This window comes from Allgaiera indica, from assembly GCF_900106675.1.
GTDB lineage: Bacteria > Pseudomonadota > Alphaproteobacteria > Rhodobacterales > Rhodobacteraceae > Acidimangrovimonas > Acidimangrovimonas indica.
Map to the genome: position 1 here is coordinate 1 of NZ_FNOB01000004.1, position 57,671 is coordinate 57,671.

Consider the following 57,671-nt stretch of genomic DNA (forward strand, 5'->3'; position numbering starts at 1 on the left):
AACCGCACCGAGATCATGTTCGGCAGGCTCAAGGACTGGAGGCGCGTTGCCACCCGTTACGACCGCTGTCCCAAGGTATTCCTCTCTGCCATCGCCCTCGCGGCTATCATCATCTATTGGTTATGAATCCTGACCCTAGCGTATGAAGAGGGCCAGGGAATTCGAGGAAGAGGTGTTTGAGTACTTCGTTCACAACCCTGGTGCGCTTGAACTGGGATCGGATGTGGAAGTCGTCAGAAATCGCGTCTCCAGGTTCATTCCCGTTGACTTCCTCATCATGCGCAACGGCCAAGCGCGAAGCCGCGCAGCGCACGTTCCGCGGCATTGTTAGTCGGGCGGAGACGGCCTACCTCAAGGAAGCGGGTGCAGTCAGGCCAGCTCGGCCCTAAACATGTATAGCCACTTGCCTGAGCCAGTTCTGGTTGTCCACACGCATCAGGACTGCTGGAGCTCAGGGATCCGGGCGCATGTCAGAGAAGAACTATGCCAGGGGTTTTGCCTTGGCGATGTTACCGTCCGCGTCGAGGCCGACTGCCTTGCCGCTGGCGCGAAGTTTTCCAAAGAAGACAGCTTCCTTCGGGCCGGGCTCACCAAGCGCGGTTCGGAACTGCTCGGACCAGATTGTCTTTTCTTCGTCATTGAGAGTTGTCGTCGGTGCCTCACCCCTGAGAACCCGTTCTATGCGGGCACCATCGAATTTCACGGATTTTCGCATGAACTGCTCCCGTCATCGCCGAATAGTCCGCTCTCCTAGTCTATAGGCACAAGATCAACGTGAGTAGGACGTCGTTCGTTTGCCTCGTCGCGGCTCAGCCGCTTCTCAGGGTGGAGGCGGCCCCTGTAGCAGTCGATGTGGTACAGGACAGGGGGCACGTTTTCAGCGGCAAGACGCTCAACGACGTTCCTCAGTTGCTGAAGTTGGGCGACCAGCTCCGCCCGTGTCATTTCTGATGTCGGTCTCCATGTCACATCGTACTATACCACCTTGCCAGCAAATGGATATGCGATGTTGAAGTCCGCCGCCGCCTGGGCGACTTCGCGGCCTCTGTCTTCCGCCCGCCGGTCAACCGTTCCGTACCATTCTTGTCGATGACCGGATGAGAACTACCAATCTTGCAAGATGCACCGTAACCATCCGGCGTGGGCCAGCGGAGGTGTTTCCATGAGTACAATTCAAGTCAACCAGATAGAAATCAGCCCAGAGCATCTTAGCAGGCTGCCAAGCCGTCTTCGCAACCAAGTAGTGGGCTGCATGCATGCCCACAACGAGCTTGGCGTAATCAACAGGATCCTGCGCTTTACCTTGAATAAGGTTGGCGCAGGTGAGCTTCATGACGACGCTCACAATGTCCAGATGTGGACTATTCTGCAGATTCTGACCGGAAAACTCTTCGAAACATGGAACATGATCGACAAGAGATTTCTCAAATGCGTTCCGGAGGACTCAGCGATTACGGCTCTTTCCGAGGCGCATCGGAAAGACCTTGAGGCGTTGCGCGACTATTTCGGAGGTTCAGACAATGCCACGAACGCTCTCGAGATTATCCGAAACAAAACGGCCTTTCACTACGACAAACTGAACTTGGGCGAAGCGATCGGCAGCGTTGCCAGTGAAGAAAGCAGGATCTACATCTCCGAACATCCTGCGAACTCATGCTACTACGTCGGTTCTGCACTCGTCTTTCGATCGGCATTTTCGATGATCGCGGACAAGCTGTCGGATGCCATTGGGTTGTCGCCGAGCGAGAAGATGGCGCGGGGCTTCACACTGGCGATTGAAGACATCAATCGGATCAATCTCCTGGTGCACAATGTCCTCTATGGCTTCATAAGCGGCCTCTTGGAAGCTGTTGTCGGAGGCCCCCTCGCGGAAGAAGAACAAGTAGGAATCCAGGTTACTGATGTACCGCATCCGAGCTCCGTCTTGATCCCAATGTTCATCTCTGTGCGCCAGCCCAAGGACGCTGAATAGGCGCAGATTTATGCGCTTCGTGCGCGCAAAGTTTTGCGCGCAACCCTCGTTTAAGGCTTTGAAATATAAGGGCTTAAAGCGCAATGTTACGCGCCCACCTACACCGTCAGATATCCAAGTTCTCCACACTCAGCGCGTTCTTCTGGATGAACTCGCGCCGCGGCTCGACCACGTCACCCATCAGCTTGGTAAAGATGTCCTCAGCCTCGGCCAGATCGTCCACCTTCACCTGCAGAAGCGTGCGCGCCTCTGGGTCCAGTGTGGTTTCCCACAGCTGACCGGGGTTCATCTCTCCCAGCCCCTTGTAGCGCTGCATGGACAATCCCTTCTCGCCTTCCGCCAGGATCGCCTTCAACAGGTCGATCGGCCCGTGCACCACCACATCGCGATCCTTGCGCGCCAGATGACCCGGCTTGGCATAGACATCGCGCGACCTGCCCGACACCTCAGCCAGCCGCCGCGCCTCGCCCGAACGCAGGACCGCGCCGTCCAGGGTGCGGATCTCCTCGACGCCGCGCAGGATGCGCGCCAGGCGGATGCCGTGGTCCTGGGTAATGCGGCCCTGCCAGCCCTTTTCATATTCCGCCGCGACCATGTCGAGCCGCGCCGCCACCTCGTCGGCCACCGTCTGAAGATCGCGCTGCGCCGTGCCAGGATCGAAGGCCCCCGCCAGCGCCGCCTGCTCCAGAATGCCGCGCGGGTAATGCGTGGGGAAGGCATCCAGCACCCGGCGGAACTGTCGCGCGCCCTCGATCACGCGCGCCAGGTCCTGGCCGGCGATCTCTTCTCCCGAATTCAGGCGCAGCACCGCGCCCTCGATCCCCATCTGGATGAGATACTCGTCCAGCGCTGCCTGATCCTTCAGGTAAACCTCTGATTTCCCGCGCGAAACCTTGTATAGCGGCGGCTGCGCGATATAGAGATAGCCACCTTCGATGATCTCCGGCATCTGGCGGAAGAAGAAGGTCAGCAGAAGCGTGCGGATATGGGCGCCGTCCACGTCGGCGTCGGTCATGATGACGATCTTGTGGTAGCGCAGCTTCTTGATGTCGAACTCGTCGCGCCCGATGCCGGTGCCCAGCGCGGTGATCAGGGTGCCGATTTCCTGGCTGCCCAGCATCCGGTCAAAGCGCGCACGCTCGACGTTCAGGATCTTGCCCCGCAGCGGCAGCACCGCCTGATTGGCGCGCGAACGCCCCTGCTTGGCCGAGCCGCCGGCCGAGTCACCCTCGACCAGGAAGACCTCGGATTTGGCGGGATCGCGTTCCTGGCAATCGGCCAGCTTGCCGGGCAGGCTGGCCACGTCCATCGCCGTCTTGCGCCGCGTCAGTTCGCGCGCCTTGCGGGCGGCCTCGCGGGCCAGCGCGGCCTCGATGATCTTGCCGACGATCTGGCGCGCCTCGGTCGGGTGCTCTTCGAACCATTCGCCCAGCTTCTCGTTGACCAGGCTTTCCACTGCGGGGCGGACCTCGGACGAGACCAGCTTGTCCTTGGTCTGGCTGGAGAATTTAGGATCAGGTACCTTCACGGACAGCACGCAGGTCAGCCCCTCGCGGGCGTCGTCGCCGGTGAAATCCACCTTTTCGCGCCGGGCAATGCCCGAAGTCTGGGCATAGGCGTTCATCGTCCGCGTCAACGCGCCGCGAAAGCCCGCAAGATGCGTGCCGCCGTCGCGCTGGGGGATGTTGTTGGTGAAGGGCAGCACCGTCTCGTGGTAGCTGTCGTTCCACCACATCGCGACCTCGACGGTGATGCCGTTGCGTTCGCCGGTCATGAAGATCGGCTCGGGCAGCAGCGCTGTTTTCGAGCGGTCCAGATAGCGCACGAATTCGCGCACGCCGCCCTCATAGAACAGCTCCGACCGCAGCGGTTCGGCGGGGCGCTCGTCCTCCAGGATGATGCGGACGCCGGAATTCAGGAAAGCCAGTTCGCGCAGCCGGTTTTCCAGCGTGCGAAAGCTGTAGTCGAGGTTCGAGAAGGTCGAGGTGGCGGCGAGAAAGCGCACCTCTGTCCCCTTCTGCCCGTTGGCGTCGCCGACCACGCGCAGATGTTCCGCCGTATCGCCATGCTCGAAGCGGGCGAAATGTTCCTTGCCGCCGCGCCAGATCCGCAGCTCCAGCCAGTCCGACAACGCGTTCACAACCGAGACGCCGACGCCATGCAGACCACCCGACACCTTGTAGGAATTCTGGTCGAACTTCCCGCCGGCGTGCAGCTGGGTCATGATCACCTCGGCGGCGCTGACGCCTTCCTCGGCATGGATATCGGTGGGAATGCCGCGCCCGTTGTCGCGCACCGAAACCGAATTATCGGCATGGATCTTCACCGTCACCGCGTCGGCAAAGCCGCCTAGGGCCTCGTCGATCCCGTTGTCGACCACCTCATAGACCATATGGTGCAGGCCCGAGCCGTCGTCGGTATCCCCGATATACATGCCGGGCCGTTTGCGGACGGCCTCCAACCCCTTGAGAACCTTGATGGAATCTGCGCCGTATTCGGCGGGTTGCTGCTGCTCTTCGGCCATGCGGACCTTCCTTGGAAATCTGCCCGGTTTATAGGGCTTCCGCGCGGGATTGTCACGCGAAGCACACAATATTTAGGGGGTCATGTCACGGCGATCAGCAATGCGACCACCACAAGCAGCCCACCCGCGATCCGGTTCAGCCGCGCCATGCCGCCGGGCCCGGCCAAGCGGTGCCGGGCGCGGGCGACGAGGGCCGCAAAGACCAGGTTGCCGATCAGCGGAACGGCGACCGACAGGGCGACGATCGCGGCGATGTCGGCCGGCGTCAGGGCGCTGAGATCGAAGAAGCCGGGCAGCACGCCCATATAGAACAGGATCGCCTTGGGATTGCCCAGAATCGCGGTGACGCCCGCCGCGAATCCGCCCCAGCGGCCCGGGCGGGTCAGGCGGGCGTCGGTCTCGATCGGCCGGCCGGCCTTGCGGATCAGCTGCACCCCCAGCACGATGAAGATCGCCACCGCGATCCAGCGCAGGACCAGCATCACTTCGGCATAGGCGCCGGTGACCCAACTTAGGCCGAAGACCGCGATCAGCGGCCAGAACATGTCGCCCAGCGACACGCCCAAAGCCAACGGCCAGGCGGCCCCGTACCCGCCCGAGATCGTCCGCGCCGTCAGGGCCAGCCAGACCGGGCCCGGGGTCAGAAACAGCACCAGAAGGGCTGCGGCATAAAGCAAAAGCTCGGTCGGCGTGATGGTCATGGGTGTCCCCCGCGGCGGCCAGACAGAGGACCGCAAAGCCGGGCCAAGTGCAAGCCGGATCGAACGCCCGGTGGCGCCCGCTCAGCCCTCGCCGTCCGGCAGGGTCAACGACCCGTCCGTACCCAGCGGCCAGAACGGGTTCATCGCGACTTCCCAGACATGGCCGTCGGGATCGGCCCAATAGCCGGAATAGCCGCCCCAGAACACCTTTTCGGGCGGCTTCAGCCCGGTCGCCCCGGCCGCCAGCGCCGCCTGATAGGCCGCGTCCACCTCGGCTTCGCTGTCGAAATTCTGCGCCAGCGTCATCGCGCCGGCGCCCAGGTGTGCGCCCTCGCGCCCCTGGTCCTTGGCCAGATCCCGCACCCCGAAAAGGCCCAGCACCTGACCGTTCATCTGATAGAAGGCCACCCCCTCCTGCGTCCGAGCAGCCGTCCAGCCCAGCGCGCCGTAGAAATGCCGCGCCCGCGCCAGATCGGCGACGCCGAGGGTGATCAACGTCACGCGTTGTACCGGATAGCTCATGTCTCCTCCTGTCGCAGGGCCGAGGTGCCCCCGGCCTCCGTCACCTCGACATATTGCCCGCGCGCGCCCAGCGCGTCGAACAATTCCCGCCCGGTGCCGGTCATGAAGGCCTGCGCGCCGAGGCCCGCGATCTCGTCATAAAGCGCGGCGCGGCGTCCGGCGTCCAAATGCGCAGCCACCTCGTCGAGCAACAGGATCGGCGGCGCGCCGAAATCCTGCGCCAGCGCCCGCGCGTTCGCCAGGACCAGCGAAATCAGCAGCGCCTTCTGCTCTCCGGTCGAGCATTGATCGGCAGCCACGCCCTTCGCAGCATAGATCGCCGCCATATCCACCCGGTGCGGCCCCATCAGCGTGCGTCCCGCCGCGCCGTCGCGCCGCCGCGCTGCGGCAAAGGTTTCCGCCAGCGCTGCCGCCCCCTCGGGCAGCGGCACTTCCGGGTGAGTCAGAGACAGTTCCGCCACCGGAAAGGCGGTCTCCGCCCCCGCCTGCGCCTCGGCGATCCGGGCCAGCGCAAGGCCACGGTTCGCGCCGATCCGCGCCCCCGCTTCGGCCATCTGCCCCTCGAGCGCGGCGAACCAGTTGCCGTCGCGGATATCCTCCTTCAACAGCCGGTTGCGTTCGCGCATCGCCTTTTCATAGGCCAGCACCGCCTCGCCATGGCCCGGCTCGAAGCTCAGCGTGATCCGGTCCAGAAACCGCCGCCGCCCCTCCGCGCCCTCGGTCCACAGCCGGTCCATCGCCGGCACCAGCCACAGCACCCGCGCGATCCGGCCCAGCGCCGATTGCGCAGCCGCCTTGCCGTCGATGCGCACTTGCCGCCCGCCGCCCGGCTCGGCCCAGGTCTCGATCTCATGCACCTGCCAAAGGCTTTCCAGCCTGGCCGACACCTTCCATCCCAACGCCTGCGGACGCCGCGCAATCTCTTCCACCGCCGCGCGCCGCAGCCCGCGCCCGGGCGACAACAGCGACACCGCCTCCAGAATGTTCGTCTTGCCCGCGCCGTTCGGCCCGAAGATCGCCACCGGCCGCCCCTCCAGCGCCAGCCGCCCCACCCTATGGGAGCGGAAATGCGACAGGCTCAACTCTGTCAGGGCCAGAACGGACATGACTGCCCTTCATCTTGGCGGAAATACTCCGGGGGGTGCAGGGGGGCAGCGCCCCCCGCGCGGCCGATCACACCCGCATCGGCATCACGACATACACTGCCGAGGTATCGTTGCCCTCGCGCATCAGCGTGGGGTCGCCGGAGGAATTGAACAGGAACACCGCATTCTCGCGGTCCACCTGGCTGGCGATCTCCAGCAGATACTTGGCGTTGAAACCGATCTCCAGCCGCTCGTCGCCATAGGCCACGGCCAGTTCCTCTTCGGCGGCGCCGCTGTCGGGCGCGTTGACCGACAGCACCAGACGATCCTCGTCCAACGCCAGCTTTACCGCGCGGCTCCGCTCGGACGAGACGGTCGCCACCCGATCGACCGCCTTGGCGAATTCGGCCGCGTCCACCTCCAGCTTGCGGGTGTTGCCGACCGGGATCACCCGCGTGTAGTCGGGGAAGGTGCCGTCGATCACCTTCGAGGTCAGCGTGATCTGCGGCGTGGCGAAACGTACCTTGGTCTCGGACACCGATACCGCGATCTGTGCCTCGTCGTCGTCCAGAAGCTTGCGCAATTCGTTCACCGTCTTGCGCGGCACGATCACGCCGGGCATCTCCTCGGCGCCGGCGGGCAGAGGCGCGTCGATCCGCGCCAGACGGTGGCCGTCGGTCGCCACGCAACGCAGCACCTGGCCATCCTCGCCCGTGGCCACATGCATGTAGACGCCGTTCAGGTAATAGCGCGTCTCCTCGGTCGAGATCGCGAATTTCGACTTGTCGAACAGCCGCCGCAACGTCACCGCACCCGCCGAGAAATTCGACGAATATTCCGAGGAGGCCATCACCGGGAAGTCCTCCTTCGGCAGTGTCGCCAGGTTGAAGGTCGACCGCCCTGCCGTCACCGTCAGCCGGCCCGCCGCCGCGTCGTCGACCAGCTGCACCAACGCCCCATCCGGCAGTTTGCGCACGATCTCATGCAGCATCACCGCGTTGACGGTGGTCGCCCCGGCGCGTTCCACCTGGGCGGGGGTCTTGTCGACCACCTCGATATCCAGATCGGTGGCGCGGAAGCTGACGGTATCGCCCTCGGCCTCGATCAGCACGTTGGCCAGGATCGGGATGGTGTTGCGCCGCTCGACGACCGATTGCGCCTGTGACACGGCCTTCAAAAGCGTCGCTCGCTCGATGCTGATCTTCATTCCCTCACACCCCGTTGCGGCGGCGCAAGACGCGCGGCCCGGTTCCGTCGTTTCGATGGACTTTCGGATGAACGGACGGGAGCGTCAAGGGCGCCCCCGCCGCAATCCGCGGCTGTGGCGATCAGCCCTCTAGCAGCCGGCGCAGAAGCTGCAGATCGTCGGAAAGCTGCGAGTCGGTGGTCTTCAGCTCCTCGATCTTCTTCACGCCGTGCATGATCGTGGTGTGGTCGCGGCCGCCAAAGCGGCGCCCGATCTCGGGCAGGGAACGCGAGGTCAGCTGCTTGGACAGATACATCGCCACCTGACGCGGCCGGGCGATGGTGCGGGCGCGCTTGGGACCGATCATGTCCGACAGGCGCACGTTGTAATGCTCGGCCACCTTGCGCTGGATCTCCTCGATCGAGACCTTTCGATCCGACGCGCGCAGGATGTCCGACAGGCAATCTTGCGCCAGTTCCAGCGTGATCTCTCGCCCCACCAGCGAGGCGAAGGCGAACAGCCGCGTCAGCGCACCTTCCAGGACACGCACATTGGTGGTGATGCGGTGGGCCAGGAATTCCAGCACGCCCGGCGCCAGTTGCAGCCCCTTGTACTGGCCGCGGTAATATTCGGCCTTTTGCTGAAGAATGCCCAGGCGCAGCTCGTAATCAGTGGGATGGAGATCGACGATCAGCCCGCATTGCAGGCGGCTCTTGATGCGGTCCTCCAGGTCCTTGATCTCTCCCGGGGCACGGTCGGCAGAGATCACGATCTGCTTATTCTGATCAACCAACGCATTGAAAGTGTGGAAGAATTCCTCTTGCGTCGATTCCTTGCCGGCGATGAACTGCACGTCGTCGACCATCAGCACGTCGACCGAACGGAAGAGTTCCTTGAAGGACATCACGTCGCGCTCGCGCAGTGCCTGGACGAAGCGGTACATGAATTGCTCGGCCGACAGGTAAAGCACCTTCAGCTGCGGGCGCTTGCTTTGCAATTCATGCGCGACGGCGTGCATCAGGTGCGTCTTGCCCAGCCCGACGCCGCCGTAAAGAAACAGCGGGTTGAAGCTGGTCGGACCACCCTCGGCCACCCGGCGGGCGGCGGCATGGGCCAGTTCGTTCGGCTTGCCGACGACGAAGCTGTCGAAGGTGAAACGCGAATCGAGCGGCGCGCTGGGCAGTTCGGATTCTTCCGTGGCGCGGGCGGCGCTGAGCGCGGCCGGGGCCGCGGCCGGCGCGGCGGCCGCCTTCGCGACGCGATCCGCCGCCGCGCGCTTCGGTGCCTGCTTTGCGTCGGGGCTGACCGCGAATTCCAGGCGGTCGACATCCGCCCCGGCCGAGATCAGCTGCTTGCGGATGTGATCGGCGAAGTTGCGTTCGATCCATGTCGCGAAGAACGGGGTCGGGACGACGAATCGGGCCACTCCCTCTTGCAGACCCGAATATTGCAGGGGCTCGATCCAGCTTACGAAATTGTTCCTTCCAAGGTTCTTGAGAAGTTCATTGCGCACTTGCCCCCAGGTTTCGTTTGTCATTCCTCGACCCGCTTTTTTGTTCTTGATGCGGATGGCCGGGCAATTGCCCGGCCTCCATGCCCGTACAATCCGCGACGCCTGGGAAGCCCGCGACCGGCCGTCGCGCGGCCAGATGCGGTGCGATCGCCCGGACAAGGCAGGTACCGGGCAAGCCCGGCTCCCGCCTCGCGCGGCGATCATCACAATCGGACATGCGGAAGCGATAACCGCAGATGCGGTTGGACGACTTCCACCAATCCCAAAGCAGGCAGCGTGGCAGCTTACGCCGGCTTCGGAACCTTATGGTCCTGGCACATCACGAACCCCGAACCGGCTTGGCAGTGCCGACTTCGGTGAGTTGATCCAAGACCACTCCATGTCCCCCCAAGGCGATGTGAATCGCCCCTAGACGCTAGCCTGCGCCATCGCGGAGTCGCAACATATCTCTGTTCTTGACTCTGGGATCAGCCGCCCGAATCCCCGATAGCCCGTGCAAAAAGGACACAGCCCCCCCCTACGCTGCCATTCGGACATGAAAAAAGGCGCGCCCGAAGGCACGCCTGCTTTCGATCGGGGTTCGCCGCGTCCTAGGCCGACAGGGCCTTCACGCGCGAGGCCAGGCGCGACATCTTGCGCGAGGCCGTGTTCTTGTGCAGCACACCCTTGGTCACGCCGCGGGCCAGTTCGGGCTGGGCGCTCTTCAGGGCCTCGACTGCAACCGCCGGATCGCCGGCGCTGATCGCTTCTTCCACCTTGCGCAGGTAGGTGCGGATCCGCGAGCGGCGCGCCTTGTTCACGGCATAGCGCGCCTCGTTCTGACGAGTGCGCTTCTTGGATTGGGGCGTATTGGCCATGGGTGTCGGTTCCGGTTCTCGGTTCGGGATAATCTGAAAACGCGCTTCTAGGACCGACTCGGGCGCAAGTCAACTCTTGCGGCCCATGTTTTTTGGCCGTTTCCCGAAACCGCGCCGGTTCCGCGCGGTCCGTTGGTGATCTCGGCGCCGGGGGTTTCACACCCCCGGACCCCCGTGGAGTATTTTCGCCAAGATGAAATGAGATGCGAGGTGGGTGCGAGGCCTTCGCGTCGGGCCGCGCGTATCACGCTACGGTGCCGGTCGGGGTAGTGATGGTGACCAAGCAAGGCCGTGCAGGAGCGTCTGCCCGGTGTCGCGCGACGGCGCACTAGCCCAGCAAGCCCCGGCGCACGAGGTTCACCCCCGCCAGTGCCAGCAACGCCAGCGTCCACCACCGGAACCGGACCGGATCCAGCCGGTCGTGCAGGCGAAAGCCCAGCCACATCCCCAGCGCGGCGGGAATCACCATCAGCGCCGACAGGGGCAGCGTCGTGGCGTTCAACACGCCAGAGCGCAGATGGGCCACGAGCAGCATCATCGACCCGATCAGGAACACGACGCCCTGGACCCTCAGCTGTTCGCGCTTTTCCGTTCCGGTCGACAGCAGATAGACGATCAGCGGTGGGCCCCATACCCCGGAGATCCCGCCATAGAGCCCTGCCACGACACCCAGCAGCGTTGCCGCGCGGGCGCGGTGGTGGATCGGGATGATCATCGGGATTCCCGCCAGCTGCACGCCGGCGAAGGCGATGATCGGCACACCCAGCAGGACAAACATCACCGCGTTCGGGATCATCAGCACGAACTGGGCCGAGATCAGGATGAACAGCACCGTCACCCCCAGGAACAGCCGGAACTTCACCGCCGATTCCCAGGCCGCCCGCGGTCCTTGCCGAAACGCCTGGGCGAAGTTGGTCAGCAAGGTCGGCAGGATCAGCGCCGCCAGGGCCTCATGCCCGGGCAGGAACGAGCCCAGGCCCGAAATCATGATCATCGGCATGGCAAAGCCGACCGCGCCCTTTACGAGGCCCGCGAACAGCGTGATGCCGAATGCCAGCATGAAGGTTACCGGCGGCAGCCCGCCGATCAGATGCTCCATGACGCGTCTCCATTTTCCGACCTTTTAGACGGGAAGCAGCGGCAGCGCAGCGCCTTTCTGGCAGCGACACTTTTGTGCGCATGGCAGCTTCACGGCGAATTTTTGTTGCGCCGCAACTGCGAAGGGCTTATCAGATTTCGCACATGCAGAAACGGAGATGACCATGCCGCATGATGGTGCGCCCCCCGGTGCAGACTCGCCGATCCTGCCGGATCTTCGCGCCAAGGCCGAAGCCGCCGTGCCGGTCGCCGAGGCACTGCTGGCCAAGGCGGTCGCCAGGCTGCGCGCGCAGGTGGTGCAGGATGGCAAGGTCTCGGCCGCGGCGCTGGAGGCCGAGCAATTCGCGGCCCATGCGCTGGCGTGGCTGGCCACCTATGTGGAAAGCCTGCGCCAGATGGCGGCCTGGGCCGGGCGGGTCGCCGACCAGGGCGCCTTCGGCGAGATGGAGGCGCTGCTGTTGCAGATCGGCATGGGGGAATACATGTCCCAGATCGCCGGCGGCGTCCCGATGAGCCAGGGCGAGGTCGCGCGGCTTGCCGATCTGGGCCTCGATGCGCCCGACTGGGGCCTGGCGGCGCCCCTTCTGCGTGGCAACAGCGCGGCGGCGCGCGCCCGGCTTGCCGCCCTGATGCGCGACAATCACGGGCGGGCGACCTTTGGTGCATCGGGTCTGGACGAGGAACTGGAAATGATCCGCGACCAGTTCCGCCGCTATGCCGATGATCGCATCGCCCCCCATGCCCATGATTGGCACCTGAAAGACGAACTTATCCCGATCGAGGTGATCGAGGAGTTGGCGGAACTTGGCGTCTTCGGCCTGACGATTCCAGAGAATCTGGGCGGGCTGGGCCTTTCCAAGGCGTCGATGGTGGTGGTCAGCGAGGAACTCAGCCGCGGCTATATCGGCGTGGGCTCGCTCGGCACCCGGTCCGAGATCGCGGCCGAACTGATTCTATGTGGCGGCACGGATGCGCAAAAAAGCCATTGGCTTCCCAAGATCGCCAGCGGCGAGGTGCTGCCGACGGCTGTGTTCACCGAGCCCAACACCGGATCGGACCTGGGCAGCCTTCGCACCCGCGCGGTGAAGGACGGCGACCTCTACAAGGTGACCGGCAACAAGACCTGGATCACCCATGCCGCCCGCGCCCATATCATGACGCTTCTGGCGCGCACCGATCCCGAGACCACCGATTACCGCGGCCTGTCGATGTTCATCGCCGAAAAGACCCCGGGCGACGACGAAAACCCCTTCCCCACATCCGGCATGACCGGCGGCGAGATCGAGGTGCTGGGCTACCGCGGCATGAAGGAATACGAACTGGGCTTCGACGGCTTCGAGATAAAGGCCGGCAACCTTCTGGGCGAGGTCGAGGGCCAGGGATTCAAGCAACTCATGCAGACCTTCGAATCCGCCCGCATCCAGACCGCGGCCCGTGCCATCGGCGTCGCGCAGAACGCGCTGGAAGTGGGGATGCGCTATGCCGAGGACCGCAAGCAGTTCGGCAAGTCGCTGATCGAATTTCCCCGCGTCGCGGGCAAGCTGGCGATGATGGCGGTCGAAATCATGATCGCCCGCCAACTGACCTATTTCGCCGCCTGGGAGAAAGACCACGACCGGCGCTGCGACCTGGAGGCCGGGATGGCCAAGCTGCTGGGCGCCCGCGTCGCCTGGGCGGCGGCGGACAACGCGCTGCAGATCCATGGCGGCAACGGTTTCGCGTTGGAGTACCAGATCAGCCGGATCCTGTGTGACGCGCGCATTCTCAATATCTTCGAGGGCGCGGCCGAAATCCAGGCTCAGGTAATCGCCCGCCGCCTGTTGGCCTGATCCGCCTGCTTTCATTGTTCCCCAAGTACGCACGCGGCATTCAACGCCAGGCCGGCGTATTTACGGGAACAATGAAAGAGAGAATGCCGGGCGCGCTGGCCGTGGACGCCTTGGGCCACGGCGCTATGCTCATACCGGAACGGACCAGACGTAAGGGAGCGGCCGCATGTATTTGGGGCTCGATATGGGGACTTCGGGGCTCAAGGGTCTTGTGATCGATGCGGATCAGAAGCCGCTGGCCGAAGCGACCGTACCGCTGAATGCCAGCCGCCCGAGGACTGGCTGGTCGGAACAGGACCCAGCCGACTGGATTGCCGCCGCAGAGAGGGTGCTGGATGCGCTTGCGGCGAAATCGCCGCTGCGAGAAGTGAAGGCAATCGGCCTTTCGGGGCATATGCATGGGGCGACGCTGCTGGATGCGGGTGACGCGGTATTGCGGCCTTGCATCCTGTGGAACGACACCCGCGCCGCGCTGGAGGCGGCGGCATTGGACGCGGATTACCGGTTTCGCGCGATCACCGGCAACATCGTATTCCCGGGGTTCACGGCGCCCAAGCTCGTCTGGCTGCAGCGGCATGAGCCCGAGGTCTTCGGCAAGGTGGCGAAGGTGCTGCTGCCCAAGGATTACCTGCGACTGTGGCTGACCGGCGATCATGTGACGGAGATGTCGGACGCGGCAGGCACAAGCTGGCTCGACACCGGCAAGCGCGATTGGAGCGAAGCGTTGCTGGCCGCCACAGGCCTTGGCCGCGCGGCGATGCCTCGGCTGGTCGAGGGGTCCGAGGTTTCGGGCCGACTGCGCCCGGCGCTGGCGCGGCGCTTCGGGATGCAGGACGCGGTGATCGTCGCGGGTGGCGGCGGCGACAATGCGGCCTCCGGCGTGGGCGTCGGCGCGGTGCGGCCCGGCGAGGCCTTCGTCAGCCTGGGCACCTCTGGCGTGCTGTTCGCGGTGACCGAGGGCTACCGCCCCGCCCCCGAGACGGCGGTGCATAGCTTTTGCCATGCGTTGCCGGACAGCTGGCACCAGATGGGCGTGGTGCTGGCCGCGACCGACGCGCTGAACTGGTACGCGCGGCTGACCGGCACCGAGGCCGGCACCCTGACCGGTGAACTGGGGGGCTTGAAAGCCCCTGGCAAGACCCTGTTCCTGCCCTATCTGGGTGGCGAGCGGACGCCGCTGAACGACGCGCGGGTGCGGGGCGCATTCCTGGGGCTGGAACATGCCACGGACAGGGCGGCGGCGACGCGGGCGGTGTTGGAGGGCGTCGCCTTCGCGCTCCGCGATTGCCGCGATGCTCTGGCCGCGACCGGCACCGGACTCTCCCGGCTGATCGCCGTGGGCGGCGGGGCGCGGTCGGATTACTGGCTGGCGGCGCTGGCCACGTTGCTGGATATCGAGGTGGCGCGCCCGGTCGCGGGCGATTTCGGCGCCGCATTCGGGGCCGCGCGGCTGGCGCTGATGGCGGCGACCGGCGCGGGCCCCGAGATCGCCACGGCACCGGAAACCGAGACCGTCTTCGCCCCGGACCCTACCCTGCGCGACGCGTTCGAGGCCGCCCACGCCCGCTTCACCAAGGCGCAAGCGGCGGTGAGGGAACTGCCCTGACCCCGTGGGGGTTGGCCACCGAAGGGAGATCTGCCGATGCTGACGCTGTTCCTTACCTTTCTTGCCGCCACAATTGCCGCCGGATCGACGGGGATGCTGTTCAAGCCCGGCCCCTGGTATGACGAGTTGGTGAAACCCGATTGGACCCCGCCGAAATGGGCCTTTCCGGTGATCTGGTCCGTGCTTTACCTGCTGATGAGCTATGCCGCCGCGCGGGTGGCGCTGCGGCCCGGCGCGGGGCAGGCGCTGGCCTTCTGGGCACTTCAGATCGCGTTGAACACGCTTTGGACGCCGGTCTTCTTCGGGGCGCGGCGGATGGCGCAGGGCATGGTGGTGATCGCGGCGCTGTGGCTTGCGGTTCTGGCGACAGGCTGGGCCTTCTGGCGGATCGACTGGCTTTCCGGGCTGATCGTGCTGCCCTATCTGGCCTGGGTCACCGTCGCGGCCGGGCTGAACTGGCGGATCTGGCGCGACAACCGCGGATAGGAAATCCACAGCCCCCCGCCCGCCGGGGAACGCCCCCGGGCGGCAAAGCGGCGCCCTTCAGGATGCAGCCCCCTTGGCCCAGGCGTGGCCGACAATCGCGAAATCCCGGCGCGTGCGGACGCGGGCGCATGTATCCTGGATGACGCGTCATGCGCTTCCCCCTTGCAGACTCGGGCAGTGTTCCGTATATGCACCTCAACAGCGGTGCCTGAGGGTCCAAACCCAGGCTCCACCGAACGTGTATGGCGGGCCGCATGAGCCCGCTTTTTTATTTCTCGGATCACCCATGACCGACCTGATCGCCAAGACCGCCATCGACCGGCGCCTCGCCTCGATCGTCAGCCCCGCCATCGAGGGGCTGGGGTTCGAGCTGGTGCGCATCCGGCTGATGGGCGGCAAGACCCGCACCCTGCAGATCATGGCCGACCGGCCCGAGGGCGGCATCGAGGTGGACGATTGCGCGGCGATCTCGACCGCCGTGTCGGCGGTTCTGGATGTCGAGGACCCGCTGGACGATGCCTATGTGCTGGAAGTGTCCAGCCCCGGCATCGACCGGCCGCTGACCCGGCTGAAGGATTTCGATGTCTGGGAGGGCTATGAGGCCCGCATCGAGACGACCGAACTGATCGACGGCCAGCGCCGCTTCAAGGGCGTGCTGCGCGGCACCGAGGATCAGGACGTTCTGGTCGAGATCGAAAGCCAGGGCGAAACGGTCACCATCGGCCTCGACTTCGACTGGCTGTCGGACGCGAAACTGATCCTGACCGACGAGTTGATCACCGAGATGCTGCGCCAGAAGAAGGCCTCTGGCGCCATCGACGAAAGCCAGTTCGACGAGATCGAAACCGAAGACGACGACCCCAACGCTGACCCCACCGCTTCCAAGGAGGAGTGAGACATGGCGATTACCTCTGCCAACCAGCTGGAACTTCTGCAAACCGCCGATGCGGTCGCGCGCGAGAAGATGATCGACCCGGATCTGGTGATCCAGGCGATGGAGGAAAGCCTCGCCCGCGCCGCCAAGTCGCGCTACGGGGCCGAGATGGACATCCGCGTGTCGATCGACCGCAAGACCGGCAAGGCCACCTTCACCCGGGTGCGTACCGTCGTGGAAGACGACTTGCTGGAGAATTACCAGGCCGAGCTGACCGTCGAACAGGCGAAACAGTACCTCGCCGATCCGAAGGTGGGCGACGAGATCCGCGACGAGGTGCCGCCGGTGGATATGGGCCGGATCGCCGCGCAATCGGCCAAGCAGGTGATCTTGCAGAAGGTCCGCGAGGCCGAGCGCGACCGCCAGTACGAGGAATTCAAGGACCGCGCCGGCACGATCATCAACGGCATCGTCAAGCGTGAGGAATACGGCAACATCATCGTCGATATCGGCCGGGGCGAGGGCATCCTGCGCCGCAACGAGAAGATCGGCCGCGAAGCCTATCGCCCGAACGACCGTATCCGCGCCTATATCAAGGACGTGCGCCGCGAGGCCCGGGGCCCGCAGGTGTTCCTGTCGCGCACCGATCCGCATTTCATGGCGGAACTGTTCAAGATGGAAGTGCCGGAAATCTACGACGGCATCATCGAGATCAAGGCCGTGGCCCGTGACCCGGGCTCGCGCGCGAAGATCGCGGTGATTTCCTATGACGGCTCGATCGACCCGGTGGGCGCCTGCGTGGGTATGCGCGGCAGCCGCGTGCAGGCCGTTGTGAACGAGCTTCAGGGCGAGAAGATCGACATCATCCCGTGGAACGAGGATCAGGCGACGTTCCTGGTGAACGCGCTGCAGCCCGCCGAGGTGACCAAGGTCGTCATCGACGAGGAGGCCGGCAAGATCGAGGTGGTCGTGCCCGACATGCAGCAATCGCTGGCGATCGGCCGTCGCGGCCAGAACGTGCGTCTGGCCAGCCAGCTGACGGGTCTGGACATCGACATCCTGACCGAGGCCGATGAAAGCGCCCGCCGCCAGGCCGAATTCGCAGAACGCACGCAGCTGTTCATGGACACGCTGGACGTGGACGAGATGATCGCCCAGCTGCTGGTGGCCGAAGGCTTCACCAGCCTCGAAGAGGTCGCCTATGTCGAGATCGACGAACTGCTGTCGATCGACGGCTTCGACGAGGGGACGGCGGAAGAGCTTCAGGCCCGGGCCCGCGACTTCCTGGAAGAACAGAACCGCAAGGCGATGGAACATGCCCGCGAACTGGGCGTGCAGGACAGCCTGGTCAACTTCGAGGGCCTGACCCCGCAGATGATCGAAGCGCTGGCCGAGGACGGCGTGCTGACGCTGGAAGACTTCGCCACCTGCGCCGACTGGGAACTGGCCGGCGGCTGGACCACGGTGAACGGCGAACGGGTCAAGGACGAGGGCGTGCTTGAAAAGTTCGACATGAGCCTTGAGGAGGCGCAGCACCTGGTGATGACCGCCCGCATTCAGCTGGGCTGGGTCGACCCCGAGGAACTGGCCGACGACGAGGACGGCGCCGACGAGGCCGCGGAAGATGGCGCCTCTGAGGACGGAGCCGCCGAAGCCGCGGATGTCGGCGCCAAGGAAGCCGGGGCCTGAAAGGCGGAGCGCGCGACATGACCCGGGGTGGGGCCGACAAGCAAGACGACGGGCCCGAACGGCGCTGCGTCGTGACGGGGGAAACCGGGCCGAAGTCGGGGCTGATCCGCTTCGTCATCGGCCCCGGTGACGTCGTCGTGCCCGACATACTCGAACGCCTGCCCGGCCGTGGCATTTGGGTCACGGCCGAGCGGTCGGTGCTGGAAAAGGCGGTCGCGAAGAACTATTTCACCCGTGCGGCCCGGCGGCCGGTCAACCTGCCCGCCGATCTGGCCGCCGAGACCGAGGCGGTTCTGGCCCGGCGATTGGTCGAGCTGGTATCGCTGTCCCGCAAGGCGGGAGATGCGGTCTGTGGATTCGAGAAGGTGAAGGAATGGCTGGCGCAGGGCCGCGCGAAGGTTCTGCTGCAGGCTTTCGACGGATCGGAGCGCGGGAAATCCAAGCTCTGGACACCCGAGGGCGGGCGCTACTTTAACTGCCTGTCCGCTAGGGAAATCGGTTTGGCATTCGGCCGTGAACATGCGATACACAGCGCGCTTGCGGCTGGCGGACTCACCAAACGTGTTATAGACGAGGCGGCAAGGCTCGCCGGATTGCGCGGGCGGATCGGTGGCAAGACCACCGGGAAGGATACGAAAGACGCATGAGCGATACAGACGGTAAGAAGACCCTAGGCTTGGGTGGCCCCCGTTCGGGGCAGGTGAAGCAAAGCTTCAGCCATGGCCGCACCAAGTCTGTCGTGGTCGAGACCAAGCGCAAGCGTGTTGTGGTGCCGAAGACCGGCGCCGCCGGGGCATCCGGTGGTGGCGCGTCCGGGTCGAAGCCGCATCGCGGCGATCCGTCGAAGCGCCCGGCCGGCATTTCCGATGCCGAGATGGAGCGCCGCCTGAAGGCGCTGCAGGCCGCCAAGGCCCGCGAGGTCGAGGAAGCCGCCGAGCGCGCCGCCGAGGAGAAACGCCGCGAGGAAGAGCGCCAGCGCCGCCGCGAGGAAATCGAGGCGAAGGAACGCGAGGAGCGCGAGCGCGAAGAGGCGCTCAAGGCCAAGCAAGAGGCCGACGCCCGCGCCAAGCAAGAGGCCGAGGCCCGCGCCAAGGCCGCGGCGGCCCCCGCTGCCGCGCCCGTCGCGCCGGAACCGGCGGCCGAACCCAACACCCGCGGCGGGACGGCGAAGGCCTCTCCCGGTCCGCGCAAGACCGACCGCGAGCGCGAGGACCGCGAGCGCGAGAGCCGCGGCAAGGGCAAGGGCGGCGGCGACAACCGCCGCGCCGGCAAGCTGACCCTGACCGAGGCGCTTTCGGGCGAGGGCGGGCGCCAGCGTTCGCTTGCTGCAATGAAGCGCAAGCAGGAAAAGGCCCGCCAGAAGGCGATGGGCATGCCCCAGCGCGCCGAAAAGCAGGTTCGCGACGTGCAGCTGCCCGAGACGATCGTCGTGCAGGAATTGGCCAACCGGATGGCCGAGCGCGCCGCCGACGTGGTCAAGTCGCTGATGAAGATGGGCATGATGGTCAATATGAACCAGCCCATCGACGCCGACACCGCCGAACTGGTGATCGAGGAATTCGGCCATCGCGCCGTGCGCGTATCGGATGCCGATGTCGAACAGGTCATCGCTCAGGTCGCGGACAAGCCAGAAGATCTGCAGCCGCGCCCGCCGGTGATCACGATCATGGGCCATGTCGACCACGGCAAGACCTCGCTTCTGGATGCGATCCGGCACGCCAATGTCGTGTCGGGCGAGGCCGGGGGCATCACCCAGCATATCGGCGCCTATCAGGTGACGACGGAATCGGGGGCGGTGCTGACCTTCCTCGACACGCCGGGTCACGCGGCCTTCACCTCGATGCGCGCGCGGGGCGCCCAGGTCACGGATATCGTGGTTCTGGTGGTGGCCGCGGACGACGCGGTCATGCCGCAGACGATCGAGGCGATCAACCACGCCAGGGCGGCCAAGGTGCCGATGATCGTGGCGATCAACAAGGTCGACAAGCCCGACGCCGATCCGCAGAAGGTGCGCACCGCGCTGCTTCAGCACGAGGTCGTGGTCGAGGCGATGTCGGGCGACGTGCAGGATGTCGAGGTTTCGGCCAAGACCGGCAAGGGCCTGGACCAGTTGCTTGAGGCGATCGCGCTGCAGGCCGAGATCCTGGAGCTGAAGGCCAACCCCGACCGCGCCGCCCAGGGCGCCGTGATCGAGGCGCAGCTGGACGTGGGCCGCGGGCCGGTGGCGACGGTTCTGGTGCAGAACGGCACGCTCAAGCGCGGCGACATCTTCGTCGTGGGCGAGCAATGGGGCAAGGTCCGCGCGCTGATCAACGACCGCGGAGACCGGGTCGACGAGGCCGGGCCTTCGGTTCCGGTCGAGGTTCTGGGCCTGAACGGCACGCCCGAGGCGGGCGACGTTCTGAACGTCGTCGAGACCGAGGCACAGGCGCGCGAGATCGCCGAGTACCGCGAGGAGGCCGCCAAGGACAAGCGCGCCGCCGCCGGTGCCGCCGCGACGCTGGAACAGCTGATGGCCAAGGCCAAGGCCGACGAAAGCGTGACCGAACTGCCGGTGGTGGTGAAGGCCGACGTCCAGGGTTCGGCCGAGGCGATCGTCCAGGCGCTGGAGAAGGTCGGCAACGAAGAGGTGCGCGTGCGCGTGCTGCATTACGGCGTCGGCGCGATCACCGATTCGGATGTCGGCCTGGCCGAAGCATCGGGCGTGCCGATCATCGGCTTCAACGTCCGTGCCAACGCCTCGGCCCGGAACTCGGCCAACCAGAAGGGTGTGGAGATCCGCTATTACAGCGTGATCTACGACCTGGTCGACGACGTGAAGGCCGCCGCTTCGGGTCTGCTGTCGAACGAGGTGCGCGAAACCTTCATCGGCTACGCCGAGATCCGCGAGGTCTTCAAGGTCTCGGGCGTCGGCAAGGTCGCCGGCTGCCTGGTCACCGAGGGCGTGGCGCGCCGTTCGGCGGGTGTTCGCCTGCTGCGCGACGACGTGGTCGTCCATGAGGGCACGCTGAAGACGCTCAAGCGCTTCAAGGATGAGGTCAAGGAAGTGATTTCGGGCCAGGAATGCGGCATGGCCTTCGAGAATTACGAAGACATCCGCACCGGCGACGTGATCGAGATCTTCGAACGCGAGGAAGTCGAGCGTCAGCTCGACTGACCCGCCCAGCGATCGGACCGCGCGCGACAGAACTGCGACGCGCGGTCCTTTTTTGTGCGATAGCCCCTATTCTTGCAGAAGAATCAGGCCCACCGCCTTCGTGCAGGGTGGTATGCGTGCAGGGTGGCGTGGCGCCTGGCCAGGCATCACCACGCATGGGCCGATATTTTGCGCGCCTGACGCCGGGTTGAAGGCGCCACCTAAGGCCAGCGCCAAGGCGGCAGCACATCCTGTCGGGTGCGGCCTTGGCGCAGATCCCGAATTCCGAGATGGAAGAAACTTGCCCGCTTTGCGCCGCGCGCACATGCCTTGCATGCCATGGGCAAGATGTGCATGCCCATTGGCGTGCGATTGCATGGTGGCTTCAGGCAGCCTTCGCCTGAATCGGGTAGCCGACAAAGACCTTGTCGCCGACTTTCACAGCGATCCTGCCATCGGCACAATCGCGCAGAAACGTGCCCTGCACTGAAATATATAGACCAACGGAAATGGTGCGCAGCATGTCTGTTTGCTCCCCCCAGATGAAAACCCGCTCTCTATTAGGACAAGATCGAGCAGGAATCGTTACAAGCGGGTTAATTCCGCTGCTTTTCGGGCAGTCTTGGAAAGATTTCAGACTCAGAGCCAGTCGCGCAGGATCGCAATCAAGGGAATATCGGCGGGCGGCATCGGGTAGTCGCGCAGATCGCTGGCACGAACCCATTTCAGCTGCTGGCCCTCGCGCGGGCGGGGCGTGCCCTGCCAGCGGCGGCAGGCGAACAATGGCATCAGCAGGTGAAAATCGTCATAGGCGTGGCTGGCGAATGTCAGCGGCGCGAGGCAGCTGTCCCAGGTGTCTATGCCCAGTTCCTCGTGCAGTTCGCGGATCAGCGCGGCCTCGGGGGTCTCGCCCGGCTCGACCTTGCCGCCTGGGAATTCCCACAGGCCCGCCATCGACTTGCCCTGCGGCCGCTGCGCCAGAAGCACGCGGCCGTCAATGTCGATCAGCGCGACGGCGGAAACCAGAACCGTCTTCATCTAGGAACGGTAGTCGGCGTTGATGTCGATGTAGCCATGCGTCAGGTCGCAGGTCCAGACGGTGCGCGCCGCGCGGCCCAGGCCCAGATCGACGCCGATCACCAGTTCCGGCTGCTTCATGTAGGCGCTGGCGGCGTCCTCGGAATAATCGGGCACGCGCCAGCCCTTCTCGGCCACCAGGATATCGCCGAAGCGGATCGCCAGACGGTCGCGATCGGCCTTGGCGCCGGATTTTCCGACGGCGGCAACGATCCGGCCCCAATTCGCATCCTGGCCGGCGATCGCGGTCTTCACCAGCGGCGAATTGGCGATCGACATGGCCACCTTGTGCGCGTCGCCCACGCTTTCGGCGCCGGTCACGCGGATCTCGACGAACTTGGTGGCGCCCTCGCCGTCGCGCACCACCTGCTTGGCGAGGTCTTCCATCACCGCGCGCAAGCCTTCTTCGAAGGCTTCGGCACCGGCCGACGCCCGCGTCTCGATCGGCGCGGCCCTGGACTTGCCCGTCGCCGCCAGGATCAGCGCGTCGGAGGTGGAGGTGTCGCTGTCCACGGTGATCGCGTTGAACGTGTCATCCACGCTGCGCGACAGCATCTCTTGCAGCAGATCGGGCGCCACTGTGGCGTCGGTGAAGATGTAGACCAGCATCGTCGCCATATCCGGGGCAATCATCCCCGAACCCTTGGCGATGCCCGCGATGCGGATCTTGCCGCCCTTGCCCCGCACCTCGGCCGAGGCGCCCTTGGGGAAGGTGTCGGTCGTCATGATCGCCCGCGCGGCCTGCTCGATGCCCGCATCCGACAACGCGCCGCGCAGCCCGTCGATGGCCGCGACGATACGGTCATGCGGCAGCGGTTCCCCGATCACGCCGGTCGAGGAGGAAAACACCCGGCTTGCCGGCATGTCCAGCGCCTCGGCCACGGCGCTGGTCACCGCATCGACCGAGGCCTGCCCGGCCGCGCCGGTAAAGGCATTGGCATTGCCCGAATTCACGATGATCGCCGCGCCCGCGCCCTCGGGGACCTGCATCTTCAGCTTGGCCTGGCAATCGTGCACGCAGGCCGCCCGGGTGGACGACCGCGTGAACACCCCGGCAATCGCGGTGCCGGGGCAAAGGCGGGCCAGCATCACATCGGTGCGGCCCGCATAACGCACCCCCGCGGCGGCCGAGGCGAACTCGGCCCCCGCGATGACGGGAAGCGCGGGAAAGCCGCCCGCAGGCGCAAGCGGCGAGACGGGCGGCTTGGCCTTGGCCGGCCTGGCGACGGCGGCGGCGATGGGGGCGGCCTTGACGGCCCCCAGCTGCGCTTGCAGCGCCTTCACCTCGGACCGAAGCGCCTTGGCTTCGGCCTTCCAGTCCCGGTCCTTCTGGTCCTTCTTGGACATCGCGCTTCTCCGCCTGAAGCCTGACCGCCGCCGGTGGGTCGCCCTACCGACGCGCCGCCTTACTGAAGCAAGGTCTGGTTCTTCAGCACCGACGGGTCAATCCCCTTGATGTCCTCGGTCACCTTGGCGCCGTCCTTCAGCTTTGCCAGTCTCTCGGTCACGGCCTTCTTCGCCAGCTCCTGCGACAGTTCCGGCGTCTCCTGGGCCAGCGTCGGCTTCTTGGTCGGGCGCGAGCCCTCGACCTTGATGACGTGCCAGCCGAACTGGGTCTTCACCGGGCCGACGATGGTGCCGACCTTGGCCTTCTCGACGGCCTCGGCGAAGGGCTTGACCATCTGGTCGGGCTGGAACCAGCCCAGATCGCCGCCGTTCTGGGCGGAACCGTCGGTCGAATACTTCTTGGCCAGCGTGGCGAAATCGGCGCCCTTTTCCAGCTTGGCCTTGATCTCCTTGGCCAGCTTCTCGGATTTCACCAGGATATGGGCCGCATGATATTCCGTGGCCGGGGTGAAATGCGCATATTTGGCGTCATAGGCGGCCTTGAGGGCCTCGGGGGTGACCGCCGCCTTCTCGGCCTGGCGCAGCGCAAGCGAGGCGACGAAGGCGCGTTCGGAATTGGCCAGTGCCAACTTGTCGCGCTTGGTCAGCTTGCCCTTCATCGACTGCTGCAGCAGCGTCTGCTGCACCAGCTGGTCCAGGATCCCCTTGAACAGCACCTCGTCGGGCAGTTGCTGATACTGGGCGGGCAGCTGGCTGCGCAGGGCGATCATGTCGCCCAGCGTGATATCGGTGCCATTGACGCTGGCCACCACGGTATCGGCGGCAACCTTGCGGGTCTCGGCAGGCTTCGAGTCGGCCTTGGTGTCGCTCGCGGACGTGTCGGCCGTGGCGGCGGGCTTGGCTGCGGTTTCGGCCAAGGCCGGTCCGGCGGCGAGCGCCGCTGCCAGCGTTGCGCTAAGCCACATTCTTGCCTGTTTCGACATAACTTTCCTTTCCTGCGTTCGCCGCGAGGGTCCGCGACGTTGACACTGTACCGGCAGGCCCTTACATCGCTTGGCGATCATGTCCGGGCCCGGCCGTCCGTCGCACTTCTAAGGAAGGCAGGGCGACGCTACAAGACAGCACCGGACCGGACGCGCCAGAAACCGCCAAGCGGAGACAACATGCTCGGGATCGGAACGCTTGCAAAGAAGGCCTTCGGCACGCCGAATGACCGCAAGGTCAAGGCGACGCGTCCGATCGTCGAGAAGATCAACGCGCTGGAACCCGAGTTCAAGAAGCTCTCGGACGAGGAGCTGATCGCCAAGACCACCGCGTTCAAGGAACGCTATGCGAATGGCGAAAGCCTGGACAGCCTGCTGCCCGAGGCCTTCGCGAACTGCCGCGAAGGTGCGCGCCGGGCCCTTGGCCTGCGGGCCTTCGACGTGCAGTTGCTGGGCGGGGTCTTCCTGCATCAAGGCAATATCGCCGAGATGAAAACCGGCGAGGGCAAGACCCTGGTCGCCACCTTCCCGGCCTATCTGAACGCGCTGGCCGGCCGTGGCGTGCATGTCGTCACGGTCAACGACTATCTGGCCAAGCGCGACGCCGACTGGATGGGCAAGGTGTTCACCCAACTCGGCATGCGCACTGGCGTGATCTATCCCTACCAGCCCGACGACGAGAAGCGCGAGGCCTACGCCGCCGACGTGACCTATGCCACCAACAACGAGCTGGGCTTCGACTATCTGCGCGACAACATGAAATCCTCGGTCGAAGAAATGGCCCAGCGCGATCACTTCTATGCGATCGTGGACGAGGTCGATTCGATCCTGATCGACGAGGCGCGCACGCCGCTGATCATCTCCGGCCCCAGCGACGACAAGTCGGAACTTTACGTCGAGATCGACAAGATCATCCCCGAGGTCACCGAAGAGCATTACACGCTGGACGAAAAGCAGCGCACCGCCACCTATACCGAGGAAGGCAACGAATTCATCGAACGCCGCCTGCACGAGGTCGGCCTGCTGCCGGAACACCAGTCGCTTTACGATCCGGAATCGACGACGATCGTCCACCATGTGACCCAGGCGCTGCGCGCGCATGTTCTGTTCACCAAGGACAAGGATTACATCGTCCGCGACGGCGAGGTGATGCTGATCGACGAATTCACCGGCCGGATGATGCAGGGCCGGCGCCTGTCGGACGGGCTGCATCAGGCGATCGAGGCCAAGGAACATGTCGAGATCCAGCCCGAGAACGTCACCCTGGCCTCGGTGACCTTCCAGAACTACTTCCGCCTCTATGACAAGCTGTCGGGGATGACCGGCACCGCGCTGACCGAGGCCGATGAATTCGACGAGATCTACAAGCTGGGCGTGGTCGAGGTGCCGACCAACCGCCCGATCGCCCGCCAGGACGAACACGACCAAGTCTACCGCACCGAGCGCGAGAAATACGACGGCATCATCGACGCGATCAAGGAAGCCCATGCGAAGGGTCAGCCGATCCTGGTCGGCACCACCTCGATCGAGAAATCCGAAGCACTTTCGGATCTGCTCAAATCCGCCGGCGTGCCGCACAACGTCCTGAACGCCCGCCACCACGAGCAAGAGGCCAAGATCGTCGCCGACGCAGGCAAGTTCGGCGCCGTCACGATCGCCACCAACATGGCCGGCCGCGGTACCGACATCAAGCTGGGCGGAAATGTCGAGATCCAGGTGATGGAGGCGCTCGACGCCAACCCCGACGCCAACCCCGATGAGCTGCGCAAGCAAATCGAGGCCAAGCATGTCGAGGAAGAGAAGAGGGTGCTCGAAGCCGGGGGCCTGTTCGTGCTGGGCACCGAACGCCATGAAAGCCGCCGTATCGACAACCAGCTGCGCGGCCGTTCGGGCCGTCAGGGCGACCCGGGGCGCTCGGCTTTCTTCCTCAGCCTCGAAGACGACCTGATGCGCATCTTCGGCTCCGAGCGGCTGGATTCGGTCCTGTCCCGGCTGGGGATGAAGGACGGCGAGGCGATCGTCCATCCTTGGGTGAACAAGTCTCTGGAAAAGGCGCAGGCCAAGGTCGAGGGCCGCAACTTCGACATCCGCAAGCAGCTGTTGAAGTTCGACGACGTGATGAACGACCAGCGCAAGGTGATCTTCTCGCAGCGGCGGGAGATCATGGAATCCGAGGACCTGGCCGACATCGTCGTCGACATGCGCCGTCAGGTGATCGACGATCTGGTCGACGTCTACCTGCCGCCCAAGTCCTATGCCGACCAATGGGATGTGGAAGGCCTGCACGAGGCCGCGCTCGACCGTCTGGGGCTGGACATTCCGGTGGCCGAATGGGCCGACGAAGAGGGCGTCGATCACGATGTGATGCGCGAGCGGATCTACGAGGCATCGGACGCACTGATGGCCGAGAAGACCGAGGCTTTCGGCACCGAGACCATGCGCAACATCGAAAAGCAGCTGTTGCTGCAGACGATCGACGCGAAATGGCGTGAACATCTTCTGACACTGGAACATCTGCGTTCGGTCATCGGCTTTCGCGGCTACGCCCAGCGCGACCCGCTGAACGAATACAAGACCGAGGCCTTCCAGCTGTTCGAATCCATGCTGAACTCGCTGCGCCTGGACGTCACGCAGCAACTGTCGCGCATCCGGCCGCTGACCGAAGAGGAACAGGCCGAAATGCTGCGCCAGATGGCCGAACAGCAGGGGGCGCTCGAGGCGTCGATGCATGCGGAGGCACCGCCTGATCCCCTAGCGGCGCCGCTGGCCGACCGCCGTGAAGGTTTCGACGAAACCGATCCGTCGACCTGGGGCAACCCAGGTCGCAACGACCCCTGCCCCTGTGGGTCCGGCAAGAAATTCAAGCATTGCCACGGCCGGCTGGTCTAGCCGGGGTTGGGGTGATGCCATGAAAGGGGCGGTGCCGCGGGCTGCGGCGCCGCCCCTTCCATTTTTGGCGTGCGCGATCGTTGGCCGCGAAACAGACCGTTTCCTGACGCGGCATGGCCACGGCCGCGCCGCTTTTCGCCCCTAGCCTTGACGGTATCGAATCATCAGACCGGAGGCAGAGATGAACCTCGTCCGCAAGGTCTCGGTCGTCGCCGCGACCTTTCTGATTGCCGCCGCGACCGGGCAATTCATGCAAAGCACTTTCCACCGCAGCCAGCCTGCGGCGGCACCCGCGCCCGTCACTCCGCCACTGGCCGCACCGGCGGCGAAACCGGCCCAGACTCGGCCGGTTCAGGTCGCGTCGCTAGAGCAGCCGGGCAAGTTGCCGCTGCCCCTGGCGTCGGCGCCGGCGCGGGACGGCGGCTCGATCGATGCGCTGCGCTCGGCGATCCCCGCGATGCAGCCGCTGGCCGGCGCCCTGCCCGCCGCGCTGCGCGGCCCGGCACCGCCGGCACCGGGGGCCACCGCGCGGGCCAAGCCGGAGACCGCCGCAAAGGTCTGTCTTCCCCGCGCCAGCATTTCGGTCGACGAAGGCGCGATCCTTCATTTCCGCCTCGACGCGCCCTGCCACGCGGCGCAGCGGGTGGTGATCCGTCATGGCGGGCTGGCCTTCACCGAATTGACCGATGCCAAGGGCATGCTCGACGTGAAGATCCCCGCGATGCAGGAGGACGCCCGCGTGACGGCGATGTTCGCCGGCAACAAGACCGTCTCGGCCACCACCACGGTGCCGGAGCTGTCCCTTTATGACCGGGTGGCGGTGGAATGGGTCGGCAAGGATTCCTTCGACCTGCACGCGCTGGAATTCGGCGCGGCCTTCGGCAGCGCGGGCGATATCTGGGCGCAGAACCCTGGCTCGGCTACCCCCAACACCACCGCGGTCGAGGGCTTCATGACAGTGCTCGGCAACCGATCGGTGACATTGCCGATGCTGGCGCAGGTCTATACCTATCCGACAGGCCTTTCGACCGAGGGCGGGAAGGTCAAGCTGGTGATCGACGCGGTCATCACGCCCGAGACCTGCGGCCGCGAGATGCTGGCCGAAACCCTGCGCACCCGGCGGGATGCGGCGCCGAAGAAGACCGATCTTTCGGTGGCGATGCCCGATTGCAGCCATCCCGATGGCTACGTCCAGCTGGCCGGCCTGCTGCCGGATATTCAGGTCGCCGGGGAGTAATCGCCAAGGCCTGGGCTTCGGTCCGGCGGGCGGGTTCCTTAGCGCGGCAACGGTCGCGGCCCGCCCTGATCCGCCTGCGGCCTACAGATACCCCTCTGCGCGCAAGCTGACCTCTTGCGCGCGGCCGATGATCAGGTGGTCATGCAACGTGATGCCCAGCACCCGCGCGGCTTCCTCGATCTGCCGGGTCATTGCGATGTCCGCCTCTGACGGGGTGGGATCGCCCGAGGGGTGGTTGTGCACCAAGATCAGCGCGCTTGCATGCAGCTCCAGCGCCCGGCGCACCACTTCACGCGGGTAGACCGGTACATGATCGACCGTGCCTCGGGCCTGTTCCTCGTCGGCGATCAGAACGTTCTTGCGGTCGAGATAGAGCACCCGGAACTGTTCCGTCTGCCGATGCGCCATCGCGGTGTGGCAATAGTCGATCAGCGCATCCCACGATGACAGTACCGGCCGGTGCATGACCCGCGCCCTTGCCAGCCGCTGTGCCGCCGCCTCGATGATTTTCAGCTCTTGCACAACAGCCTGGCCGACGCCGGGCACCTCCTCCAGTCGCCCGACTGGTGCCGATAGCACAGTGTTAAAATCGCCGAATTCCTCTAGCAACCGGCGCGCCAGGGGCTTGACGTCCTGACGCGGGATGGCTCGGAAGAGGACCAGCTCCAGCAACTCGTAATCCGGCACCGCCGCCGCGCCCCCAGCCATGAAACGTTCACGCAGGCGGGCACGATGGTCCTTGATGTAGGAGGGCAACCTGCCTGGCACCAGTACAACTTCCGGCGCCTCGTCCCGGCCGTTGGGGGCGTCGAAAAGTGGCAATGGGGCTTCAGCAAAAGCGCGGGTCATGAACAGAGCCTGCGCCAGCTTGGTAAAGGAAGTGTTAATGCGCGAGGGGTTTCAGCGCATCACCACCTGGGCGCGAAACAGCAACGCCGGGCCCTGAGGGTCCGGCGCTGTGCCCGCGTACTTGGGGAACAATGAAAGGATCAGCTTTTCATACTGTCCCAGAAGCCCTTGACCTTGGAAAAGAAGGACGAGCTTTCGGGGTTGTTGTCTTCGCTGAGCGCGTCGAACTCACGCAGCAATTCCTTTTGTCGGGCGGTCAGGTTCACCGGGGTTTCAACCGCCAGCTCGATCATCATGTCGCCCACTCCGCCGCCGCGCAGCGCCGGCATCCCCTTGCCGCGCAGGCGCATCTGGCGCCCTGTCTGGCTGCCCGCGGGGATTTTCACGCGGCTTCTTCCGCCGTCGATCGTGGGGACCTCGATATCGCCGCCAAGGGCCGCCGCGGACATGCCCACCGGCACCCGGCAGTAGAGGTTCACCCCGTCGCGCTGGAACAGGGCGTGGTCGCGCACTTCGATGAAGATGTAGAGATCGCCCGAGGGGCCGCCGCGCAGACCGGCCTCGCCCTCGCCCGCCAGGCGGATGCGGGTGCCGGTTTCAACCCCGGGGGGGATGTTGACCGAGAGCGCGCGCTCCTTCTCGACCCGGCCGGCGCCGCCGCAGGCCTTGCAGGGGTTCTTGACGATCTGTCCCATGCCCGAACAGGTGGGGCAGGTGCGTTCCACCGTGAAGAAGCCCTGTTGCGCGCGCACCTTGCCCATGCCCGAACAGGTGGGGCAGGTGACCGGTTCCGCCCCGCCTTCCGCGCCCGAGCCGTTGCAGGAGGAACAGGCGACCGAGGCCGGCACGTTGATCGTCTTCTGAGAGCCGGTATAGGCCTCTTCCAGCGTCACGCGCAGGTTATAGCGCAGGTCCGAGCCGCGTTGCGCGCGCCGACCGCCGCCGCCGCGCTGACCCATGAAATCGCCGAAGAGATCCTCGAACACATCCGAGAAGGCCGAGGCGAAATCGCCGTGCCCGCGCGCGCCGGCCCCCATGCCGCCCATGCCGCCATCGAACGCGGCATGGCCGAAGCGGTCGTAGGCTGCGCGCTTCTGATCGTCCTTCAGCGTGTCATAGGCCTCGTTCACTTCCTTGAACTGGGCCTCCGCGTCGGGATTGTCGGAATTGCTGTCCGGGTGCAACGCCTTCGCCTTTTGACGATAGGCCTTCTTTATCTCGTCGGGCGAAGCGCCGCGTTGTAGGCCAAGCACTTCGTAGAAATCGCGTTTTGACATCCGTACCCCTTTCGGGAAATGGCAGGACCGGCCCTGGACAGGCCGGTCCCTCCTGGTCCCGTACGGCCTTTACGACCGCTTCTTGTCGTCGCCCAGATCCTCGAAATCGGCGTCGACGATGTCTTCGTCGACCGAGCGCGGGCCATCTTCCTCGGGCGCCTCGGCACCCTCGGCCTCGGATTGCTGCGCCTTGTAGATCGCCTCGCCCAGCTTCATCGAGGCCTCGGAGAGGTTCTGGATCGCGCCTTTGATCTTGCCGACGTCTTCCGACTTGATGGCCTCTTCCAAGGCACCGACGGCCAGTTCGATCGCTTCCACGGTCGAGGGATCGACCTTGTCGCCATGCTCTTCCAGCGACTTGCGGGTCGAGTGGATCAGGCTTTCCGCCTGGTTCTTGGTCTCGACCAGTTCCTTGCGGCCCTTGTCGGCCTCGGCGTTCTCCTCGGCGTCCTTGACCATCTGGTTGATCTCGTCATCCGAGAGACCGCCCGAGGCCTGGATCGTGATCCGATGCTCTTTGCCGGTGCCCTTGTCCTTGGCGCTGACGCTGACGATGCCGTTGGCGTCGATGTCGAAGGTCACCTCGATCTGCGGCATGCCGCGCGGGGCGGGCGGGATGTCTTCCAGGTTGAACTGGCCCAGGATCTTGTTGTCCGCGGCCATCTCGCGCTCGCCCTGGAAGACGCGGATGGTCACCGCGTTCTGGTTGTCCTCGGCGGTCGAGAAGATCTGCGACTTCTTGGTCGGGATCGTGGTGTTGCGGTCGATCAGACGGGTGAACACGCCGCCCAGGGTCTCGATCCCCAGCGACAGCGGGGTGACGTCCAGCAGCACCACGTCCTTGACGTCGCCCTGCAGCACGCCGGCCTGAATGGCCGCGCCCAGCGCCACCACCTCGTCGGGGTTGACGCCCTTGTGGGGCTCTTTCCCGAAGAACTTGGTGACCTCTTCCACGACCTTCGGCATCCGCGTCATGCCGCCGACAAGCACGACTTCGTCGATATCGCTGGTCGACAGGCCGGCATCCTTCAGCGCGGCCTGGCAAGGCTTCATCGAGGCCTTGATCAGATCGCCCACCAGGCTTTCCAGCTTGGCGCGGGTCAGCTTCATGACCATGTGCAGCGGCGTGCCCGAATCCTTGTCCATCGAGATGAACGGCTGGTTGATCTCGGTCTGGCTGGAACTGGAAAGCTCGATCTTCGCCTTCTCGGCCGCTTCCTTCAGACGCTGCAGCGCCATCTTGTCCTTGGTCAGATCGACGCCGTGCTCTTTCTTGAACTCGTCCGCCAGGTAGTTGACGATCCGCATGTCGAAATCTTCGCCGCCCAGGAAGGTGTCGCCGTTGGTCGACTTCACCTCGAACAGGCCGTCGTCGATTTCCAGGATGGTGATGTCGAAGGTACCGCCACCAAGGTCATAGACGGCGATGGTCCTCGACTCCTTCTTGTCCAGGCCATAGGCCAGCGCGGCCGCGGTCGGCTCGTTGATGATGCGCAGCACCTCAAGCCCGGCGATCTTGCCGGCGTCCTTGGTGGCCTGACGCTGGGCGTCGTTGAAATAGGCGGGCACCGTGATGACGGCTTGCGTCACCTTCTCGCCCAGATAGCTTTCGGCGGTTTCCTTCATCTTCTGCAGGATGAAGGCCGAAACCTGCGCGGGAGAGAATTTCTCGCCCCGGACCTCGACCCAGGCGTCGCCGTTGCCGCCATCGACGATGGCATAGGGCACCAGCTTCTTGTCCTTCTCGACCTCCGGGTCGGTGGTGCGGCGGCCGATCAGGCGCTTGACCGCGAAGATCGTGTTCGACGGGTTGGTCACTGCCTGACGCTTGGCCGACTGGCCCACCAGACGCTCGGAGTCGGTGAAACCGACGATCGAGGGCGTCGTGCGCGCCCCTTCGGAATTCTCGATCACCCGCGGCTGCGATCCATCCATGATGGCGACGCAAGAGTTCGTCGTGCCGAGGTCGATCCCGATAACTTTAGCCATTTGTCTTCCTCTTCATTCGGCGATGTCTTGGGGCCGGATCCAAATGCGGCCTCCACCCCTATCCCAAGTAGACGGCGCGTGTCCGCCCTAGCTTCCTGGCGTATATAAGGAGGGGTCCGGGGGCCTGCAAGCGCCTCGGGGGCGCGAAAATCGGGGTGTTGCGTTGAAATATACGAAGGATTTGGGCCTCTCGGCCGGGGCGCCGCGACCGACGGTCGTGACACGCGGCGTCGCGATCTGGCCCGGCTGGCTTGACCGTGCCGCGCAACAGGCCCTGGTCTCCGATCTGCGCACGGTGATCCGCGCCGCGCCGCTGTTCTCTCCGATCACCCGCTGGGGCAGACCGATGAGCGTGCGGATGACCTCGGCCGGGCGTTACGGCTGGTATTCGGATCGGCGCGGCTACCGCTACGAGCGCCGCCACCCCGCGGGCGCCGACTGGCCGCCGATCCCCGCCCCCGTGCTGGAGATCTGGCGCACCATCGCGGGCCCCGGCCGCGACCCCGATTGCTGCCTGATCAACCTGTATCGCGACGGCGCAAGAATGGGCCTGCACCAGGACCGCGACGAGGCCGACTTCTCCTTCCCGGTGGTCTCGATCAGCCTGGGCGACGACGCGCTCTTTCGCATCGGCAATGTCGAACGCGGCGGCAGCACGGAAAGTCTCTGGCTGCATTCGGGCGATATCCTGGCCATGGGCGGCACCGCCCGCCTGATCCACCACGGCGTCGATCGCACCCGCCCCGGCAGCTCCGACCTGCTGGAAGGCGGCGGCCGCATCAACCTGACCCTGCGGGTCGTGGACTAGGCCAGCCTCTTCATCTTGGCCGAAATACTCCGGGGGTGCAGGGGGCAGAGCCCCCGCCCGCCGCGATCTCAATCTGGCGCCAGCATGTAGCCCGCGCCGCGCACCGTCTGCAGATAGCGCGGCTGTTTCGGATCGGTCTCGATCTTGCGGCGCAGGCGGGTGATCTGCACATCCACCGCCCGGGCCGAGGCCTGGCCGTCGTCGCGCCCCAGGTCGGCGACCAGCTGCTCGCGGCTGAAGGCCTCGCCGGGCTTGGCCGCGAAGATCCGCATCAACGCCGATTCCGTCGCCGTCAGCCGCACCAGTTCCTGTCCCGACCACATCTCTCCGCGCTCCACGTCATAGCGGACGGGCCCCAGATGCAGGAACTTCGGCCCCTGCTCGGCCTGACGCGCGGCCGGGACGCGACGCAAGATCGCATTGATCCGCAACAGCAATTCCTTCGGCTCGAAGGGCTTGGGCAGGTAATCGTCGGCCCCCGCCTCGAACCCCTCAATGCGATTTCCCGTCTCGGCCTTGGCGGTCAGCAACAGGATCGGCGTGCTGCCTTCGCGCCGCAGCCAACGGGTAAAGGTGATGCCATCCTCGCCGGGCATCATCACGTCCAGGACGATCAGGTCGAATTCCAACCCGCCCAACAGCGCCCGCGCATGTGCCGCCGACCGCGCCGCCGTCACCCAGAACCCGTTGCGCATCAGGAACTTCTGCAGCAAGCCGCGAATGCGTTCGTCATCATCGACGATCAGCAGATGAATATCGGCGCCATCACTCATGCGCTGCCGTCTTTCAGCGATTGGTACTGCCGCCGCATCTCTGGCTCCATCATCGCTTCCAGAACCTGACGAAAGCCGGCAACCGCAGCCGGACCTGCGGTGCGATAGGCCGCGCGCATCCGCCTTCGCTGGGCCTCGGACAAATCATGTTCCAACCCAGCGCCCTTCGCGGTGAGAAACAGATGTCGCTCGCGCTTGTCCCGGCGTCCGACTCGGCTTTCGACCAGACCGTCCTCGATCAACGTGCGCAAGACACGGTTCAGCGACTGCTTGGTGACGCCCAGGATCGCCAGCAGGTTGTTCACCGTGGTGCCCGGACTGCGCCGAATGAAATGCAATGCCCGATGATGCGCGCGTCCATAGGCGTAGTTTTCCAAAATCCGGTCCGGATCCGCGGTAAACCCGCGATAGGCGAAAAACATCGCCTCGATGCCCCTGCGCAGCTGATCATCGGTCAGGAATAACAGATTCTCGCCGCTGCTTGGGCCCGGGCCTCCCTCTGCCATATTCGTCCTCACTCTTCACATTTTTTGGGCATTCTGGGAATTTTATGTCAGTCTTGTTGACTTTCCAAGAATCAATTGCTAGCGACGTGCAGTTTTTGCGCAACTTTATGTCCGATGTGGACCTAAGCGGCGCAACTTTCGCAAAACCCCTTGGGGACGGAGGACGCAATGGCCGGCTCGTATGACGACCGCGACGGAAAGATCTGGATGGATGGCAAGCTGGTGGAATGGCGCGATGCCAACGTGCATATCCTGACGCATGGGCTGCACTATGCCTCGTCGGTGTTCGAGGGCGAACGCTGCTATAATGGCAAGATCTTCCGCGGCCACGATCATTCCGTGCGCCTGCGCCGCTCGGCCGCGCTGCTGGATTTCGAGATCCCCTTCACGGCGGAAGAGATCGACGCCGCCAAGGAAGAGATGCTGAAGGCCAACGGCTGGCGCGATGCCTATGTCCGCTGCGTGGCGTGGCGCGGCACGGGGGAAGACATGGGGGTGTCCGCCAAGCGCAACCCGGTGCGGCTGGCGATCGCGGGCTGGGAATGGGGCAATTACTACGGCGACGCGAAGATGAAGGGCGCCAAGCTGGATATCGCCAAGTGGAAGCGGCCCTCGCCGGAAACCATCCCGACCTCGGCCAAGGCCGCGGGGCTTTACATGATCTGCACGATGTCCAAGCACGCGGCCGAGGCCAAGGGCTACTCGGACGCACTGTTCATGGATTACCGCGGGCTGGTGGCCGAGGCGACCGGCGCAAACATCTTCTTCGTCAAGGACGGCGAGGTGCACACGCCGCTGCCCGATTGTTTCCTTGACGGCCTGACCCGGCAGACGGTGATCGGCATGCTGAAGGACCGCCAGATCAAGGTGCACGAACGCCATATCGAACCCGCAGAGATGGAAGGTTTCCAGCAATGCTGGCTGACCGGCACCGCGGCCGAGGTCACCCCGGTGGGCCAGATCGGCGATTATAATTTCGAGGTCGGCGCGCTTACTCGCGAAATCTCGGAAGGCTACGAGAAGCTGGTGCGCAGCTAGGCAAACCTGCGCGGTGGCAAAAGCCCCGGTGCGACGCCCCGCGCGACATGCACCGGGGGCGCCAGATGGAGGCGCGGCACGACAGCCGCGCCTCAAACGTGGCGACCGCGCCCGATGCGCGCGTATTCCGCGACCCTGACATCGCGCGCGGCTCGGTCGGGCGCGCGGCGTGTCAGCGCCCGTATCGTCGGGTGGCTGCCCTCGCCGCCCTGTTCGCGCGCAAGCCGCGCGAACTGCATCACGCGGACTCCGCCCGAAGGCGTCCGATGGTCGATGGGATGACGGCTCATGGTTACCTCCTCCATGTCTGTCGGGCGCCCACCTTAGCACGAGTCGCGCCCCAGGCGAAATCATCCCCCCGCCGCCAGCCGTGTCACCGCCCAGCGCGCGGCCTCGGCCACGGTTTCGCAGGGATCTCCGATCTGCGCCCGCGCGGCGCCCGCAAGCGACCGATCGCCGGAATTCCCGATCGCATACAGGACATTGCGCAGGAACCGGTCGCGCCCGATGCGCTTGATCGGCGAGCCGGAAAACCGCGCGCGAAAGGCCGCCTCGTCCAGCCCGGCCAGCTCGGCCAACGGCGGCGCGCCCACCTTGCCGGCATAGCGCGTCTCACGCGCGACGGCCGCGAACTTGTTCCAGGGGCAGACGGCAAGACAATCGTCGCAACCATAGATCCGGTTGCCCATCAGCGGGCGCAACTCCGGGTCCACCGGTCCCTTGTGCTCGATCGTCAGGTAGGAAATGCAGCGCCGCGCGTCCAGGACAAACGGCGCCGGAAAGGCGCGCGTCGGGCAGATCTCCAGACAGGCCCGGCAGGATCCGCAATGCTCGGTCTCGGGGGGGTCGGCGGGCAGATCCAGCGTGGTGAAGATCGCGCCCAGAAACACCCAGTTGCCGAAGTCGCGTGACAGCAGATTGGTGTGCTTGCCCTGCCAACCCAGCCCGGCCGCCTGCGCCAGCGGCTTTTCCATCACCGGCGCAGTGTCGACGAACACCTTGATCTCGCCGCCGCCGGCCTCGATCAGCCAGCGCCCCAACCGCTTGAGCCGCTTCTTCACCAGATCATGGTAATCGCGCCCCTGGGCATAGACGCTGACCGCCCCGCGGTCGCGCGCCTCCAGCACCGCCAGCGGATCGCCTTCGGGCGTGTAGCTTTCGGCCAGCATGACCACGCTTCTCGCCTCGGGCCAAAGCGCGGCCGGATCCCCACGCCACCCCATCCGCTCTGCCATCCAGCCCATCTGGCCATGCATCCCGGCCCCTACGAAGGCCTCCAGCCGCGCCGGCGCCTGCGGGATCGCATCTGGCCGGCACACGCCCATCGCGACGAAGCCCTCGTCAATGGCCCGCGCCTTCAGCCTGTTCTTGAGGTCCGCGAACATCTTCCCCCCTTCATCTTGGCGAAAATACTCCACGGGGGTGCGGGGGTGTGAAACCCCCGCCGCCGATCTCAGAAATCGAGATCCGCGTAATGGCTGGGCTGCGGGAATCCCGGCACCTGGTCGGCCAAAAGCGTGCGGAAGGCCGGGCGTGACTTGATCTTCGCATACCAGTCCTTCACCGCCGCGCTGCGATTCCAGTCCACATCCGAAATATAGTCGAGCGAGGACAGATGCGCCGCGGCGGTGAAATCGGCCAGCGTCATCGCGTCGCCCGCCAGCCAGCGCCGCTGCTCCAGCAGCCAGGTCATGTAATCCAGGTGATACTTGATCTTCTGGGCACCCATCTTGACGTTCTTCGAATCCGGATAGCCCTGTTTCATCACCTTCTTGTTCACCCGCTCATACAGCAGCTTCGACGTCACCTCGTTGTGGAACTTGTCGTCGAACCAGGCGCACAGACGCCGCGCCTCGTATCGGCCTTCGGGGTTGCGCGGCATCAGCGCGGGGTCGGGAAACTTCTCTTCCAGATACTCGCAGATCGCCTGGCTTTCCGACAGCACCCGTCCCTCCAGCCGCAGGACCGGTACCTTGCCGGCGGGATTGCGACGCAGGAAGTCTGGGGTCGGTTCCCAATAGCGTTCCTCGATCAGTTCCACCTCGATGCGCTTTTCGGCCAGCGTCAGACGCACCTTGCGGCAGAACGGAGACAGCGGCGAATGGAACAGGCGATTCATGGGCAACCCTCGTGACGTGACCTTCGTGGCGCGATGCTCGTGACGGGCAGGTCCGGTCTTCTTCGCGGATCGCCGCGCCGATTTCAATGCTCGAAACAGGCGGCGCGGCCGTCGGCCTCGATCGTGGCGGCGCCGCTGCGGATCTCCGCCGCCCGTTGACGCATCCAGCGCGTGGGCTTGGCCGGGTCGCGGTGCTTGGGGTCGGGCAGCACGCTGGCCAGAAGCGCCGCCTGCTCGGGGGTGATCTTGTTCGGCTCGACCTGGAAATAACGCGCGGCGGCGGCGGTCACGCCGAAGGTGCCGTCGCCGAATTCGGCCATGTTCAGATAGACTTCCAGAATTCGGCGTTTCGACCAGGTCAGTTCCAGCACCGGGGTCAACAGCGCCTCCAGCGCCTTGCGCGGCCAGTTGCGGCCTTGCCAGAGAAAGACGTTGCGCACCACCTGCTGGTCGATGGTCGAGGCCCCGCGTTTCGCCCCGTCCTTGATCGCGGCGCGGATGGCGCTCAGGTCGAAGCCCCAGTGCAGGCAGAAATTCGCATCCTCCGCCGCCACGACAGACCGCGCCATCACCGGCGAGATATCGCGCAACGGGGTCCAGCGGTGTGTGACCGCCCCCAGCCGCCGGGTTTCCGAGGCCATGTAGAAATCGGTGGGCGGATTGAAGAACCGCCCCAGTGCGACGATCAAGACCACGGGCACGATAACGGCCAGCGCGATTCGCCAACCGTTACCGCCGCGGCCGCGCTTCTTGCGCCTTGCACTGCTCTTTGTCTTCGCCATGCCCGTCCCTTTGTTCCTAATTCGCGGGCAGGCAGGGACAGGTCAACCCGGAAATGCGCCGCGGCGCCGGTCCTCGGGGAAGACCGGCGCGCGAAGCGGGTCACGCGGGCAGCGCTGCCTATTGCGCTGGCATCGCCGCCTCGGCCTCGTCCGAAAGCGGATGCGACAGATGCGGCAGCATCTCCTTCGGGCAGACCTGCAGGAAATTGGCGCGCTCGGCCTCCCAATGCGACAGGATCTCGGCGGCGCGGCGGCTACCGGTTTCCCCGGCGTGGCGCTGGATCAGTCCCTTCAGCTCGGCCTCCCAATGGGGCTGGGTCACGGCGCAGGTTACCAGCGTGTCGAGGTTCATCATCTCCTCGGCGGTGCCCTCGGGGTCGTAAAGATAGGCCATGCCCCCGGTCATGCCGGCGCCGAAATTGGCGCCGATCGAGCCCAGGATCACCGCCACCCCGCCGGTCATGTATTCGCACCCGTTCGAGCCGCAGCCCTCGACCACCACCTTCGCGCCCGAGTTGCGCACCGCGAAACGCTCTCCCGCGCGTCCGGCGGCGAACAGATAGCCGTCGGTCGCGCCGTAAAGCACGGTATTGCCGATGATGGTGTTTTCCGACGCCGCCAGCGGCGACACCATCGGCGGGCGCACCACGATCAGCCCGCCCGAAAGCCCCTTGCCAACGTAATCGTTCGCATCGCCCGAGACCTCCAGCTTCAGCCCGGGCGCCGCGAAGGCCCCCAGCGACTGCCCGCAGGATCCGGAAAGTTTCACCGTCAGATGGTCGGGCTGCAGGTTGTTGCGCATCCCGAACTTGCGCACGATGTGCGACGACGCGCGCGTTCCGATGGTGCGGTGGGTGTTCCGCACGGCATAGGAAAGCTGCATCTTCTCGCCATCCTCGAAGAAGCGCGCGCCGTCGCGGATGATTTCCGCATCCAGGGTGTCGGGCACCGCGTTGCGGGGTTTGGAGCGGTCGTAGATGATCTTCGACGCGCCATCGACGGTGATCAGCAGCGGGTTCAGATCCAGATCGTCCAGATGCGCGGCGCCGCGGCTGACCTGGGTCAGCAGATCGGCGCGGCCGATGATCTCGTCCAGGCTGCGCGCGCCGATCGAAGACAGGATCTCGCGCACCTCCTGGGCGTAGAAGGTGATCAGGTTCACCACCTTGTCCGCGGTGCCGGTGAACTTCTGCCGCAGCGCCTCGTTCTGGGTGCAGACACCCACCGGGCAGGTGTTCGACTGGCACTGACGCACCATGATGCAGCCCATGGCGATCAGCGCGGCGGTGCCGATGCCGTATTCCTCGGCCCCCATCATCGCGGCGATGACGATATCGCGCCCGGTGCGCAGGCCGCCGTCGGTGCGCAGCGTCACCCGGTCGCGCAGGTTGTTCATCGCCAGCACCTGATGTGCCTCTGTCAGGCCCATTTCCCACGGCAGACCGGCGTATTTGATGCTGGTCGCCGGGCTGGCCCCGGTGCCGCCGTTATGGCCCGAAATCAGGATCACGTCGGCCTTCGCCTTCGCCACGCCCGCCGCGATCGTGCCGACGCCCGAGGCGCTGACCAGCTTGACCGTGACCTTGGCGCGCGGGTTGATCTGCTTGAGGTCATAGATCAGCTGCGCCAGATCCTCGATCGAATAGATATCGTGGTGCGGCGGCGGGCTGATCAACGTGACGCCCGGCGTCGAATGGCGCAGCCGCGCGATCAGCTTGGTGACCTTCATGCCCGGAAGCTGCCCGCCCTCGCCGGGCTTGGCGCCCTGGGCTACCTTGATTTCCAGCTCCTCGCAGGCATTGAGGTATTCCGCCGTCACCCCGAAACGCCCCGAGGCCACCTGCTTGATCTTCGCCGACGGGTTGTCGCCGTTGGCCTCGGGCAGGAAATGCGCCGGATCCTCGCCGCCCTCGCCGCTGTCGGACTTGGCGCCGATGCGGTTCATCGCGACGTTCAGCGTCTTGTGCGCCTCGGGCGACAGCGCGCCAAGGCTCATGCCCGGCGTGACGAAACGCTTGCGGATCGAGGTGATCGATTCCACCTCGTCGATCGGCACGGCGCGGCCCAGCGGCTTGATGTCCAGCAGGTCGCGGATGTGGATCGGCGGATTCGACCGCATCGCGGCGGAATATTGCTTCCAGATGTCATAGCTGGCGCGGTCGCAGGCCGATTGCAGCATGTGCATGGTCTGCGCTTCCCAGGCGTGGTTCTCACCCGCGCGCCGCGCCTTGTAGAAACCGCCAATCGGCAGGATGTTGGTGCCCGAAAGCCAGCCCCTGGCGTGGATTTCCTCGGATTTGTGCTGGATGCCGTGCACCCCGATGCCCGAGATCCGGCTGTGCATGCCGGGGAAATATTCCGCCACCATGGCGCGCGACAGGCCCACCGCCTCGAAGTTCAGCCCACCGCGGTAGGACGAGATGATCGAGATCCCCATCTTCGACATGATCTTCAGCAGGCCCGCGTCGATCGCGTCGCGGTAGCGGCGCATCGCGTCCACCAGGGTGCCTTCCAGCAGCCCGCGCTCGATCCGGTCGGCAATGCTGTCTTGCGCCAGATAGGCGTTCACCGTGGTCGCGCCGCAGCCGATCAGCACCGCGAAATAATGCGGGTCGATGCATTCGGCCGACCGCACGTTGACCGAACAGAAGGTCCGCAGCCCCTTGCGCGTCAGCCACGAATGCACCGCGCTGGTGGCCAAGATCATCGGCATCGCGACCTTGTCCTTGCCCTGCTCCATGTCGGTCAGCACCAGATGGCCCGCGCCCGATCGCACCGCGTCCTCGGCCTCGGCGCGGATGCGTTCCAGCCCCAGGCGCAGCGCGTCGTGATGGCCGCCCGCCGGGAAGGTGCAATCTATGAAGGCCACGCTCTCGCCGAAGACGCGCACCAGCTCGTTGAACTCGGCATTGGCGATGAACGGGCTTTCCAGCACCAGTATCTCGGTCTGGCTGCTGTCCTCGTCCAGCACGTTCTTGAGGTTGCCGAACCGGGTCTTGAGGCTCATGACCCGGTTTTCGCGCAGGCTGTCTATCGGCGGGTTGGTAACCTGGCTGAAGTTCTGGCGGAAGAAATGGCTCAGCGGGCGGTACATCTTCGACAAAACCGCTGCGGGCGTGTCGTCGCCCATCGAGGCGATCATCTCCTTGCCGTCTTCGGCCATCGGGACAAGAACTTGCTCCAGCTCTTCAAGACTGTAGCCCGCGGCGATCTGACGGTGGCGCAGGTCTTCGCCGCTGAATAGATGGGTCTCGGGAACGTCGCGCAGGCCCTCATTCAGATCGGTGATCTTTTTCAGCCATTCGGCATAGGGCTGGGCATTGGCCAGCCGGTCCTTCATCGCACGGTCGTGGTAAAGCTTGCCTTCGGCCATGTCGACGGCGATCAGCTGCCCCGGCCCCAGCGCGCCCTTTTCGCGCACGGTGCTTTCATCGACCGGCACCATCCCGGCCTCGGACCCGGCGATCAGCAGCCCATCGCCGGTGACCACATAGCGCATCGGCCGCAGGCCGTTGCGGTCAAGCCCGGCGCAGACCCAGCGGCCATCGGTCATCGCCAGCGCCGCGGGGCCGTCCCAGGGCTCCATGACCGAGTTGCAATAGGCATACATGTCGGCCCAGGCCTTGGGCATCTCGCCGGTGGCCTTCGACCAGGCCTCGGGCACCAGCATGGTCTTGGCCATCGGCGCCGAGCGGCCGGCGCGCACCATCACCTCGAAGACCGAATCCAGGGCGCCGGAGTCAGAGGCCCCGGCGGGCACGATCGGCTTGATGTCCTCGGCCCATTCGCCGAAGGTCGCGGAAGCCATGCGGATCTCATGGCTTTTCATCCAGTTGACGTTGCCCTTCAGCGTGTTGATCTCGCCGTTATGGGCAAGCATGCGGAAGGGCTGGGCCAGCCACCATTGCGGGAAGGTGTTGGTGGAATAGCGCTGGTGATAGATCGCGAAAGCGCTCTCGAAGCGTTCGTCCTTCAGGTCCGGATAGAATTCCGCCACCTGTTCCGCCAGCATCATGCCCTTGTAGATCAGCGACCGGCACGACAGCGAACACAGATACAGCGCCGGCACCTGGGCCGCGATCGCGGCCTTCTCGATCCGGCGGCGGATGATGTAAAGCTCGCGCTCGAACGCCTCGTCGTCGATGTCCTTTTCGTTGCGGATCAGGATTTGCTCGATCTCGGGGCGGGTGGCGTTGGCCTTTTCGCCCAGCACTTCGGTGTTCACCGGCACGTGGCGCCAGCCGTAGATGTAGTGGCCCATCCGCAGCACTTCGGTTTCCACGATCGTGCGGCAGCGTTCCTGCGCGCCGAAATCGGTGCGCGGCAGGAACACCTGCCCCACGGCGATCAGCTTGGCGGTATCGGGTTCGTGTCCGGTGCGGCGGATCTGGTCATAGAAGAACGGCGCCGGGATCTGCACATGGATGCCCGCGCCGTCGCCGGTCTTGCCGTCGGCATCGACGGCGCCGCGGTGCCAGACGGCCTTCAGCGCGTCGATGCCGTGCTGCACGACCTTGCGGCTGGGCTTGCCCGACAGCGACACCACTAGGCCGACCCCGCAAGAGGCATGTTCGTCCTCGGCCCGGTAAAGCCCGTTCTCGGCCATGTAGGCACGCTTGGCTTCTTCCGCGGCCACCCAGGATTGGTCGAATTCGGTCATGGTCAGTCTCCCTCTGGGGTCGCCCCGTAAAGGGCGAGGGTTTCGGCCTCGGTCAGCCTGGGATGATCGCCCGCCAGGGCAAAGCTGTCGGGCTTGCGGTCGATGAAGATCTCGCGCGTCAGGTTCAGACCGTCGGCGTCGTCAAGCAGCCCGATCGGCACCTCGTAGTTGCCGCTGCCGTCCTGGCCCCGGTCAAAGCGGTACCAAAGTGGAGAGCCGCAGGTTGCGCAATGGCTGCGCGTGGCCCAGTCCGACGTGCGCCGCGTCACCACCTGGTCGCGGCCGTCGACGATGCGCATCGCGGCTTCGGGCACCGTCAGGCCCAGCATCGGGCCACCCAGCCAGCGCTGGCACATCTTGCAGTGACAGGCACCGAAACCGCCGGTTTCGGCGGCTTCGAACCGTACCGCGCCGCAAAGGCAGGATCCGTGTCTTGCGCCGCTCATTGCTGCGCCTCCGCCGATGATCCGGGAATGGCGAACGACGCCGGCAGTAGCCTCCCGGGCACCGCCCGCTGCGAGGTCACGTCATCGCAATCGTATTCCGGCACAGTGGCCGCGAAGCCCGGCTGACCCGGCTGGATCATCCGCGCGGGAGAGTTGTCATAAGCGGTCTTGCCGCTCTTGTCGTCCCAGATCCCGCGCCCCGCGAAGAACGTGCGCCAGGTCTCCGAGAGATATTCGTGGCCCTGCGCCTTCCACAGCACCTCGCCGCTTGGGCCGGTGGCGGTGATCGAATATTCGGTGCGCTGCAGCGGGACGCCGTCGATGGTGACGCGTTCGCCGGTCAGCTTGTCATGACCCCTGAAGCGGTGGGCCACGCCCTGCTGGTTCACCGTCGAGAAATCGAAATCGTCCCGCCCGGTGGCCAGAAGCCTGCTGAAAGAGGCCGGGTCCGGCGCCCCGGGCTGCAGGCGTTCGTGGTTGCCAGTCTCCAGATCCTCGCTCTCGATCCACTGAGTCTCGTTATCGATCTTCGAGACGAATACGGCCCCGTTGGTGCCGAAATCGGCGCGCCACTGATCGCCGGGCTTGTCCTGGATGCAGCGGTAAAGGTTCGACACCATGCAGCCGTGTTCCTGCACCGTCAGATAGACCTGGCACCCTTTCGGCGGGGTGAAGGTCTTCGCAGCCGCCGGGGCGGCCGCGGCCAGGGTCAGCGCCCCGGCCACAAGGGCAAGGCGGGCGCCGGCGATCATTGCGCCGCCACCGCGCTGGCGCCGGCCTCGGCCAGATAGGCCAGGATCGCATCCGCCGCCTCGCGCCCGTCGCGGATCGCCCAGACGACAAGGCTGGCGCCACGCACGATGTCGCCCGCGGCGAAGACGCCGGGCAGGCTGGTGGCATGGGTGTGGAAATCCGACTTCACCGTATTCCAGCGGGTGACGCCCAGATCCGGCGCGTCCCAGGCCTCGGGCAGGTTCTCGGGCTCGAAGCCAAGCGCCATGATCACCAGATCCGCGTCTTCGACGTAATCGGCGCCCTCGATCACCTCGGGCACCTGCCGCCCCGTGGCATCGGGCGCGCCCAGCCGCATCTTCTGCACCAGAACGCCTTCCACCGGCGATCCGGTGAAGCCCTTGGGCGCCGAAAGCCAGACGAATTCGACGCCCTCCTCCTCGGCGTTGGCCACTTCGCGCTGGCTGCCGGGCATGTTCGCCCGGTCGCGGCGATAGAGGCATTTCACGCTGGTCGCGCCCTGCCGCACGGCGGTGCGCACGCAATCCATCGCCGTATCGCCGCCGCCGATGACGACGACGCGCTTGCCCGCGGCGTTCAGCTCTCCGCTGTCGAATTCAGGCACCTCGTCGCCAAAGCCAAGGCGGTTCGACACGGTCAGATAATCGAGCGCCTTGACCACGCCCGCGACGCCGACGCCCGGCGCCTTCAATTCGCGCGACTTGTAGACACCCGTCGCGATCAGCACCGCGTCATGCTTGCCGCGGATCGCGTCAAAGCTGATGTCGGTGCCGACGTTGCAGTTCAGCTGAAACGCCACGCCCGCGGCTTCCAACTGGTCGACGCGCTGCATCACCACGTCCTTTTCCAGCTTGAAGCCGGGGATGCCGTAGGTCATCAAGCCGCCCGCGCGGTCATGCCGGTCATAGACCGTCACCTGCAGCCCGGCGCGCCGCAGCGCATCCGCCGCCGCCAGGCCACCCGGGCCGGCGCCGATCACCGCGACGCTTTCGCTGCGTTCGTCCACCGGTTTGATCGGGCGGACCCAGCCATTTTCCCAGGCCATGTCTGTCAGGTATTTCTCGACCGCGCCGATGGTGACCGTGCCGTGACCCGATTGCTCGATCACGCAATTGCCTTCGCACAGGCGGTCTTGCGGGCAGATGCGGCCGCAGATCTCTGGGAAGGTGTTGGTGGACTGGCTGATCTCGTAGGCCTCTTGCAGGCGGCCTTCGGCCGTCAGGCGCAGCCAGTCGGGGATGTTGTTGTGCAGCGGGCAATGCGACTGGCAGAAGGGCACGCCGCATTGGCTGCATCGCCCCGCCTGCTCTGCCGCCTTCTCAGCCGCATATTCACGGTAGATCTCGTGGAAATCCTGCGCCCGAAGCGACGGCGGACGCTTTTCGGGCATCTGCTTTTCGATCGTCACGAACTTGAGCATGGGGTTCTTGGCCATGCGGGCGCCTCCCTCGGGGAAAATCGGGTGACGCCTTCCTAGACTGGCTTTCGGTTAAATAAAAGTCAGCATAGTTTACCTAAATCGGACTATTTTCGCTTTCTGACCAACCTTCGGCAGAACTTTACCGATATTTAGGTCAGTTTGCGTTACCTATATCGCAGGCCAGCAGGTTTTCCCAGCCGGCCCCAGACGCCGAAAAGGTGATTCGCGTGGTCAGCCGAGGGTGCCGGTTGCGGTCAGCGCCAGCAGAAGGCCGCCGAACAGGATGCGGTAGACGGCGAAGATGGTGAAGCGGTGGACCTGAATGTAGCCCAGCAGCCATTTCACCGCGATGAAGGCGGTGATCGTCGATACCACGAAGGCGATGCCCAGGGATGTCCAGTTCTCGACCTGATGATGCGCGCCATGGGTGAACTGCTTGAGCAATTCGTAGCCCGAGGCGGCATACATGGTGGGAATGCCGACGAGAAAGGCGAATTCGGTGGCCGCGGCACGGTTCGACGTGCCCAGCAGCATCGCGACGAAGATCGTGGCGCCCGACCGCGAGGTGCCCGGAAATACCCCGGCGACGATCTGGGCCAGACCCACGGCGACCGCCACGCGCAGGGTGATGCGGGTCGAATCCGGCAGTTTGGCTGCAAAATGTTCGGCCGCGATGATCCAGAAGCCGCCGATCAGCAGCGCCCAGGCGATCGGGGTGATCGTGGTCGGCAGCTCGAACCCCAACTTCTTCACGATCAACCCCAGCGCGGCGGTGATGCCGAAGGCGATCAGCAGCTTGAAAAGATAATCGCGGTTGTCGGGATCTGACCAGTTGGTCAGCAGTTCGACCAGTCTGCGCCAGTAGATCAGCGTGACCGCCAGGATCGCCCCGGCCTGGATCACGATGTTATAGGTGTCCGAGCGCGCACCCAGCCAGTGTTCGGCCACCAGAAGGTGCCCGGTGCTCGAAATCGGCAGGAATTCCGTGATCCCCTCGATCACGCCCAGCCACACGTCGTTCATGTAGGTCAAGCGATGCGTCCCCGTCCAGATGGCCCCAGGGCGCCCGCCCCAGCTTAGGCCTTGTTCAGTTTGCGTGCGGATTCGGTGATCTCTTCGAACTGCCCCGCCGGGCGGTAACGCCAGAGATAATCGCCCACAACGGCCTCGAACGGGGTAGGGGCAACACCGAGATCGCGCAAGGTACGCGCGCCATCGGACACCACATTGTCATGACGCAGGCTGCGCACCTGGTCGCGGGTCAGGATACGATTAACCAGCAACCCGCCGCTAAGCGTCTGAAGCAGATCGAAGGCCCCGCCCATCAGCGCACCCAGCCAGAACGGCAGGTTCACGATCAACCGCCGGCGGCGGATCTCGTTCAGCAGCCAGACGCAGGTTTCGCGCAGCGTGCGAACCTCGGGGCCGCCAAGTTCATAGATCCCCGGCTGGGCCCGACCTTCGACCCCCGCCACCGCTGCCTGGGCCACGTCATCGACATAGACCGGCTGAAAGCGCGTCTTGCCGCCGACGATCGCCAGCATCGGCGAGAAGCGCGAAAGCGACGCGAAGCGGTTGAAAAAGCCATCTTCGGGACCGAAGATCACCGATGGACGCAGGATCACCGCGCCGGGAAAGGCCTCGGTCACCGCTTGTTCGCCGGCGGCCTTGGTGCGGGCGTAATCGCTGCCGCCCTCGGCGTCGGCGCCGATCGCCGAGAGATGCACAAGCCGGCCCACGCCTTCCTGGGCGGCGATGCGGGCGATGCGGCCCGCGCCTTCGGCCTGGACGGCCCGAAAGGTATTGCGGCCCTCACGCACCAGGACGCCGACGCAATTGACCACCGCGTCGGCGCCACGCAGCGCCGCGCGCACGGACTCGTCGTCGCGGATGTTGCAGAATATAGGCTCTATCTGGCCGACGGCGCCGTAGGTCTTCACGAAAAGCGCCTCGTTCGGGCGCCGCACGGCGACGCGGATTCGCCATCCGTTCTTGGCCAGCCGTCGCGCGATGTAGCGTCCCACGAACCCCGAACCGCCATAGATCGTGACCAGCTTCGACATGTCCCGCCCTCCGAACCTTGGGCGCCGCGTCAGGCGCGCAATCGCTGGCCTCTGAATAGCTTCGCGGGACGGCGGGAACAAGGCGCAACTGTATCGCGCGGTTTTTGCGAAAGACCCCGTTGACACTGTCAGCGCCCCCCGATACATCGCCCTTCACGACACCGGCCCAGGTGGCGGAATTGGTAGACGCGCAGGTTTCAGGTACCTGTATCGCAAGATGTGGAGGTTCGAGTCCTCTCCTGGGCACCATGTCTTTCCCCGGACAGCGACCTCTTCCCAGCATCGCCAGCGCCCCATGCGCGCGCCACGTCAGGGCGGGCGGCGGCCTTCCGTCTTGACCTTCGCGCTTTGGTCGCGTTGCTTCGCCGGGCAGGGCCGCACAAGGCCCGATGGCAATTCCGGGGGCATCCATGCAGCGTATCCTCATCACCGGCACCGCCGGATTCATCGGCTTCCACCTGGCCCGCCTGCTGCTGGCCGAGGGCTTCCGGGTGCATGGCTTCGACGGGATGACCGATTACTACGACGTCGCGCTGAAACGGCGGCGCCATGCGATCCTGCTGCAAAGCCCGAATTTCACCGCAACCGAAGGGATGCTGGAGGACGCCGCCCTGTTCGACCGTATGGCGGATGAGTTCCGCCCCGAAGTCATCGTCCATCTCGCCGGGCAGGCGGGGGTGCGCTACAGCCTGGAAAACCCGCGCGCCTATATCGATTCGAACATCGTCGGCACCTTCAACGTGATGGAAGCGGCCCGGCGCCTGCAGGTGGCACATCTGCTGATGGCCTCGACCTCGTCGGTCTATGGCGCGAACGACGACATGCCGTTCACCGAACGCGACAAGGCCGACACGCAGCTGACGATCTATGCCGCGACCAAGAAGGCAAACGAATCGATGGGCCATTCCTATGCCCATCTTTGGAACCTGCCGACCACGATGTTCCGCTTCTTCACCGTCTACGGCCCCTTCGGCCGCCCGGATCTGGCGCTTTACAAGTTCGTGGACGCGATACTCGAAAACCGGCCGATCGACATCTACAACCACGGCGAGATGTATCGCGATTTCACCTATGTCGACGATCTGGTACGGGGCATTCGCCTGCTGATCGACGCCGTCCCGGTCCGCCCCGCCAGCCGCGACGACATCGCCGATTGGGATTCGCTTTCCCCCGTCGCGCCCTATCGGGTGGTGAATATCGGCAATTCCGACAAGGTGCGGCTTCTGGATTTCGTCGAGGCGATCGAGGATTGCCTGGGCAAGAAGGCGATCCGCAATTACATGGAAATGCAGAAAGGCGATGTGCCCGCCACCTGGGCCGATGCCACGCTTTTGCAAAACCTTACCGGCTATCGTCCGCAAACCGATTTCCACGACGGCATCGCGCGTTTCGTGGAGTGGTTTCGAGACTACTACGGCAAATAGAGCCTTTTCATCCGCGCAATTCGATCCGATCGCGCCGTGGCAGCAGCGCGTTGATCCGTTTCAGATGCTCCGGCAGGGTGGCCGAGAGGAAGTCATATTTCGCCACCGCGTCGGCGCGGGCGCGAACGCCCAGATCAGCAAAGTCCCCGGGCCGCTCCAACACCTCGGTCACCTGCGCGGCCAGCGCTGCGGGGTCGAAGAAGTCGACCAGCAGGCCATTCCTGCCATGCGCGATCACCTCGCGCACCGGCGCGGTGTCCGAGGCCACGATCGTCGCGCCCATCGACATCGCCTCGATCAGCGACCACGACAGCACGAACGGCACCGTCAGATAGATGTGGCACCGGCTTAGCTGGATCACCTGCCGATAGGACGCATAGGGCACACGGCCCAGGAAATGCACCCGATCCCAATCCAGCCGGTCACCCAGCTCGCGCTCCATCTCGGCGCGGTAGCCGCCCTTTTCGCCGCTGCCCTTTCCGTAGGAGACCTCGTTGCCGCCGATGATCAGGGCGCGCGCCCGGGGCCGGGCGGCCAGGATCCGGGGCAAGGCGCGCATGAAGATGTGAAAGCCGCGGGTGGGTTCCATGTTGCGCGCCATGTAGGTGAAGACCTCGTCGTCGCGGGTCAGCGCGGTGTCGAGGCGGCCAAGCGAGAGGCTGGCCGCCGGGTCGGGCCGCAGCCGGTCGGTGCGGATGCCGTCGTGGCAGGTATAGCATTTGGCCTGCATTTCGGACGGAAAGGTGCCTAGCTGCCACGCGGTCGGGCATTGGCCCAGATCGACGGAGGCGGCGGCCAGATAATTCGCACCATTTCGCGCCTGCATCAGATAGGGCGCCTCGGGCGCGGCCGGGAATTCCGGATCGAAACCCACGGATCCGCCGCGGGCGAGAAAGAAATATTCGAAATAGCCCAGCACCGGCACCCCGGGCCAGACCTGTTTGAGAAAGGTCACTTCGCCCCAGCCGATATGGCCCAGGATGATATCTGGGGTAAAACCCTCCTGCTTTAGTTGTTGCGCGGCCAGCGCCGCGCCATAGCCATTGCCCATGCACTCCTCGAAATGGCGCGAAAGGCCATAGGCATCGGCGGCGGGGCGATGATGGCTGGCATAGGCGCGGATCGTTACGCCCGGCATCACGGGCAGACCCTGACGCTGGGTCAGAAAGACGATCCGGTGGGCGCGCTGCGCGATCAGCCATTCGAGCAGCTGGCGGTATTGGCCAGGATAATTCTGATGGACGAATAGGATGTTCACGCGCAGCCGCCCCTGTTGACGAAGCCATGGTTAGGCCGCGCCGCCCTTGCCCGCAAGAATGCCCGCACGTGGCACCCCGGCCCAGCCTTTTCGCCGCGGCAAGACAGCCTAGGGTCGATATCTGAACAGGATTTGAACATATCCGCGGAGCTGCGCCGATGTCTCCAGATTTTTCTTTATTCCATTCAGGGCCAATGTTAGGCTTTCCATGATTTCCGTATTTTACCGAGGAAGAACGAGATGAAGAAGATCGTACTTGCCGCCGCTCTGGCGACCGGCCTCTCCGGCGGGATCGCTACCACTGCATCGGCACAGGCCGCCCCCACCTCGCTCGGGGCCCTGGGGGGCGGGGGCGCTGCCGTCATGACCGTCGTGGCCGTGGTGATTGCCACAACCATCGCGTCGAGCAGCAACTCGACCTCCGGCACCTGACGGTGACCATTTGAATGTTTCGAAATAGCCCGCTCCGGCGGGCTTTTTCATGACAGACGCCGGAGGCCGCGCCAAGGACCCGGCAAAGATGAACGGCGGCGCTGATGCTCAAACTGATCTCCGTCATCTCGCAGATCGCGAACGAGGCCAAGCTTGGCTTGGTGGCCGCAGGGGTTGCCTTCTTCGCGATGCTGGCGATCTTTCCCGCGGTCGCCGCGTTGATTGCGCTCTGGGGCTTTGTCTGGAACCCGGCGGTGATCGAGCAGCAGGCGGCGCTCATGGCGAGATTCCTGCCCAGCCAGGCGTTCGACCTGTTCTACGGACAGGTCCAGGCGCTGATCGCGGCCAACAATTCCACCCTGGGCTGGGCCTCGATCCTGTCTACGCTGTTGGCGCTTTGGTCGGCGCGGTCGGGGGTGTCGGCGCTGCTGCAGGGACTGAACACCATCCATCGCACCCGTGACCGGGGCGGGTTGCGCGGTATCCTTGCGGCGATGTTGTTGACGCTGATCCTGATCGCCATGGGGCTGATCGCGCTTGCCGCGGTGATCATACTACCGATCATCCTGACGGTGATCCCGCTGGGCCCCTTCGCCCAGCTGGTGGTGCCGGTCGTACAATGGTCTACCGCCCTGGCGGCGGTGCTTCTGGGGATCGGCCTTCTTTATCGCTTCGGGCCCAACCTTGACGAACGGGATGAACGTGTCTGGCCCGGCCTGCTGCTAGCGGTCGCGCTGTGGATCGCCGCCTCGGTGGGGTTTTCCTTCTACATCTCGCATTTCCAAAGCTACAATCGGACCTATGGATCCATCGGCGCCGTGGTCGCGCTATTGATGTGGTTCTACCTTTCGGCCTATGTGATCTTGCTGGGCGCGGCGCTGAACGTGGCGCTGACCCGGGCGCCGCGGGGTCAGTAATCGCGCTGGTAATAGACGCCGATACCGGTATTCCCCGTCGACGCGGCAGAGCCCTTAAGCGTTACCGATTTGGTGACGTTGAGGTTCAGATCCACCTGCGAGGTACCGTTCTGTCCCACAGTCACATCGGTGTACAGCCGGCGCGAGATGTATTTGCCCAGCTTCACCGATGTCTGCCCCTGGGCGTCAGTCTGGATGTCCAGATTGTCCAGCCCGAAGCTGCGGCGCAGCTTCGAGACGATCCCCTCGCCGCCCTTGCCCGCAAGCGTCGCCACCGCCGCAGCCAGCTGTGCCGCCTGAAAGGGCGAGATCTTCGACAGCCCCTGCCCGAACAGCAGTTGCGACAGCACCTCTTCCTGCGGCAGCGCCGGAGACGAGGAGAAGGTGATCTTCGGATCGGTCGCCACGCCATCGACCGTGACGATCGACGTCACCCCGTTGCTGGTGCTCGAGGCGACCAGATGCACATAGGGAACGAACCGGCCCTGCAGGCGCAGGCTGCCTTCGGTCAGATCCAGCCGTTTGCCCAGGATATCCAGCCGGCCGCGCTTCAGATCGAAGCTGCCGATCGGGATGATGTCGGACGAGGTGCCGGTCAGCGCGATCTGGCCGCCCAGTTCCGCGTCCAGCCCCCGGCCGCGCACGAAAAGCTGCTCGGGCGCCGAGATCGTCAAGTTCATGCGGAACGGGCGGCGCAGGGGTGCCGCCGCCGCCGCGGCGGCGGTCGTGGCACCCGGTTTCGCGCCCAGACCGGCGCGCTTCAAAGTCGCCAGGACCGGGGCCGAGGCCCCCTTCTGCACCAATCCCTGCGGGATCGTGTCCGATCCGCCCAGGCCGGTCGAAGGCACGCGGATCTCGGTTTTTGACAGGGCGACACGGCCCGCGATCGCGGCACCGCCGGTCAGCGGGCCCTTCAATGTCAGCGCGCCGCTTGCGCGGGTGGCGAACAGCTCGGGGTCCTTCAGCCCGACGCGGTTCAAAGCGACCGCGATGTCGCTGTCATAGGGCGGCAGCAGCGACACCGGCCCAGACAGCTTCACCGTGCCGCCCCCCACATCCATCTGCCCCGCGATCCTTGCCTGACCGCCCGTGAAGCTGGCGTTCAGCCCGGCATTGGTGGCCGAAATCCCCAGCACCGGCGCCGCGATCCGCCCATTGGCGAAATCGAGCCGCCCCGACAGCGATCCCAGCTTCGGCGGCCCGTGCAGCGCCAGATCGAACCGCACCGGCCCGGAAACCGATCGCGGCGCGATCAGCGGATTGATCAGCTCGGCCCGGGCGCTGCCCGAGGCCTTCAGATCGGCCGAGGACAGATCCCGGGCCAGGCGGCCCTTCAGCAGCGCGTCGATGCCGCCGGGGCCGCGCATGGCCAGATCTACGGCAAAGTCCTTGGCGGCCGGGGTCACCGTCCCTTCGGCGCTGACCGGTCCCGGAAAGCCCGAGGCCAGTTGCGCCAGATCCGCCAGCCGCGCCCGCACAGCCAGCACGTCCGACCCATTCGTCCGCGGCAGGGCGCTAAGCGACAGTTGCGGATTGTGCAGGTCGATCTTGTCGACCCCGATCGCCGCGCCGGTCTGATGGGCCGCTATGTTGAAATCGGTCTGTCCCCGCAGCAGCCGGTCGGCGATCTTCTGGCCCAGGCGCAGGTTCTTTCCGGCGCCGCGCAACGCGATCGACCTGGTCGTGCCCTGCTGGGTCAATGCAAGGCGCGCGTCAAGCGACCCGCCATAGCCCGGCCCAAGCTGCGCGATATCGCCAAAGGACAGATTCGCGCGGATATCTGCTGCGTGGGTGTTCACCGTGCCTTCGGCGCTGACATTCAGCGACCGGGCATTGATCTGCAGGCTTTGCAGCGTCAGGCCACTGGTGTCGCGGCTGACCGAGAAACCGACATGGCTGTTGCCCTTCATCAGCGCGTCGATCTGCGGCACCCCGATCGTCAGATCGGTGCCATCGACCGACCCGCCCAGGTTGAAGGTCCCGGCCAGAAGCGCGAACGTTCCGCTGATCTGCGCCTTGGCCGAACCGCTCAGCTTGCGCCTCGCCAGCGCGGAAAAGCGCGCGATGTCGCTGGAGGTGGCGCTGGCCTGGCCGCTGATCTGCATCGCCTTGTCCAGGCCCGAAATCTCGGCCTTGCCCGACAGGCCGTAATCGGCACCGCTCAGGCTGAATTGCGGCAGTTGCAGCGGCTCTCCCGGGACATAGTGGAACTGGGTGGTCAGGTTCACAGTGCCACCCAGCGCGGCTGCCAGCGCCGGATCGGCCGGGCTCATGCCGCTGCCCTGCAGGGTCAGCGTGCCGTCGATGCCGCGCGCCTTGTCCTGCGGGTTCAGCTTGGCGATGCGGCCCTGGCCGGTCAGGGTGGCATCGGCCAGGGCCATGCCGGGCCGGGACAGGCCGGCGATCCGCGCCGTGCCTTTCCAGCCGTCTCCGGTGGCGGCATTGTATCGAAGGCTCAGATCCGCGTGATCCACGCGCGTCGCGCCGCCGGGCAGCGGCAGCAGAACCGGCCCACCATCCTGCGCCGCCAGCCTGCCCGTCAGGTCGATGCGGCTGGGCATCCCGTCGGCGCCGATATCGACCTGGCCCTGCAACGCGATCTGCCGCGCCTTCAGATCCAGCTTCGACACCCGCACCTGCCCAGAGGGAAGCCGCGCGCCGGCGACCTGCAGCTTCACGTTGGGGCCGAAGAAGCGCTGGTACTGCGGTGCGAAGAGCGGCGCGATATCGCCGCCCAGATCGGCGGTGAAATGGTTGGTCAGCTTGCCGTCAGGGCCCTTTTCGCCTTTCAGCACCACATTGCCCGACAGCCGCGGCTGATTGTCGGTCGCCAGGCTGATCTTGGCGTCGAAATCGTCGATCGGCCCCTTGCCGTCCACGTTCAGCGCCAACGCCGGCGCATCGGGCAGGCCCAGCGCCGTCGTCACGATGCCACCCGCGGCCTCCTCGACCTTCAGGGTCACCGCCAGCTGACCAGAGCTGTTGGCATAGCTCGTATCCAGCAGGATCTGCCCGGTCTTGCCGTCGATGCGCTGCAGGTCGATCTTGGCCTTGCCGCTGCCGCCCGCCAGCTGCGCACTGCCCGAGACCTTGACCACCGCCGGCTGGCCCAGCACCGTCGCGCCCAGCACCACCTTCTTTGCCTCGATCTTGCCGATCGAGACCGAAACCGGCAGTTGCGGCAGGCTGAACCCCGGCGCGGCCGCCTGGGGCGGGGCCTTGCGGGGTTCGGTGATCGCCGGGCGGGGCATGTCGATCTCATCCGCCGTCAGCTGGTTGACCTCGACCTTGCCTTGCAGCAGCGCCAGCCGCGACCAATCCAGCGTCACGCCCTTCAGGGTGATCCAGACGCCCTTGGAATCGGCGATCGTCAGGGTCTTGAGGCTGGCCTTCGACGACAACGCGCCCTCGAACCCGGTGATATGCACCACGCGCCCCGCGCTCGACAGGTTCTTTTCCAAAAGCTGTGTCAGATAGCCTTGGCCATCGTCCTTCGCGGCCCCGAAGGCCAGCGCCGGCAGCGCGATGGTCGCAAGAAGGGTGCCCAGCCGCCGCATCAGAAGGCCTGCCCGATGCCGACGTAGATCTGTGGCCCCTTGCCGGTGCCACCCGACACCGGCAGCCCGACATCCAGACGGATCGGGCCTATTCCGGTGAAATAGCGCAGCCCCAGCCCGGCGCCGGCCTGCCAGGCCCCGCCCTTGCCGGGCAGGCTATCGGGGCCGACATAGCCCGCGTCATAGAAGGCCACGACGCCGAAACTGGCATTGATCCGGGTGCGGATCTCACCCGACAGCCCGATGAAGCTGCGCCCTCCGGTGCGTTGGGTGGGGCTCAGGACATAGACGCCCAGCGATTGATAGGGCTGCCCCCGGACCGTGCCGCCGCCGCCCGAATAGAACAGGTAATCGCGCGGCGTACCGGCCACGGACGAGCCCAGGACAGAGCCGAATTGCAGCCGGCCCGCCAGCGTCACCCGTTTGCCCAGCTGCCTGTAGGCGCGCGCGTCCAATTTGATCTGGGCGCCGTCGCCGGTGCCGCCAAAGCCCTTGTAGGGCTTCACCAGCGCGTCCAGATAGACGCCCTTGCGCGGATTCAGCGTCGAATCGCGGCTGTCATAGATCAGCCCCAGCGGCAGGCTGATGTCGTGGAACCAATGCTCGCCCAGCGTGTCGGTCACGCGGCTGACCTCATAGCCGATGCCGGCGGTGGCGGTCAGATGTTCGCGCAGGATCCGGGTCAGCCCGATCTCGCCCGAGGCCAGGGTCTCGGTGTAATCGGTCTGGTTCAGCTGACGGGTGCTGAGCTGGGCGTAAAGCGCGCTGTCGGGGGTGACGACCGCGGGACGATCAAAGCGCAGCTTCAGGCCGTAATCCGGCGCGCCGTTCTGCGCCCGCAACCTGCTTACCTTTGCGTCGATACGCAATTGCTGAGCGTCGTTCAGAAAGTTGCGGTTCAGCCAGAATCCCGAAAGCGTCAGCCCCTCTTGGCTGGCCAGTTCGGCGCCGAACCCCACGCGGTGGCGCTTGGCCTGGACCAGCGCACCGGTCACGTCCAGCCGGTCGCCAGGGCCAAGGGTCTTGGCCTCGGAAAAGGCGACCGAGGAAAACGCCCCCGCCCGGCGCAGGCGATCCGCGGCCTTCTTTTCCTCTTTGGGGTTGAAGGTCTTGCCAGTGGGAAATCCCGCGATCTGGCGGATCCGGGCCGGGCTGATCGTGGTCTTGCCGGTCAGCAGCAGGTTGCCGAAGGTCACCTTTGGGCCCGGCACCAGGGTGACTGCGGCGTCAAGCTTGCGCGCCGGATGGTCGGCCACGATCTGCTGGCGCCCGACCTGCGCCTTGGCATGACCGGCGTCGCGCCAGGCGCCGACCGCATCCCCTACCGCGGCCTGCACCGCGGTGCTCAGCGCCGGCTGGCCCGGCGCGAAGGGCTTGGGCAGCCGGCTGCCCGGCGCCAGCGGTGCCAGCTTCAGCGTGCCGAAGGTGAAGCGCGGCCCCGGGTCGATGGTCACCACAACCCGCCCGATCGTGCGGGGCGCATCGAGCGGCGCGATCTGGGCGGCCTCTCGACCGTCGACCAGGATGTGGATGATTCCCGAATAATACCCCTGGGCATAGAGCGCCCCGACCAGCTTTGCGTAATCCGCGCGCGCGGCCGCGAACAGGTCCTGGGCGTCGGTGTGGCCGTCGGACTGGGTCGAAAGCAGAACCGAGGCGTTCTCGAGCGCCGTGGTCAGGCTTTTCGGGGCGCCGGGCACCCGGAAGACGACCTTGTCGGACTTGCCCGCGCGCCCGGCCGCGTCGGCGGCGGGGCCGAGGCTCAAGCCCAGACTTAGCGACAGGGACAGCGCCAGGGTGAACCGCCGCCCCGCTCTGCCTGTCGATGCCCGCAAACGTGCCTCCATCCTTCGTCAGATTTCTTGTCGCATGGTGGCGTGGCCGGGGCAATCCGGGCCTTCCCACCCCCGGACGTATTTCCGCCGACGGATGACACAAGCGCGTGTGCGGGGTCGGAACTTGGCCCGGGTGGATCAAAGGTATTTCCCT

At 65.4% G+C, this 57,671-nt stretch carries 46 protein-coding genes, 1 tRNA gene and 2 pseudogenes; 17 read left to right on the plus strand and 32 right to left on the minus strand.

The genetic code is table 11. The features are described 5' to 3' along the window. Nucleotides 1-126, plus strand: a pseudogene (locus BLV97_RS20675) (IS5/IS1182 family transposase); the annotation flags it as partial. Nucleotides 127-278: 152 nt separating this feature from the next. Here BLV97_RS20675 and BLV97_RS21510 read toward each other — a convergent pair. Together BLV97_RS21510 and BLV97_RS04350 are read right to left on the minus strand one after the other, a co-directional pair. Continuing rightward, nucleotides 279-455, minus strand: a pseudogene (locus tag BLV97_RS21510) (IS66 family transposase); the annotation flags it as partial. A gap of 26 nt (nt 456-481) precedes the next feature. Further along, nucleotides 482-715: a hypothetical protein gene (locus BLV97_RS04350; RefSeq protein WP_051646057.1), complete on the minus strand. Its 234-nt coding sequence runs from the start codon at nt 713-715 to the stop codon at nt 482-484. Nucleotides 716-1,162: 447 nt separating this feature from the next. On the opposite strand from BLV97_RS04350, the gene BLV97_RS04355 reads away from it, so the two are divergent. Continuing rightward, on the plus strand, nt 1,163-1,972 hold the full coding sequence (locus BLV97_RS04355; RefSeq protein ID WP_092163967.1) for a hypothetical protein: 810 nt from the start codon (nt 1,163-1,165) through the stop codon (nt 1,970-1,972). A gap of 106 nt (nt 1,973-2,078) precedes the next feature. Here BLV97_RS04355 and gyrB read toward each other — a convergent pair whose 3' ends face one another. The 8 genes from gyrB to BLV97_RS04395 form a co-directional block, all read right to left on the minus strand. Next, the gene (gene gyrB / locus BLV97_RS04360; RefSeq protein WP_035842438.1) at nt 2,079-4,496 is read right to left on the minus strand and encodes a DNA topoisomerase (ATP-hydrolyzing) subunit B; all 2,418 of its coding nucleotides are present in this window, start codon (nt 4,494-4,496) and stop codon (nt 2,079-2,081) included. A gap of 80 nt (nt 4,497-4,576) precedes the next feature. After that, a complete protein-coding gene (locus BLV97_RS04365) occupies nt 4,577-5,197 on the minus strand; it encodes a LysE family translocator (RefSeq protein WP_035842441.1) in 621 nt (206 codons plus the stop codon). Between the two features lie 81 nt (nt 5,198-5,278). Next, on the minus strand, nt 5,279-5,719 hold the full coding sequence (locus tag BLV97_RS04370; RefSeq protein WP_035842444.1) for a VOC family protein: 441 nt from the start codon (nt 5,717-5,719) through the stop codon (nt 5,279-5,281). After that, nucleotides 5,716-6,825, minus strand: coding sequence for a DNA replication/repair protein RecF (gene recF / locus BLV97_RS04375; protein WP_035842446.1), 1,110 nt, complete (start codon nt 6,823-6,825; stop codon nt 5,716-5,718). Before recF ends, BLV97_RS04370 begins: the two co-directional genes overlap by 4 nt. Before the next feature lie 67 nt (nt 6,826-6,892). Next, nucleotides 6,893-8,011, minus strand: a complete 1,119-nt coding sequence (gene dnaN, locus BLV97_RS04380; protein ID WP_035842448.1) for a DNA polymerase III subunit beta — start codon at nt 8,009-8,011, stop codon at nt 6,893-6,895. 121 nt (nt 8,012-8,132) lie between these two features. Further along, nucleotides 8,133-9,527 carry a chromosomal replication initiator protein DnaA gene (gene dnaA / locus BLV97_RS04385; protein ID WP_035842450.1) on the minus strand — a complete coding sequence of 465 codons (1,395 nt, stop codon included), beginning with the start codon at nt 9,525-9,527 and terminating at the stop codon, nt 8,133-8,135. 566 nt (nt 9,528-10,093) lie between these two features. Then, entirely contained in the window at nt 10,094-10,360 is a 267-nt protein-coding gene (gene rpsT / locus BLV97_RS04390; RefSeq protein ID WP_035842453.1) for a 30S ribosomal protein S20, read from the minus strand. Nucleotides 10,361-10,688: 328 nt separating this feature from the next. Further along, nucleotides 10,689-11,459: a sulfite exporter TauE/SafE family protein gene (locus BLV97_RS04395; protein WP_035842456.1), complete on the minus strand. Its 771-nt coding sequence runs from the start codon at nt 11,457-11,459 to the stop codon at nt 10,689-10,691. Nucleotides 11,460-11,622: 163 nt separating this feature from the next. Between BLV97_RS04395 and BLV97_RS04400 the strand changes: the two genes are divergently transcribed. The 7 genes from BLV97_RS04400 (at nt 11,623) to infB (ending at nt 21,099) form a co-directional block, all read left to right on the plus strand. After that, a complete protein-coding gene (locus BLV97_RS04400; protein ID WP_035842782.1) occupies nt 11,623-13,287 on the plus strand; it encodes an acyl-CoA dehydrogenase family protein in 1,665 nt (554 codons plus the stop codon). A 166-nt stretch (nt 13,288-13,453) separates the two neighbouring features. Continuing rightward, entirely contained in the window at nt 13,454-14,893 is a 1,440-nt protein-coding gene (xylB, locus tag BLV97_RS04405; protein ID WP_035842458.1) for a xylulokinase, read from the plus strand. Nucleotides 14,894-14,929: 36 nt separating this feature from the next. Continuing rightward, nucleotides 14,930-15,379, plus strand: coding sequence for a tryptophan-rich sensory protein TspO (gene tspO, locus BLV97_RS04410; protein WP_035842460.1), 450 nt, complete (start codon nt 14,930-14,932; stop codon nt 15,377-15,379). 286 nt (nt 15,380-15,665) lie between these two features. After that, complete coding sequence (gene rimP / locus BLV97_RS04415) at nt 15,666-16,274, plus strand: ribosome maturation factor RimP (RefSeq protein WP_035842462.1); 609 nt, start codon at nt 15,666-15,668, stop codon at nt 16,272-16,274. A 3-nt stretch (nt 16,275-16,277) separates the two neighbouring features. Continuing rightward, complete coding sequence (gene nusA / locus BLV97_RS04420) at nt 16,278-17,942, plus strand: transcription termination factor NusA (RefSeq protein WP_035842465.1); 1,665 nt, start codon at nt 16,278-16,280, stop codon at nt 17,940-17,942. Nucleotides 17,943-17,959: 17 nt separating this feature from the next. Next, the gene (locus BLV97_RS04425) at nt 17,960-18,589 is read left to right on the plus strand and encodes an RNA-binding protein (protein ID WP_035842467.1); all 630 of its coding nucleotides are present in this window, start codon (nt 17,960-17,962) and stop codon (nt 18,587-18,589) included. Next, entirely contained in the window at nt 18,586-21,099 is a 2,514-nt protein-coding gene (gene infB, locus BLV97_RS04430; protein ID WP_035842470.1) for a translation initiation factor IF-2, read from the plus strand. The genes BLV97_RS04425 and infB overlap by 4 nt, the downstream gene beginning before the upstream one ends. Nucleotides 21,100-21,463: 364 nt before the next feature. On the opposite strand, the gene BLV97_RS21145 is transcribed toward infB, so the two are convergent. The 4 genes from BLV97_RS21145 to BLV97_RS04445 all read right to left on the minus strand — a co-directional run bounded on the left by BLV97_RS21145 (nt 21,464) and on the right by BLV97_RS04445 (nt 24,467). Beyond that, nucleotides 21,464-21,601 (minus strand): hypothetical protein, encoded by a 138-nt coding sequence (locus BLV97_RS21145; RefSeq protein ID WP_176992631.1) that lies wholly within the window; start codon nt 21,599-21,601, stop codon nt 21,464-21,466. Nucleotides 21,602-21,717: 116 nt separating this feature from the next. Further along, nucleotides 21,718-22,116, minus strand: coding sequence for an 8-oxo-dGTP diphosphatase MutT (gene mutT, locus BLV97_RS04435; RefSeq protein WP_035842473.1), 399 nt, complete (start codon nt 22,114-22,116; stop codon nt 21,718-21,720). Continuing rightward, nucleotides 22,117-23,502, minus strand: a complete 1,386-nt coding sequence (argJ, locus tag BLV97_RS04440) for a bifunctional glutamate N-acetyltransferase/amino-acid acetyltransferase ArgJ (RefSeq protein ID WP_035842474.1) — start codon at nt 23,500-23,502, stop codon at nt 22,117-22,119. It abuts the gene before it with no gap. A 59-nt stretch (nt 23,503-23,561) separates the two neighbouring features. Then, complete coding sequence (locus BLV97_RS04445; protein WP_244520964.1) at nt 23,562-24,467, minus strand: peptidylprolyl isomerase; 906 nt, start codon at nt 24,465-24,467, stop codon at nt 23,562-23,564. 198 nt (nt 24,468-24,665) lie between these two features. On the opposite strand from BLV97_RS04445, the gene secA reads away from it, so the two are divergent. Both secA and BLV97_RS04455 read left to right on the plus strand, forming a co-directional pair. After that, nucleotides 24,666-27,374 (plus strand): preprotein translocase subunit SecA, encoded by a 2,709-nt coding sequence (secA, locus tag BLV97_RS04450; protein ID WP_035842477.1) that lies wholly within the window; start codon nt 24,666-24,668, stop codon nt 27,372-27,374. Between the two features lie 181 nt (nt 27,375-27,555). Next, nucleotides 27,556-28,611 carry a hypothetical protein gene (locus tag BLV97_RS04455; protein WP_035842480.1) on the plus strand — a complete coding sequence of 352 codons (1,056 nt, stop codon included), beginning with the start codon at nt 27,556-27,558 and terminating at the stop codon, nt 28,609-28,611. Nucleotides 28,612-28,692: 81 nt separating this feature from the next. Here BLV97_RS04455 and radC read toward each other — a convergent pair whose 3' ends face one another. From radC to dnaK, 3 genes are all read right to left on the minus strand, one after another. Continuing rightward, nucleotides 28,693-29,460: a RadC family protein gene (gene radC / locus BLV97_RS04460; protein WP_035842481.1), complete on the minus strand. Its 768-nt coding sequence runs from the start codon at nt 29,458-29,460 to the stop codon at nt 28,693-28,695. Nucleotides 29,461-29,600: 140 nt separating this feature from the next. After that, nucleotides 29,601-30,737: a molecular chaperone DnaJ gene (gene dnaJ, locus BLV97_RS04465; protein ID WP_035842483.1), complete on the minus strand. Its 1,137-nt coding sequence runs from the start codon at nt 30,735-30,737 to the stop codon at nt 29,601-29,603. Nucleotides 30,738-30,806: 69 nt separating this feature from the next. Beyond that, nucleotides 30,807-32,726, minus strand: coding sequence for a molecular chaperone DnaK (gene dnaK / locus BLV97_RS04470; RefSeq protein WP_035842485.1), 1,920 nt, complete (start codon nt 32,724-32,726; stop codon nt 30,807-30,809). A gap of 163 nt (nt 32,727-32,889) precedes the next feature. Here dnaK and BLV97_RS04475 point away from each other — a divergent pair, with 163 nt between their 5' ends. Further along, complete coding sequence (locus BLV97_RS04475) at nt 32,890-33,534, plus strand: alpha-ketoglutarate-dependent dioxygenase AlkB family protein (RefSeq protein ID WP_244520965.1); 645 nt, start codon at nt 32,890-32,892, stop codon at nt 33,532-33,534. A gap of 68 nt (nt 33,535-33,602) precedes the next feature. Here BLV97_RS04475 and BLV97_RS04480 read toward each other — a convergent pair whose 3' ends face one another. Next, nucleotides 33,603-34,307: a response regulator gene (locus BLV97_RS04480; protein ID WP_035842489.1), complete on the minus strand. Its 705-nt coding sequence runs from the start codon at nt 34,305-34,307 to the stop codon at nt 33,603-33,605. Further along, a complete protein-coding gene (locus tag BLV97_RS04485) occupies nt 34,304-34,813 on the minus strand; it encodes a MarR family winged helix-turn-helix transcriptional regulator (RefSeq protein WP_035842492.1) in 510 nt (169 codons plus the stop codon). Before BLV97_RS04485 ends, BLV97_RS04480 begins: the two co-directional genes overlap by 4 nt. Before the next feature lie 168 nt (nt 34,814-34,981). Here BLV97_RS04485 and BLV97_RS04490 point away from each other — a divergent pair, with 168 nt between their 5' ends. Beyond that, a complete protein-coding gene (locus tag BLV97_RS04490; RefSeq protein WP_035842494.1) occupies nt 34,982-35,851 on the plus strand; it encodes a branched-chain amino acid aminotransferase in 870 nt (289 codons plus the stop codon). Nucleotides 35,852-35,943: 92 nt separating this feature from the next. On the opposite strand, the gene BLV97_RS04495 is transcribed toward BLV97_RS04490, so the two are convergent. The 10 genes from BLV97_RS04495 to BLV97_RS04540 form a co-directional block, all read right to left on the minus strand. Then, entirely contained in the window at nt 35,944-36,141 is a 198-nt protein-coding gene (locus tag BLV97_RS04495; protein WP_035842497.1) for a hypothetical protein, read from the minus strand. A gap of 60 nt (nt 36,142-36,201) precedes the next feature. Further along, nucleotides 36,202-37,236 carry a tRNA epoxyqueuosine(34) reductase QueG gene (queG, locus tag BLV97_RS04500; RefSeq protein ID WP_035842499.1) on the minus strand — a complete coding sequence of 345 codons (1,035 nt, stop codon included), beginning with the start codon at nt 37,234-37,236 and terminating at the stop codon, nt 36,202-36,204. A 68-nt stretch (nt 37,237-37,304) separates the two neighbouring features. Then, the gene (gene fzlA / locus BLV97_RS04505) at nt 37,305-37,970 is read right to left on the minus strand and encodes an FtsZ-binding protein FzlA (RefSeq protein WP_035842502.1); all 666 of its coding nucleotides are present in this window, start codon (nt 37,968-37,970) and stop codon (nt 37,305-37,307) included. A gap of 83 nt (nt 37,971-38,053) precedes the next feature. Continuing rightward, nucleotides 38,054-38,752 (minus strand): monofunctional biosynthetic peptidoglycan transglycosylase, encoded by a 699-nt coding sequence (mtgA, locus tag BLV97_RS04510; protein ID WP_035842505.1) that lies wholly within the window; start codon nt 38,750-38,752, stop codon nt 38,054-38,056. A 118-nt stretch (nt 38,753-38,870) separates the two neighbouring features. Next, a complete protein-coding gene (gltB, locus tag BLV97_RS04515; protein WP_035842508.1) occupies nt 38,871-43,412 on the minus strand; it encodes a glutamate synthase large subunit in 4,542 nt (1,513 codons plus the stop codon). 2 nt (nt 43,413-43,414) lie between these two features. Continuing rightward, nucleotides 43,415-43,858 (minus strand): GFA family protein, encoded by a 444-nt coding sequence (locus tag BLV97_RS04520; RefSeq protein ID WP_035842511.1) that lies wholly within the window; start codon nt 43,856-43,858, stop codon nt 43,415-43,417. Next, a complete protein-coding gene (locus BLV97_RS04525) occupies nt 43,855-44,610 on the minus strand; it encodes a hypothetical protein (protein WP_176992632.1) in 756 nt (251 codons plus the stop codon). Before BLV97_RS04525 ends, BLV97_RS04520 begins: the two co-directional genes overlap by 4 nt. Next, on the minus strand, nt 44,607-46,046 hold the full coding sequence (locus BLV97_RS04530) for an NAD(P)-dependent oxidoreductase (RefSeq protein ID WP_035842514.1): 1,440 nt from the start codon (nt 46,044-46,046) through the stop codon (nt 44,607-44,609). Before BLV97_RS04530 ends, BLV97_RS04525 begins: the two co-directional genes overlap by 4 nt. 216 nt (nt 46,047-46,262) lie before the next feature. After that, the gene (locus BLV97_RS04535) at nt 46,263-47,054 is read right to left on the minus strand and encodes an undecaprenyl-diphosphate phosphatase (RefSeq protein WP_244520967.1); all 792 of its coding nucleotides are present in this window, start codon (nt 47,052-47,054) and stop codon (nt 46,263-46,265) included. A gap of 53 nt (nt 47,055-47,107) precedes the next feature. Next, nucleotides 47,108-48,094 (minus strand): complex I NDUFA9 subunit family protein, encoded by a 987-nt coding sequence (locus BLV97_RS04540; RefSeq protein WP_035842520.1) that lies wholly within the window; start codon nt 48,092-48,094, stop codon nt 47,108-47,110. A gap of 164 nt (nt 48,095-48,258) precedes the next feature. Here BLV97_RS04540 and BLV97_RS04545 point away from each other — a divergent pair. Both BLV97_RS04545 and BLV97_RS04550 read left to right on the plus strand, forming a co-directional pair. Then, nucleotides 48,259-48,343, plus strand: a tRNA-Leu gene (locus tag BLV97_RS04545). Between the two features lie 161 nt (nt 48,344-48,504). Next, a complete protein-coding gene (locus BLV97_RS04550) occupies nt 48,505-49,518 on the plus strand; it encodes an NAD-dependent epimerase/dehydratase family protein (RefSeq protein ID WP_035842523.1) in 1,014 nt (337 codons plus the stop codon). Between the two features lie 7 nt (nt 49,519-49,525). Here BLV97_RS04550 and BLV97_RS04555 read toward each other — a convergent pair whose 3' ends face one another. Beyond that, on the minus strand, nt 49,526-50,776 hold the full coding sequence (locus BLV97_RS04555) for a glycosyltransferase family 4 protein (RefSeq protein WP_035842526.1): 1,251 nt from the start codon (nt 50,774-50,776) through the stop codon (nt 49,526-49,528). 240 nt (nt 50,777-51,016) lie between these two features. On the opposite strand from BLV97_RS04555, the gene BLV97_RS04560 reads away from it, so the two are divergent. Both BLV97_RS04560 and BLV97_RS04565 read left to right on the plus strand, forming a co-directional pair. Further along, nucleotides 51,017-51,208, plus strand: a complete 192-nt coding sequence (locus BLV97_RS04560) for a hypothetical protein (RefSeq protein WP_035842529.1) — start codon at nt 51,017-51,019, stop codon at nt 51,206-51,208. A 104-nt stretch (nt 51,209-51,312) separates the two neighbouring features. Beyond that, a complete protein-coding gene (locus tag BLV97_RS04565; RefSeq protein ID WP_051646058.1) occupies nt 51,313-52,125 on the plus strand; it encodes a YihY/virulence factor BrkB family protein in 813 nt (270 codons plus the stop codon). Here the strand turns inward: BLV97_RS04565 and BLV97_RS04570 are convergent. Further along, nucleotides 52,119-55,682 carry a translocation/assembly module TamB domain-containing protein gene (locus BLV97_RS04570; protein ID WP_035842533.1) on the minus strand — a complete coding sequence of 1,188 codons (3,564 nt, stop codon included), beginning with the start codon at nt 55,680-55,682 and terminating at the stop codon, nt 52,119-52,121. The two genes, BLV97_RS04565 and BLV97_RS04570, sit on opposite strands and share 7 nt — an antisense overlap. Further along, nucleotides 55,682-57,517: an autotransporter assembly complex protein TamA gene (locus BLV97_RS04575; RefSeq protein ID WP_244520966.1), complete on the minus strand. Its 1,836-nt coding sequence runs from the start codon at nt 57,515-57,517 to the stop codon at nt 55,682-55,684. The genes BLV97_RS04570 and BLV97_RS04575 overlap by 1 nt, the downstream gene beginning before the upstream one ends. Between the last annotated feature and the right edge of the window lie 154 nt (nt 57,518-57,671).

Bases quoted from the DNA above. Each gene is read 5' to 3' on its own strand.
- BLV97_RS04495 (WP_035842497.1), bottom strand. From the start codon at position 36,141: ATGAGCCGTCATCCCATCGACCATCGGACGCCTTCGGGCGGAGTCCGC.
- BLV97_RS04480 (WP_035842489.1), bottom strand. From the start codon at position 34,307: ATGAGTGATGGCGCCGATATTCATCTGCTGATCGTCGATGATGACGAA.
- queG (WP_035842499.1), bottom strand. From the start codon at position 37,236: ATGTTCGCGGACCTCAAGAACAGGCTGAAGGCGCGGGCCATTGACGAG.
- BLV97_RS04355 (WP_092163967.1), top strand. From the start codon at position 1,163: ATGAGTACAATTCAAGTCAACCAGATAGAAATCAGCCCAGAGCATCTT.
- BLV97_RS04485 (WP_035842492.1), bottom strand. From the start codon at position 34,813: ATGGCAGAGGGAGGCCCGGGCCCAAGCAGCGGCGAGAATCTGTTATTC.
- BLV97_RS04570 (WP_035842533.1), bottom strand. From the start codon at position 55,682: ATGCGGCGGCTGGGCACCCTTCTTGCGACCATCGCGCTGCCGGCGCTG.
- BLV97_RS04520 (WP_035842511.1), bottom strand. From the start codon at position 43,858: ATGAGCGGCGCAAGACACGGATCCTGCCTTTGCGGCGCGGTACGGTTC.
- xylB (WP_035842458.1), top strand. From the start codon at position 13,454: ATGTATTTGGGGCTCGATATGGGGACTTCGGGGCTCAAGGGTCTTGTG.
- BLV97_RS04445 (WP_244520964.1), bottom strand. From the start codon at position 24,467: ATGTGGCTTAGCGCAACGCTGGCAGCGGCGCTCGCCGCCGGACCGGCC.
- gyrB (WP_035842438.1), bottom strand. From the start codon at position 4,496: ATGGCCGAAGAGCAGCAGCAACCCGCCGAATACGGCGCAGATTCCATC.
- BLV97_RS04490 (WP_035842494.1), top strand. From the start codon at position 34,982: ATGGCCGGCTCGTATGACGACCGCGACGGAAAGATCTGGATGGATGGC.
- mtgA (WP_035842505.1), bottom strand. From the start codon at position 38,752: ATGGCGAAGACAAAGAGCAGTGCAAGGCGCAAGAAGCGCGGCCGCGGC.
- infB (WP_035842470.1), top strand. From the start codon at position 18,586: ATGAGCGATACAGACGGTAAGAAGACCCTAGGCTTGGGTGGCCCCCGT.
- mutT (WP_035842473.1), bottom strand. From the start codon at position 22,116: ATGAAGACGGTTCTGGTTTCCGCCGTCGCGCTGATCGACATTGACGGC.
- radC (WP_035842481.1), bottom strand. From the start codon at position 29,460: ATGACCCGCGCTTTTGCTGAAGCCCCATTGCCACTTTTCGACGCCCCC.
- BLV97_RS04565 (WP_051646058.1), top strand. From the start codon at position 51,313: ATGCTCAAACTGATCTCCGTCATCTCGCAGATCGCGAACGAGGCCAAG.
- BLV97_RS04455 (WP_035842480.1), top strand. From the start codon at position 27,556: ATGAACCTCGTCCGCAAGGTCTCGGTCGTCGCCGCGACCTTTCTGATT.
- BLV97_RS04370 (WP_035842444.1), bottom strand. From the start codon at position 5,719: ATGAGCTATCCGGTACAACGCGTGACGTTGATCACCCTCGGCGTCGCC.
- BLV97_RS04365 (WP_035842441.1), bottom strand. From the start codon at position 5,197: ATGACCATCACGCCGACCGAGCTTTTGCTTTATGCCGCAGCCCTTCTG.
- BLV97_RS04550 (WP_035842523.1), top strand. From the start codon at position 48,505: ATGCAGCGTATCCTCATCACCGGCACCGCCGGATTCATCGGCTTCCAC.
- tspO (WP_035842460.1), top strand. From the start codon at position 14,930: ATGCTGACGCTGTTCCTTACCTTTCTTGCCGCCACAATTGCCGCCGGA.
- rpsT (WP_035842453.1), bottom strand. From the start codon at position 10,360: ATGGCCAATACGCCCCAATCCAAGAAGCGCACTCGTCAGAACGAGGCG.
- BLV97_RS04560 (WP_035842529.1), top strand. From the start codon at position 51,017: ATGAAGAAGATCGTACTTGCCGCCGCTCTGGCGACCGGCCTCTCCGGC.
- argJ (WP_035842474.1), bottom strand. From the start codon at position 23,502: ATGTCCAAGAAGGACCAGAAGGACCGGGACTGGAAGGCCGAAGCCAAG.
- BLV97_RS04400 (WP_035842782.1), top strand. From the start codon at position 11,623: ATGCCGCATGATGGTGCGCCCCCCGGTGCAGACTCGCCGATCCTGCCG.
- BLV97_RS04530 (WP_035842514.1), bottom strand. From the start codon at position 46,046: ATGGCCAAGAACCCCATGCTCAAGTTCGTGACGATCGAAAAGCAGATG.
- BLV97_RS04525 (WP_176992632.1), bottom strand. From the start codon at position 44,610: ATGATCGCCGGCGCCCGCCTTGCCCTTGTGGCCGGGGCGCTGACCCTG.
- BLV97_RS04395 (WP_035842456.1), bottom strand. From the start codon at position 11,459: ATGGAGCATCTGATCGGCGGGCTGCCGCCGGTAACCTTCATGCTGGCA.
- BLV97_RS04425 (WP_035842467.1), top strand. From the start codon at position 17,960: ATGACCCGGGGTGGGGCCGACAAGCAAGACGACGGGCCCGAACGGCGC.
- dnaA (WP_035842450.1), bottom strand. From the start codon at position 9,527: ATGACAAACGAAACCTGGGGGCAAGTGCGCAATGAACTTCTCAAGAAC.
- dnaJ (WP_035842483.1), bottom strand. From the start codon at position 30,737: ATGTCAAAACGCGATTTCTACGAAGTGCTTGGCCTACAACGCGGCGCT.
- nusA (WP_035842465.1), top strand. From the start codon at position 16,278: ATGGCGATTACCTCTGCCAACCAGCTGGAACTTCTGCAAACCGCCGAT.
- recF (WP_035842446.1), bottom strand. From the start codon at position 6,825: ATGTCCGTTCTGGCCCTGACAGAGTTGAGCCTGTCGCATTTCCGCTCC.
- BLV97_RS04535 (WP_244520967.1), bottom strand. From the start codon at position 47,054: ATGAACGACGTGTGGCTGGGCGTGATCGAGGGGATCACGGAATTCCTG.
- dnaK (WP_035842485.1), bottom strand. From the start codon at position 32,726: ATGGCTAAAGTTATCGGGATCGACCTCGGCACGACGAACTCTTGCGTC.
- BLV97_RS04350 (WP_051646057.1), bottom strand. From the start codon at position 715: ATGCGAAAATCCGTGAAATTCGATGGTGCCCGCATAGAACGGGTTCTC.
- secA (WP_035842477.1), top strand. From the start codon at position 24,666: ATGCTCGGGATCGGAACGCTTGCAAAGAAGGCCTTCGGCACGCCGAAT.
- fzlA (WP_035842502.1), bottom strand. From the start codon at position 37,970: ATGAATCGCCTGTTCCATTCGCCGCTGTCTCCGTTCTGCCGCAAGGTG.
- BLV97_RS04540 (WP_035842520.1), bottom strand. From the start codon at position 48,094: ATGTCGAAGCTGGTCACGATCTATGGCGGTTCGGGGTTCGTGGGACGC.
- dnaN (WP_035842448.1), bottom strand. From the start codon at position 8,011: ATGAAGATCAGCATCGAGCGAGCGACGCTTTTGAAGGCCGTGTCACAG.
- gltB (WP_035842508.1), bottom strand. From the start codon at position 43,412: ATGACCGAATTCGACCAATCCTGGGTGGCCGCGGAAGAAGCCAAGCGT.
- rimP (WP_035842462.1), top strand. From the start codon at position 15,666: ATGACCGACCTGATCGCCAAGACCGCCATCGACCGGCGCCTCGCCTCG.
- BLV97_RS21145 (WP_176992631.1), bottom strand. From the start codon at position 21,601: ATGCTGCGCACCATTTCCGTTGGTCTATATATTTCAGTGCAGGGCACG.